Origin of the sequence: Mycobacterium sp. AZCC_0083, assembly GCF_014202335.1 — a bacterium.
Taxonomy (GTDB): domain Bacteria; phylum Actinomycetota; class Actinomycetes; order Mycobacteriales; family Mycobacteriaceae; genus Mycobacterium.
In genome coordinates, this window is sequence record NZ_JACHGP010000018.1 from 1 (window position 1) to 55,660 (window position 55,660).

57 protein-coding genes and 1 pseudogene are annotated in these 55,660 nt (G+C 65.8%); 32 read left to right on the forward strand and 26 right to left on the reverse strand.

The window, feature by feature from the left end:
• On the forward strand, positions 1–102 hold a 102-nt coding region (locus HNP02_RS43165), incomplete at its 5' end, for a hypothetical protein (RefSeq protein ID WP_255507280.1).
• Between the two features lie 246 nt (positions 103–348).
• Positions 349–810, forward strand: coding sequence for a nuclear transport factor 2 family protein (locus tag HNP02_RS33555; RefSeq protein ID WP_184444989.1), 462 nt, complete (start codon positions 349–351; stop codon positions 808–810).
• 86 nt (positions 811–896) lie between these two features.
• Here HNP02_RS33555 and HNP02_RS33560 read toward each other — a convergent pair whose 3' ends face one another.
• Positions 897–1,823, reverse strand: coding sequence for a helix-turn-helix transcriptional regulator (locus tag HNP02_RS33560; protein ID WP_309241789.1), 927 nt, complete (start codon positions 1,821–1,823; stop codon positions 897–899).
• A gap of 128 nt (positions 1,824–1,951) precedes the next feature.
• Here HNP02_RS33560 and HNP02_RS33565 point away from each other — a divergent pair, with 128 nt between their 5' ends.
• Positions 1,952–2,647, forward strand: coding sequence for an SDR family NAD(P)-dependent oxidoreductase (locus HNP02_RS33565; RefSeq protein ID WP_184444991.1), 696 nt, complete (start codon positions 1,952–1,954; stop codon positions 2,645–2,647).
• Between the two features lie 211 nt (positions 2,648–2,858).
• On the opposite strand, the gene HNP02_RS33570 is transcribed toward HNP02_RS33565, so the two are convergent.
• Genes HNP02_RS33570 through HNP02_RS33580 form a run of 3 tightly spaced genes read right to left on the reverse strand, consistent with a single transcriptional unit; the run spans position 2,859 to position 5,470 of the window.
• Entirely contained in the window at positions 2,859–3,740 is an 882-nt protein-coding gene (locus HNP02_RS33570; protein WP_184444992.1) for an LLM class F420-dependent oxidoreductase, read from the reverse strand.
• Positions 3,741–3,749: 9 nt separating this feature from the next.
• Entirely contained in the window at positions 3,750–4,625 is an 876-nt protein-coding gene (locus HNP02_RS33575; protein ID WP_184444993.1) for a patatin-like phospholipase family protein, read from the reverse strand.
• A complete protein-coding gene (locus HNP02_RS33580; protein ID WP_184444994.1) occupies positions 4,622–5,470 on the reverse strand; it encodes a mycofactocin-coupled SDR family oxidoreductase in 849 nt (282 codons plus the stop codon). Before HNP02_RS33580 ends, HNP02_RS33575 begins: the two co-directional genes overlap by 4 nt.
• Positions 5,471–6,097: 627 nt before the next feature.
• On the opposite strand from HNP02_RS33580, the gene HNP02_RS33585 reads away from it, so the two are divergent.
• The 9 genes from HNP02_RS33585 (at position 6,098) to HNP02_RS33625 (ending at position 15,006) form a co-directional block, all read left to right on the forward strand.
• Entirely contained in the window at positions 6,098–7,312 is a 1,215-nt protein-coding gene (locus tag HNP02_RS33585; RefSeq protein ID WP_309241790.1) for an acyl-CoA dehydrogenase family protein, read from the forward strand.
• Between the two features lie 69 nt (positions 7,313–7,381).
• Complete coding sequence (locus HNP02_RS33590) at positions 7,382–8,299, forward strand: alpha/beta hydrolase (protein ID WP_184444996.1); 918 nt, start codon at positions 7,382–7,384, stop codon at positions 8,297–8,299.
• 9 nt (positions 8,300–8,308) lie between these two features.
• A complete protein-coding gene (locus tag HNP02_RS33595) occupies positions 8,309–9,931 on the forward strand; it encodes a fatty acyl-CoA synthetase (RefSeq protein ID WP_184444997.1) in 1,623 nt (540 codons plus the stop codon).
• Between the two features lie 13 nt (positions 9,932–9,944).
• Positions 9,945–10,271 (forward strand): NIPSNAP family protein, encoded by a 327-nt coding sequence (locus HNP02_RS33600; RefSeq protein ID WP_184444998.1) that lies wholly within the window; start codon positions 9,945–9,947, stop codon positions 10,269–10,271.
• 42 nt (positions 10,272–10,313) lie between these two features.
• Positions 10,314–11,357 carry a phosphotransferase family protein gene (locus HNP02_RS33605; protein ID WP_184444999.1) on the forward strand — a complete coding sequence of 348 codons (1,044 nt, stop codon included), beginning with the start codon at positions 10,314–10,316 and terminating at the stop codon, positions 11,355–11,357.
• A 29-nt stretch (positions 11,358–11,386) separates the two neighbouring features.
• Entirely contained in the window at positions 11,387–12,613 is a 1,227-nt protein-coding gene (locus HNP02_RS33610; RefSeq protein ID WP_184445000.1) for an acyl-CoA dehydrogenase family protein, read from the forward strand.
• Positions 12,614–12,817: 204 nt separating this feature from the next.
• Positions 12,818–13,603, forward strand: coding sequence for an IclR family transcriptional regulator (locus HNP02_RS33615; protein WP_184445001.1), 786 nt, complete (start codon positions 12,818–12,820; stop codon positions 13,601–13,603).
• A gap of 736 nt (positions 13,604–14,339) precedes the next feature.
• Positions 14,340–14,603 (forward strand): hypothetical protein, encoded by a 264-nt coding sequence (locus tag HNP02_RS33620; RefSeq protein WP_184445002.1) that lies wholly within the window; start codon positions 14,340–14,342, stop codon positions 14,601–14,603.
• Positions 14,604–14,742: 139 nt separating this feature from the next.
• Positions 14,743–15,006, forward strand: coding sequence for a hypothetical protein (locus tag HNP02_RS33625; protein WP_184445003.1), 264 nt, complete (start codon positions 14,743–14,745; stop codon positions 15,004–15,006).
• Positions 15,007–15,018: 12 nt separating this feature from the next.
• Here the strand turns inward: HNP02_RS33625 and HNP02_RS33630 are convergent, their stop codons facing one another.
• A complete protein-coding gene (locus HNP02_RS33630) occupies positions 15,019–15,174 on the reverse strand; it encodes a hypothetical protein (protein ID WP_184445004.1) in 156 nt (51 codons plus the stop codon).
• Positions 15,175–15,240: 66 nt separating this feature from the next.
• Between HNP02_RS33630 and HNP02_RS44190 the strand changes: the two are divergent.
• From HNP02_RS44190 to HNP02_RS33655, 6 genes and pseudogenes are all read left to right on the forward strand, one after another.
• Positions 15,241–15,462, forward strand: a pseudogene (locus HNP02_RS44190) (acyl-CoA dehydrogenase family protein); the annotation flags it as partial.
• A gap of 204 nt (positions 15,463–15,666) precedes the next feature.
• Entirely contained in the window at positions 15,667–16,458 is a 792-nt protein-coding gene (locus tag HNP02_RS33635) for a DeoR/GlpR family DNA-binding transcription regulator (protein WP_184445005.1), read from the forward strand.
• A gap of 99 nt (positions 16,459–16,557) precedes the next feature.
• Complete coding sequence (locus HNP02_RS33640) at positions 16,558–18,072, forward strand: amino acid permease (RefSeq protein WP_184445006.1); 1,515 nt, start codon at positions 16,558–16,560, stop codon at positions 18,070–18,072.
• Entirely contained in the window at positions 18,069–19,496 is a 1,428-nt protein-coding gene (locus HNP02_RS33645) for an FGGY family carbohydrate kinase (RefSeq protein WP_184445007.1), read from the forward strand. Before HNP02_RS33640 ends, HNP02_RS33645 begins: the two co-directional genes overlap by 4 nt.
• On the forward strand, positions 19,493–20,920 hold the full coding sequence (locus HNP02_RS33650; RefSeq protein ID WP_184445008.1) for an NAD(P)/FAD-dependent oxidoreductase: 1,428 nt from the start codon (positions 19,493–19,495) through the stop codon (positions 20,918–20,920). Before HNP02_RS33645 ends, HNP02_RS33650 begins: the two co-directional genes overlap by 4 nt.
• The gene (locus HNP02_RS33655; protein WP_184445009.1) at positions 20,917–22,254 is read left to right on the forward strand and encodes an NAD(P)/FAD-dependent oxidoreductase; all 1,338 of its coding nucleotides are present in this window, start codon (positions 20,917–20,919) and stop codon (positions 22,252–22,254) included. The genes HNP02_RS33650 and HNP02_RS33655 overlap by 4 nt, the downstream gene beginning before the upstream one ends.
• Here HNP02_RS33655 and HNP02_RS33660 read toward each other — a convergent pair.
• Together HNP02_RS33660 and HNP02_RS33665 are read right to left on the reverse strand one after the other, a co-directional pair.
• The gene (locus tag HNP02_RS33660) at positions 22,214–22,525 is read right to left on the reverse strand and encodes a hypothetical protein (protein WP_184445010.1); all 312 of its coding nucleotides are present in this window, start codon (positions 22,523–22,525) and stop codon (positions 22,214–22,216) included. The two genes, HNP02_RS33655 and HNP02_RS33660, sit on opposite strands and share 41 nt — an antisense overlap.
• A gap of 173 nt (positions 22,526–22,698) precedes the next feature.
• The gene (locus tag HNP02_RS33665) at positions 22,699–23,028 is read right to left on the reverse strand and encodes a hypothetical protein (RefSeq protein ID WP_184445123.1); all 330 of its coding nucleotides are present in this window, start codon (positions 23,026–23,028) and stop codon (positions 22,699–22,701) included.
• A gap of 162 nt (positions 23,029–23,190) precedes the next feature.
• Here HNP02_RS33665 and HNP02_RS33670 point away from each other — a divergent pair, with 162 nt between their 5' ends.
• A complete protein-coding gene (locus tag HNP02_RS33670; protein WP_184445124.1) occupies positions 23,191–24,825 on the forward strand; it encodes a fatty acid--CoA ligase in 1,635 nt (544 codons plus the stop codon).
• On the opposite strand, the gene HNP02_RS33675 is transcribed toward HNP02_RS33670, so the two are convergent.
• From HNP02_RS33675 to HNP02_RS33685, 3 genes are all read right to left on the reverse strand, one after another.
• Complete coding sequence (locus HNP02_RS33675) at positions 24,822–26,012, reverse strand: lipid-transfer protein (RefSeq protein WP_184445011.1); 1,191 nt, start codon at positions 26,010–26,012, stop codon at positions 24,822–24,824. The two genes, HNP02_RS33670 and HNP02_RS33675, sit on opposite strands and share 4 nt — an antisense overlap.
• 78 nt (positions 26,013–26,090) lie before the next feature.
• Positions 26,091–27,908 (reverse strand): serine/threonine-protein kinase, encoded by a 1,818-nt coding sequence (locus tag HNP02_RS33680; RefSeq protein ID WP_184445012.1) that lies wholly within the window; start codon positions 27,906–27,908, stop codon positions 26,091–26,093.
• Positions 27,909–27,965: 57 nt separating this feature from the next.
• The gene (locus HNP02_RS33685; RefSeq protein ID WP_184445013.1) at positions 27,966–29,147 is read right to left on the reverse strand and encodes a BTAD domain-containing putative transcriptional regulator; all 1,182 of its coding nucleotides are present in this window, start codon (positions 29,145–29,147) and stop codon (positions 27,966–27,968) included.
• 90 nt (positions 29,148–29,237) lie between these two features.
• On the opposite strand from HNP02_RS33685, the gene HNP02_RS33690 reads away from it, so the two are divergent.
• Complete coding sequence (locus HNP02_RS33690) at positions 29,238–30,287, forward strand: dihydrodipicolinate reductase (protein ID WP_184445014.1); 1,050 nt, start codon at positions 29,238–29,240, stop codon at positions 30,285–30,287.
• A gap of 21 nt (positions 30,288–30,308) precedes the next feature.
• On the opposite strand, the gene HNP02_RS33695 is transcribed toward HNP02_RS33690, so the two are convergent.
• The 3 genes from HNP02_RS33695 to HNP02_RS33705 are packed head-to-tail and all read right to left on the reverse strand — an operon-like array spanning position 30,309 to position 33,059.
• Positions 30,309–31,352, reverse strand: a complete 1,044-nt coding sequence (locus HNP02_RS33695) for a zinc-binding dehydrogenase (protein WP_184445015.1) — start codon at positions 31,350–31,352, stop codon at positions 30,309–30,311.
• A gap of 9 nt (positions 31,353–31,361) precedes the next feature.
• A complete protein-coding gene (locus tag HNP02_RS33700; RefSeq protein ID WP_184445016.1) occupies positions 31,362–32,093 on the reverse strand; it encodes an HAD family acid phosphatase in 732 nt (243 codons plus the stop codon).
• A 9-nt stretch (positions 32,094–32,102) separates the two neighbouring features.
• A complete protein-coding gene (locus tag HNP02_RS33705; RefSeq protein WP_184445017.1) occupies positions 32,103–33,059 on the reverse strand; it encodes an esterase family protein in 957 nt (318 codons plus the stop codon).
• Positions 33,060–33,232: 173 nt separating this feature from the next.
• Between HNP02_RS33705 and HNP02_RS33710 the strand changes: the two genes are divergently transcribed.
• Entirely contained in the window at positions 33,233–34,087 is an 855-nt protein-coding gene (locus HNP02_RS33710) for a patatin-like phospholipase family protein (protein ID WP_184445018.1), read from the forward strand.
• On the opposite strand, the gene HNP02_RS33715 is transcribed toward HNP02_RS33710, so the two are convergent.
• Positions 34,076–35,023, reverse strand: coding sequence for a patatin-like phospholipase family protein (locus HNP02_RS33715; RefSeq protein ID WP_184445019.1), 948 nt, complete (start codon positions 35,021–35,023; stop codon positions 34,076–34,078). The genes HNP02_RS33710 and HNP02_RS33715 overlap by 12 nt on opposite strands.
• A 24-nt stretch (positions 35,024–35,047) precedes the next feature.
• A complete protein-coding gene (locus HNP02_RS33720) occupies positions 35,048–35,821 on the reverse strand; it encodes an SDR family oxidoreductase (protein ID WP_184445020.1) in 774 nt (257 codons plus the stop codon).
• Positions 35,822–35,896: 75 nt separating this feature from the next.
• Between HNP02_RS33720 and HNP02_RS33725 the strand changes: the two genes are divergently transcribed.
• Positions 35,897–36,262, forward strand: a complete 366-nt coding sequence (locus tag HNP02_RS33725; protein WP_184445021.1) for a VOC family protein — start codon at positions 35,897–35,899, stop codon at positions 36,260–36,262.
• On the opposite strand, the gene HNP02_RS33730 is transcribed toward HNP02_RS33725, so the two are convergent.
• Positions 36,259–36,483 carry a hypothetical protein gene (locus tag HNP02_RS33730; protein ID WP_184445022.1) on the reverse strand — a complete coding sequence of 75 codons (225 nt, stop codon included), beginning with the start codon at positions 36,481–36,483 and terminating at the stop codon, positions 36,259–36,261. The two genes, HNP02_RS33725 and HNP02_RS33730, sit on opposite strands and share 4 nt — an antisense overlap.
• 188 nt (positions 36,484–36,671) lie before the next feature.
• Positions 36,672–37,118, reverse strand: coding sequence for a lipoprotein LpqV (gene lpqV, locus HNP02_RS33735; RefSeq protein WP_184445023.1), 447 nt, complete (start codon positions 37,116–37,118; stop codon positions 36,672–36,674).
• 113 nt (positions 37,119–37,231) lie between these two features.
• On the opposite strand from lpqV, the gene HNP02_RS33740 reads away from it, so the two are divergent.
• A complete protein-coding gene (locus tag HNP02_RS33740; RefSeq protein WP_184445024.1) occupies positions 37,232–37,756 on the forward strand; it encodes a cysteine dioxygenase family protein in 525 nt (174 codons plus the stop codon).
• A gap of 14 nt (positions 37,757–37,770) precedes the next feature.
• Positions 37,771–38,151, forward strand: coding sequence for a rhodanese-like domain-containing protein (locus tag HNP02_RS33745; RefSeq protein WP_184445125.1), 381 nt, complete (start codon positions 37,771–37,773; stop codon positions 38,149–38,151).
• Here HNP02_RS33745 and HNP02_RS33750 read toward each other — a convergent pair.
• Genes HNP02_RS33750 through HNP02_RS33760 form a run of 3 tightly spaced genes read right to left on the reverse strand, consistent with a single transcriptional unit; the run spans position 38,148 to position 41,703 of the window.
• A complete protein-coding gene (locus HNP02_RS33750; RefSeq protein WP_184445025.1) occupies positions 38,148–39,875 on the reverse strand; it encodes an alpha/beta-hydrolase family protein in 1,728 nt (575 codons plus the stop codon). The two genes, HNP02_RS33745 and HNP02_RS33750, sit on opposite strands and share 4 nt — an antisense overlap.
• Before the next feature lie 9 nt (positions 39,876–39,884).
• Entirely contained in the window at positions 39,885–40,658 is a 774-nt protein-coding gene (locus HNP02_RS33755) for an enoyl-CoA hydratase (RefSeq protein WP_184445026.1), read from the reverse strand.
• A 7-nt stretch (positions 40,659–40,665) separates the two neighbouring features.
• Positions 40,666–41,703, reverse strand: coding sequence for an enoyl-CoA hydratase/isomerase family protein (locus HNP02_RS33760; RefSeq protein WP_184445027.1), 1,038 nt, complete (start codon positions 41,701–41,703; stop codon positions 40,666–40,668).
• Between the two features lie 164 nt (positions 41,704–41,867).
• Between HNP02_RS33760 and HNP02_RS33765 the strand changes: the two genes are divergently transcribed.
• Both HNP02_RS33765 and HNP02_RS33770 read left to right on the forward strand, forming a co-directional pair.
• A complete protein-coding gene (locus tag HNP02_RS33765; protein WP_184445028.1) occupies positions 41,868–42,728 on the forward strand; it encodes a Bax inhibitor-1/YccA family protein in 861 nt (286 codons plus the stop codon).
• A gap of 221 nt (positions 42,729–42,949) precedes the next feature.
• On the forward strand, positions 42,950–43,792 hold the full coding sequence (locus HNP02_RS33770; protein ID WP_184445029.1) for a DUF559 domain-containing protein: 843 nt from the start codon (positions 42,950–42,952) through the stop codon (positions 43,790–43,792).
• A gap of 67 nt (positions 43,793–43,859) precedes the next feature.
• On the opposite strand, the gene HNP02_RS33775 is transcribed toward HNP02_RS33770, so the two are convergent.
• Positions 43,860–45,077: an acetyl-CoA C-acetyltransferase gene (locus HNP02_RS33775; protein WP_184445030.1), complete on the reverse strand. Its 1,218-nt coding sequence runs from the start codon at positions 45,075–45,077 to the stop codon at positions 43,860–43,862.
• A 45-nt stretch (positions 45,078–45,122) separates the two neighbouring features.
• Complete coding sequence (locus HNP02_RS33780) at positions 45,123–46,091, reverse strand: SGNH/GDSL hydrolase family protein (protein ID WP_184445031.1); 969 nt, start codon at positions 46,089–46,091, stop codon at positions 45,123–45,125.
• 193 nt (positions 46,092–46,284) lie between these two features.
• On the opposite strand from HNP02_RS33780, the gene HNP02_RS33785 reads away from it, so the two are divergent.
• The 5 genes from HNP02_RS33785 to HNP02_RS33805 all read left to right on the forward strand — a co-directional run bounded on the left by HNP02_RS33785 (position 46,285) and on the right by HNP02_RS33805 (position 51,368).
• Positions 46,285–47,337: an alpha/beta hydrolase gene (locus tag HNP02_RS33785; RefSeq protein WP_184445032.1), complete on the forward strand. Its 1,053-nt coding sequence runs from the start codon at positions 46,285–46,287 to the stop codon at positions 47,335–47,337.
• Between the two features lie 69 nt (positions 47,338–47,406).
• Positions 47,407–48,801 (forward strand): cystathionine beta-synthase, encoded by a 1,395-nt coding sequence (locus tag HNP02_RS33790; RefSeq protein ID WP_184445033.1) that lies wholly within the window; start codon positions 47,407–47,409, stop codon positions 48,799–48,801.
• A gap of 273 nt (positions 48,802–49,074) precedes the next feature.
• Entirely contained in the window at positions 49,075–50,097 is a 1,023-nt protein-coding gene (locus HNP02_RS33795) for a hypothetical protein (RefSeq protein ID WP_184445034.1), read from the forward strand.
• A 37-nt stretch (positions 50,098–50,134) separates the two neighbouring features.
• Positions 50,135–50,800, forward strand: coding sequence for an RDD family protein (locus tag HNP02_RS33800; protein WP_184445035.1), 666 nt, complete (start codon positions 50,135–50,137; stop codon positions 50,798–50,800).
• A 67-nt stretch (positions 50,801–50,867) separates the two neighbouring features.
• Positions 50,868–51,368 carry an RDD family protein gene (locus tag HNP02_RS33805; protein ID WP_184445036.1) on the forward strand — a complete coding sequence of 167 codons (501 nt, stop codon included), beginning with the start codon at positions 50,868–50,870 and terminating at the stop codon, positions 51,366–51,368.
• Here the strand turns inward: HNP02_RS33805 and HNP02_RS33810 are convergent.
• On the reverse strand, positions 51,352–52,524 hold the full coding sequence (locus tag HNP02_RS33810) for an acyl-CoA dehydrogenase family protein (protein WP_184445037.1): 1,173 nt from the start codon (positions 52,522–52,524) through the stop codon (positions 51,352–51,354). The genes HNP02_RS33805 and HNP02_RS33810 overlap by 17 nt on opposite strands.
• A gap of 64 nt (positions 52,525–52,588) precedes the next feature.
• Here HNP02_RS33810 and HNP02_RS33815 point away from each other — a divergent pair, with 64 nt between their 5' ends.
• Positions 52,589–53,767 (forward strand): cystathionine gamma-synthase, encoded by a 1,179-nt coding sequence (locus tag HNP02_RS33815; protein ID WP_309241791.1) that lies wholly within the window; start codon positions 52,589–52,591, stop codon positions 53,765–53,767.
• Here the strand turns inward: HNP02_RS33815 and HNP02_RS33820 are convergent.
• The 3 genes from HNP02_RS33820 to HNP02_RS33830 all read right to left on the reverse strand — a co-directional run bounded on the left by HNP02_RS33820 (position 53,753) and on the right by HNP02_RS33830 (position 55,572).
• A complete protein-coding gene (locus HNP02_RS33820) occupies positions 53,753–54,415 on the reverse strand; it encodes a GPP34 family phosphoprotein (protein WP_184445038.1) in 663 nt (220 codons plus the stop codon). The two genes, HNP02_RS33815 and HNP02_RS33820, sit on opposite strands and share 15 nt — an antisense overlap.
• Before the next feature lie 38 nt (positions 54,416–54,453).
• Positions 54,454–54,942 carry a transcription elongation factor GreA gene (greA, locus tag HNP02_RS33825; RefSeq protein WP_184445039.1) on the reverse strand — a complete coding sequence of 163 codons (489 nt, stop codon included), beginning with the start codon at positions 54,940–54,942 and terminating at the stop codon, positions 54,454–54,456.
• 207 nt (positions 54,943–55,149) lie between these two features.
• Positions 55,150–55,572 (reverse strand): DUF4307 domain-containing protein, encoded by a 423-nt coding sequence (locus HNP02_RS33830; protein ID WP_184445040.1) that lies wholly within the window; start codon positions 55,570–55,572, stop codon positions 55,150–55,152.
• Positions 55,573–55,660: the final 88 nt, after the last annotated feature.

Below are 55,660 nucleotides of genomic sequence, written 5' to 3' on the forward strand. Positions count from 1 at the left end.
GGACTCAATCACCTGGTGTTCCACGACCCTCGCCACGATCAGCGGCGCTTCCTCGAACTCTTCAAGAACGATCTCGAGCCGAGGCTGCGCAAGCTGGACTGATGTCGCGTCGAAACCATCGCTCACTCCGCAGCGCGGTCGGCCGCCGCGACGGTGATGTCCGGCGCCTGGCCTCGATGGGCTTGCGATGAGCTGGGTAGCCAAGGCTTTGGTGGTCGACTGCTCTCGGACACGTACTTTCCGATCGTGCGGGAATCCTTGTGGTCGTGGGTGTTTCGGCCGCCAACGCCAACGATGCTCCGGTTCGAGTAGCTGGCGGCACCTATTTGTTTGAAGATCGGAGTATCAGTGACTGACCAACTGCAGAAATTGTTGGACCATCAAAGCATCACATCGCTGCCGCATATTTATTGTGATGCAGTTATTCGCAAGGACTACGAGTCGCTGGCGAACTTGTTCACCGAAGACGGCGAGTTCGTCGTTCCCGCCGCGGCTTTCGTCGGTGAGGACGAGGCGTCGAAGGGTGGGGAGGATCGGCGCTACAAGGGCCGCGAGACGCTCCTCGCGATGTACGGGGACGCCATCGGCGGCGGCATCATCCCGTTGCCGTCCGTGAGCGACATCGTTTACGAGGTGAACGGCGACGTGGCGGTCGGACGTTGCGTGTCCACCATCCGCTACGCCAACAACAAGGCGGCGTACTTCCTGGCCTTTTATGACGACGCCTATGCGCGGACGGCCGAAGGCTGGAAGTTCACCCGGCGCGTGGTGAGGATGATGTCCTTCGACCTCACCGAAAAAGGGGCGTGAATTCCCGTGGCGATCGATAATTCGCTGGCGGGTCGGACGGTCCTCATGACTTGTTCCACCACCAGCGTGCGGTCGTGTACATAATCTCAGCCGATATCAGCGACCAGCGTAGTCAGCCGCTCCAGGGTGCGAGGGTCCGCCGGGAGTAGCACCTGCAATCGAGTTGTGGAGCTGGGTGCGACCCAAGTGTTGGAGATTGTGAAGGTCATCCGGCCCACAATCGGGTTGTCGATCTGGCGCAGTCCGGCAGCGTTGACCTCGCGGACCGAATGCCGGTCCCACAGTTCGGCGAATTCCGGCGATACCGCGCGCAGCCGTGCCACGAGCGCCTTCCAGCGGCCGTCGTCGTCGTGCTGGGCCATCGCGACGCGCAGGTTCGCGACCTGGCGTGCCGCGACGTGCTCCCAGTCCACGATGTGCTCGCGCCAGCGAGGCTCGGAGAAGTTGAGCCACAGGCAGTTGCGCTGCGCGATCGGCACCTCGTCGAGATCGGTGATCAGCAAACGCATCGCACTGTTGTAGGCGATCAGGTCGAAGTTGCCGTTTTGGATACAAGCCGGATACGGGTCGAGCTTGTCCAGCACGGCGCGCAACTCGTCGCTGACGGCATGGCATTCCTCGGCGACGGGGTCATTCGCAGCGCCGGCCAGCCGGTAGAGGTGGCGGCGCTCATCGCGGTCGAGTCGCATCGTGCGAGCGAGCGCGTCGAGGACCTGGGTCGAGGGGTTCACATCACGGGCCTGCTCCAAGGCCGTGTACCAGGTGACACTCATCGCGGCGAGCAGTGCGACCTCTTCCCTGCGCAGACCCGGAGTGCGCCGCCGAGCGTTGGTCACGATACCGAGCTCACTCGGCGAAATACGCTCGCGCCGGGTACGCAGAAAGACAGCCAACTCTCGCCGCCGGACCGCCGCACTGTCCGGACGTTGTCGAACGCTGACGCTTTCGGAACCAGTGGATAGTTCGATCGCAGGCGACTCCTCGCGCCGAACAACGGAATGCACAGCCATCATCTACCTTCCCGGTCGAGCCACCGCCAGCTAGAAGCTGCAACTAGCACAATCAGTGACTTGATACCCGACTCCAGGGCCCAAAGCATTGGATTACTACCTTGTTCACTTCGCTTCGAAGGACCCCCACCATGTCCACTGGAACGCCACCCGCACCGCACGCCGCGGATGAACGCCACCTCCTCGTGATCGGTGCCGGCCCCGGCATCGGCGCCGCCACCGCTCGCCGCTTCGCCCGCGACGGCTACCGGGTGACTCTGGCTGCTCGGAACCGTGACAAGCTCAAGGAGCTCGCCGCTGACCTGCGTCTGACCGGGGCCGAGGTGGCCTTGGTGCGCGTCGACGCGGCTGACCCAGAGCAGCTGCGCGAGGCGTTGGGCTCGCTCTATTCGGCCCCGAACCCGCCCGGCGTCGTCCTCTACAACGTTGGCCAGATTGTGTTCGATGATCTGCTGTCGACCACTTCCGAGGATTTGCAGGGCGCGAACACCATGAATGTCGTCTCTGGGGTAGTGACGGCCCAGGTCGCGGTGCCGGCCATGCGAGCTGCCGGCGGCGGCACGCTGATGTTCACCGGCGGTGGACTGGCCGACCAGCCAGAGCCGAACCTGGCCACGTTGTCGTTGGGGAAGCTGGGGCTGCGTGGGGTCGCGAACATGCTGGGCGCCCAGTTGTCCGACGACGGAATTCGGGTCGTCACCATCACGGTCGGTGGGGCGGTCGAGCCGGGTACCCCATTCGCCCCGGAGCACATCGCCGAGCGGTACCGAGAACTGGTCTCCGTCGCCAAGCCGGGCTACAGCGAGCTGCCCTTCAACGGGGCCTGAGCCGCGACGTTTTAGGCGATCCGCATCCGTAGTCCAAACAGTTCGGCGCAACGCACTTCTCGCAGTCCGATTCACTGGCTTCTCATCGCGGGGCACACCAGGTCCTACTTTGAACGTCGCCAGATATGTCAATTACTCTGCGCGGCAATAGACATCGTCGATTCTCCTCAGAGGCGGTGCGGCGCATGAGGGCCGCGCCTCCTCCTGGCCCCTATGCGCCGCCGCCACTCGGCTCGGTGAGCGCGGGCGCGATCTCCGAGAGCACCTTCAGGTGCTCGTCGACGCCGGCGAGCCCGGCGCCCATCGTGTCCACGGCGGCGTGGGTCGCACCGACCGTGCGCCAGCTCTCGGCAAGAGCGACGAACCCGTTCAACTCGCCTGCCCAATTCAGCCTTGGCTCCAAGCCGATTGTGGCGGGATCGCGCCCGGCCTCGGTCGCGGCTTGCGCGACAACCCGCGCGGCCGTCTCGAACTCCGCGTCCGGGCTACTCATCTGGGGGAACCACCCGTTAGCCAGCCGGCCCATTCGCCGGTAGGCAGCAGTCGAACGGCCTCCAATCCAGACAGGGATCGGACGTTGCACCGGCAGCGGCGCGATCCCGGCCCCGATCAGGGTGTCGGTGGCGCCGCGGTGCGAGACGCTGGGTTCGGTCCACAACCGCCGGAGCAGCCCGATCTGTTCGTCGAGGCTGCGCCCCCGGCTTTCGAAGTCCTTCCCCAGGCCCTCGTACTCAACGCGGTTCCAGCCAACGCCGACCCCGAGACGCAGTCGGCCTCGGGAGAGCAGGTCTACCTCGGCCGCCTGCTTCGCGACCAACGCGGTCTGCCGCTGGGGCAGGACTAGCACACTCGTCACCAGCTCCAGACCCGTCAAAGCCGCAAGGTGCCCGAAGAGGACGAACGGCTCGTGGAATGTCGTGGTGGCGGTATAGCGGTGGGTCCAATCTCGGTGCACTGCGGGATCCGCCCCGAGCACGTGGTCGTAGGCGATGAGGTGCCGGAAGCCCAGGTCGTCGACGCCCTGAGCGTAGGCCTGAACCGCCCCCACGTCGCCGCCGAACTCAGTCTGCGGGAAGACCACACCGATCTGCATTGCGAACACTCACCTCTCAACGGAGCGGCGGGGCCCCAATTTCCAGAAGGCGGCGACGTCGATGGCGATGTCGCCGGACTGGGCGCGCCCGGCCGCCACCATGGCATGCCGTGTCGATGGGTCCAAGGGGTTGCTGCCCATCGCACGCCGGCAGCGCTCGTCCATCCGCACCAGCAGGACCTCTGCCGACTCCTGCAGCTCTGCCAGCTCGCGTTCGAGGACGGCAGCTATTCGTCCGGTGGGCTCCAGCGGCAGGATGACAAGCACCCTGCCCCACCCTGCGGCGAAATCGGCATTCGTATACGAGCGCGCTCCACCATCGATATAGCGGTCGCCGGCTATCGTGACCGGCGGCCATACACCCGGTACCGCGCAGCTCGCAGCGACAGCATCGGCGAGCGGGACACCGGACGCACGGTCGAACACCGCAGGCATGCCGTCTTGTGCGTTCACGGCGACGATTCGCAGCGGCACGCTTGGCCATTCATGCACTGGTAGCCGCGCCGCGATGATCGCCAACCGGTCCACTTCCGACACGGTCCGCGCCGTCAGCGCCATCCGGCCCAGCCGGGCGGCGGCGTCGATCTCATCGACGGCCCCGGCCTCGACCTCTGCGAGGAACCGCCTGCGATCGGCCAGGTCATAGGCCATCGGCCGCTCGACCGAGTCGGGCGAGCCGAATCGCTCGAGCAGCTGTTTCCAGGGCAGTCCGCTAGTTATTTGCGCCGCCACGGTCGCCCCGGCAGACGTGCCGACGAAGAGACCCGCGTCGAGCCGCACGTCCAACCTGGACTCGGCCAGCCCAGACAGCAGCCCGAGTTGCCAGCCGATCCCGGCCACGCCGCCGCCGCCGAGGACGACGGCGCGGTCCCGGGCGGACGTCACCGGTTGATGAACCCAGCGTCGACGGGAAGGGTCACGCCCGTCACATATCGGGCCGCGTCGGAGACCAGCCAGACGATCGCGTTCGAGACGTCCACCGCCTCGATCACCTCGACCGGCATCGGGTTGCCGAGGCTGTGGCGCATCGCATCACCCGGGGGCAGCTTGTCCAGTACTTTCTCGGTGAACTCTGCGTACTCGGCGGGGAACTCCGCCAGCATTGGGGTATCGACGCCTGTGGGGTGCACCGTGTTGACCCTGATCCGTTCCGGTGCAAGCAGGTTCGCGTACTTGCGCATGAGGCCTACGACGCCGTGCTTGGCCGCGGCGTAGCCGAGTGTCCCTGCGCCGGCGCCGGTTACCGCACCCTTGAGACCGGCGATCGAACTGGTGATCACGATCGACCCTCCCTGACCCTGCCGTTGCAGCACGGGCAGCCCAGCCTCCACGGTGTGCCAGGCGCCGATCAGGTTGATGTCGATCTGATCGCGGAATGTCGCAGCCGAATCCGCTTCGTCGTACTTGCCGATCAGGATGCCGGCGTTGGCGATGATCGTGTCGAGCCGGCCGAACCGTTCGACACCGGCGGCTACCGCGTCTTTCAAAGCATCGAGGTCGCGTACGTCCGCCCTGCGGGCGAGCATCCGGCGCCCGGTCGCGGCAACTAGTCGCTCGGTCTCCTCCAGGTCGGCCACGGTCGACATCTTGTAACGGACTGTCGGGACCTGGTCACACAGGTCGACACCGATGATGTCGGCGCCCTCCTCAGCGAGGCGGACGGCATGGGACCTGCCCTGGCCGCGTGCCGCCCCAGTGATGAAGGCGACCTTTCCGTCGAGTGAACCCATCTGGCTCGCACCACCCTTCGCGTCTGTGCGTTTAGTTGATCGGCGCCGCCGCCACTTCATTCCAGCCTCATGAGTAGGCATCGGTGTCCGGGTTGCGATGGGGCGAACCGTGCAGCACAAATACGGCTCCATGTCCGACCGATCGCTCGCTCGGTAAGTATCGACGGAGGCTTGGTGAGCTGTCAAGTGCCTTCGTCGAACGGGCATCCACGGGCATCCACGGACAACGGGGGAGCGCCAGGGAGTGGGACGACCGCTTCGGGGCCCTGCGCGGGGTCGCCGTCCCTGCCCGCAATTGTTAATCGCCTGGTGGTGGACGTGACCTGCACGCGCTCTGGCGGAAATGTGTATGGGTGAACTGGTCGTGGGCCTCCTCCGATCATGGAATTCGGCAGTTGCGGCCCTGCTCGAACCGACCAATGGCTGCGGCATTCTCGTCCTGGAAGAACCGCTGGGCCCCTGTCCGCAACGTGATTCGAACGTGTGCGATGGCATTCCCCTCGGTGTGCGAACAGCAGGGTGTGGACATCGCCGTTTGAGTCCGATAACATTCGTACCGAGCGAGCGATCGGTCGGCATCGTAACAACAATGAGGTGCGCGCGATGACGCATGGAAGGAGAACTCGGGTGGTCAAGACTAGGACCGACGTGATCTCACCAGAAGGCGGTGATGCGTCGTCGCGCACCGCTTGGTCAGCCCCTGCGGACTACCTCGAAAGGGCGGTCAAGGTCGCAGATCTCGTCGAACGTGAAGCTGACGAGACTGAGCGTGCAGGCACATTGACCCAACCCGTCATCGATGCACTCGTCGAGTCCAATTTGTTCTGGATTCTGTTGCCTTCGGACCTGGGCGGCGGCGGGCAAGGGGTTGTGCCGTTTCTCGAGGTTGTGGAGGAGCTGACACGGGCTGACGCCTCGTCGGGGTGGTCCTACATGGCCAACGCCGGGAGCGTCGGAGTTGCGGCTGGATTCTTGCAACCCGAGGCCACCCGCGAGATGTTCGGCGGCCCAAGCAAGGCGATCACCGCCGGCCAACTTGGCCCAATTGGGCGCGGAACCGAGACCGAGGATGGGTACCGCTTCAGCGGCAATTACCAGTTCGGCAGCGGGTCAGCTCACGCCACCTGGATCGGCGGCGGTTTTCTGGTTGAGGAAGCCGGCAGCATCCAAATCGGTGCGGACGGCACGCCTGACGCTCGAATTGCCTTCCTGCCCCGGGACCGCGCGACCTTCCTCGGGAACTGGGATGTGACAGGGCTGGTTGGTACCGGCAGCCACGACTACAGAATTGACGACCAACCCGTCCCGAGGGAATTCACCTACCCCCGGACTGGAGCCGCGCCAGTCCGAGGAGAGCCGGTCTTCGCCCTTGGTCACGTGAGCCTCGGAATCGCCGGGCATGCCGCGGTAGCACTCGGCTTGATGAAGAGCGCGCTCGGCGAGGTTGCTCGAATCACCGACGGGAAGAAGAGGGTCGGTTATCCCGGCCCGGTCGGGGAACATCCACTCTTCCTGCAGGGGCTCGCGAAGCACGACGCGATGTACCGATCCGCGCGAGGCTACGTGCTGGACGTGTTCGGTGACGCAGAAGCGAAGGCAGCTACGGGTCGGCAGGTCACATCGCTCGAGCACGCCCGAATCCGGCAGGCCTCGACGTGGGTGCACGACATCGCAAGCGAGGTCGTCGGATTCTGTCGTCTTTGGGGCGGCACGCAGGCCTTTCGTAACCCCACGCGACTTGGACGAGTCATTCGCGATCTCGCCGTCGCCACGCAACACGTCCTTGTCGATCCCGTGACGCTGGTAGACGCAGGCGCCGTCATCGTCGGCACCTGGCGCTGAATCCGTCTCGACACCAGATTTCCGGCTGATTCGATCTCGCACTATCGAGTACAGATGAGGTGAGTTGGTATGCATCCCCAAGCTCGTGCGTTCCTGGACGGTCCAGCACGCGCAACCCGTTTCCCGACCATCGAAGAACTGCAGGATCCAGGCCGTCGGCAGCAGTACCTGGACAGCGTACGTGGCTCGGCAAGCTTGCCGCACAACCCAATTCCGGTTCGGCAGGTAGACGAGGACACCGCCTTCAACGTTCCGGTACGGGTCTATCACGGCAGCGAGCCGAGTGTCGTGGTCGTCTATATGCACGGCGGAGGATGGATTCTCGGCGATCTGAACATGCACGACGCAGTCTGCCGATATCTGGCGCGCCATGTGCCTGCGGTGGTCGTGAACGTCGACTACCGACTTGCACCCGAGACGCCATACCCAGGCGCACTCGACGACGTCTCGAGTGCGCTTCGTTGGGCTTCAGAGCGCGCCAGCAGATGGGGGGTGTCTCCCGAACGGCTGGTCATCGCGGGAAGCAGCGCGGGTGGCAATCTTGCTACCGCGGCCGCCTTGCGGGCGCGCGACGACCACGGGCCCTCGCTTGCCGGCCAGGTCCTGATATACCCCGTGACCGATCACACCACGGAAACAGAGTCCTACCGACAGTTCGGCAACGGCGACTACTACCTTTCCGCTGACCAAATGATCTGGTCTTGGCAGCAGTATGTACCCGACGCCTCCCGGCGCAACGAACCATACGTGTCGCCACTCCGCGGGGAGGACCTCACCGGCCTTCCCCCAACGTTCGTCTTGACCGCTGAGTACGACCCGCTGCGAGACGAAGGCGAACAGTACGCGGCTCGGCTCGAACAGGCCGGGGTTCCCGTCAGCACTGTCCGGTTCCCGGGGCAGATCCACGGGTTCGTCGGCCGCGCCGACGTCTTCGACGACGCTGAGCAGGCGCTGTCACTCGTCGCCGACGCTATTCGGATGCTGTAGGCCAAGGTTATGAATACAGATGTAGGCAGCGACCGATATGCAGTGTCGAGTAACGCGATCACTCGAAGTCGATCGCAGACGCTCGGCGACATCCCGCGGCGCTCCGCGCGCAGGTTCGCCTCACGCACAGCAGTCATCGACGGGGATACATCGCTGACCTTCGCCGAGTTCGACGCAACGGTGGACCGAGTCGCGGCAGCCCTTTCGGACGCGGGACTGACCAAGGGTGATCGCTTGGCCCTTTTGTCGCACAACTGCTGGCAATACCCGGTTCTCGTCTTTGCCGCGGCCAGAATCGGCGTCATTCTCGTGCCGGTGAACTTCATGCTTGGGCCGGAGGAAGTCGCCTACATTCTCGACCACTCCGGTGCTGTCGCGATAGTCGCCGAAGCCGCTCTCGTCCGTGTGGCGACCGAAGCCATCCGTAGCTCAGTCGGCACGTTCCCGATCCGTGCCGAAATTCGACTGGACGGCGCACCCGCCCACGACGGATGGATTGACGTCGAGACTTGGCTTTCCTACGAAAGCTCGCCGCCCGATGTCGAAATTGACGACGAGGACCCGCTGCGAATCATGTACACGTCCGGTACTGAGTCGAGGCCCAAGGGAGCCTTGCTCAGCAGCCGCTCTTTGATGTGGCAGTACGTCAGCTGCATCGCGGCGGGAGAGATGTCCGAGCGCGACATCGAGGTCCATGCGATGCCGCTGTACCACTGCGCCCAGTTGGACAACTTCCTGATCACCGATCTGTACTTGGGTGCGACGAGCGTCATCCTGCGCCGACCGGACCCGGTTCTGATCCTGCGCGCCATCGAGCGCGAAAAGGCGACCAACCTGTTCTGTCCCCCGACGGTATGGATCGACTTACTAAGAAACCCGGAGCTCGTCGAACGAGACGTGTCATCGCTCAGCAAGGGGTACTACGGCGCTGCGGCAATGCCGGCCGAGGTCCTGCGCGACATACGTGCACAGTTCCCGAACCTGCGCCTGTGGAACTTCTACGGCCAGACCGAGATGGCGTCGCTGGCGACAGCTTTGCAGCCGGACGAGCAGGACGAGTTCGCGGGTTCGGCCGGGCGCCCTGCACTCAATGTCGAGACCCGGATCGTCGATCCGGACGGGAACGAGGTCCCGGTCGGCACGGTTGGTGAGATCGTTCACCGCAGCCCCCAGCTCATCCTCGGCTATTACCGCAACTCCGAGCAGACCGCCGACGCCTTTCAGGATGGCTGGTTTCATAGCGGCGATCTCGGCAGGTTCGACGATGGGGGTCGTCTCTACGTGGTCGACCGGCGGAAGGACATGATCAAGTCGGGTGGCGAGAATGTCTCCGGCCGCGAGGTGGAGGAGGTTCTCTACGAGCACGACGCGGTGTCCGAGGCCGCGGTATTCGGGGTGCGGGATCCGCGGTGGGTCGAAGCCGTTGCCGCCGCGGTCATACTCCAAGCCGAGCACACGGTGACCGCTAAGGAACTGATCGCGCATTGTCGCGCGCGACTCGCGGGCTTCAAGGTGCCGAAGTACGTGGTTCTCACCGAATCCTTGCCGAAGAACCCGAGCGGCAAAATCCTGAAACGAGAATTGCGCACCATATATGCCGGCCTTGCTTCGTCCAGTCTCAACTCAACCTAGGAAAGGTCAAGACATGATCTACGAACTTCGTGAATACACCGTCATCCCCGGACGAATGCCCGAATTGGTAAAACGATTCAACGAATACACGTTGCGGCTATTCAAGAAACACGACATTGACTGCGTGTTCTGCACGCTGACCGCCATCGGCGAGAACAGTCACAATGAGCTCATCTACGTCGTACGGTTCGAGTCCAGTGCGGACCGAGATGAGAAGTGGACGACATTCGTCGCCGACCCGGAATGGGTGGAGGCGCTCGAGCTGAGCGAGAAGGCCGCCGGCGGACCGTTGGTCTCAAGCATTCGTAATCGAATTCTGAGTTCAGCGGCATTTGAGTAATCACCGGAAAATGATTAACGGCCCGGAATGGGGGATCCAGAGATGACAGAAATTCAGAACGACCGGGCACTCGACATCTACGCGCTTACGCCTTTCTTGGAGGACGCAGTAGGTGGGCTAAACGGGCCGCCGCGGGCGCAGCTGCTGTCGGGTGGCCGGTCGAACCCCACCTACATCGTCGGCGACGGCGTCCGCGAATGGGTGCTCCGACGGCCGCCGCACGGGCTGGTCCTGGCCTCGGCCCACGACATGGGGCGCGAGGTGCGTGTGCTGCGGGCGTTGCATGGCACGGCTGTCCCGGTTCCCGCAGTCATTGCGCATGATCTCGCCGGGGTGGTGCTTGGTGTGCCGTTCTACGTAATGGAACGGGTGGAGGGCGAGGTCATCGGAACCGTCGCCGATGCCGCACGACTCGCCCCCGAACAGCGGCGCCGCCTAGGGGAGGCGATGGTCGATGTCCTAGCCGCCCTACACACGGTCGACGTCGACCAGGTCGGGCTCAGCGACTGGGGCAAACCCACTGGCTTCCTCGAACGGCAACTGCTCGTGTGGCGCCGCCAGTGGGACGCGGTCCGCACGAGGGACCGCCCCGAGTTCTCCGACGTGCTCGACCGGCTGTCCCGGTCGGTCCCACCCACCCGACGGACGGGCGTGGTGCACGGCGACTTCAAGCTCGACAACATGCTCGTGGACGCCGCGGACCCGGGAATCATCCGCGGTGTCCTGGACTGGGAGATGTCCACCCGCGGCGACGTCCTGGCCGATCTTGGTGTCCTGATCAGCTTCTGGGACGAACCGGGCGGTGCGGTAAATCCGATAACCGACGGCCTGACCGCGCTCCCGGGTTTTCCGTCCCGCGCCGAGCTGGTCGAGCGCTACGCCGTCCTCACCGGCACCGATGTCGAGCGACTCGACTGGTACGCAGTCCTTGCCGACCTCAAGATCGCCGTCATCCTCGAGCAGATCCACGCAAGGCACGAACAGGGACACACCGTCGGCAGCGGCTTCGACGACGTCGGCGCGATGGTGGACCCCCTCCTCCGACGCGCGGTCGCGCGGGCCGATACCGCCCGGATCGGTCGCTGACCCCCCACACACGTCTCCTCGGAGGATCGATGGATTTCGCGTACAGCCCGAAAGTGGAGGATCTCCGCTCCCGCTTGGTCGAGTTCGTGCAGAACTACGTGCTGCCAGCCGAACAGGTCGCCGCGACGTACCACGATCAGCACGCGGAGCGCTGGGGGGCGCCGCCCGTAATGGCAGAACTCAAGGCGGAGGCCCGGCGCCTGGGGCTATGGAACCTTGCGTTGCCGGCAGACTCCCGCGGCGCTGGTTTGACCAATGTGGAGTACGCGCCGCTAGCGGAGATCACCGGGTGGAGTCCATTGATCGCCCCAGAAGCACTCAACTGCTCGTCCCCGGACACCGGCAACATGGAGATCCTGTCGCGCTTCGGCACCGCCGACCAACAGCACCGCTGGCTGGAACCCCTGCTCGAGGGGGAGATCCGGTCGATCTTCTCCATGACGGAGCCTGCGGTCGCCAGCTCCGATGCCAACAACGTTCGACTGGAGATCAGCGAGGACGACGACGAGTGGGTGCTCAATGGCCGGAAATGGTGGTCGACGTCGGCCCTACGGCCCGACTGCGCGGTAGCGATGGTCATGGGGGTTACTGATCCCGACGCCCCGGTCGGCCGCCGCCACAGCCTCGTCCTGGTCCCGACCGGAACGCCAGGCATGACTGTGCTGCGCTCCACCCGGGTGCTTGGGTTTGACGACCGGCAGGAGGGCGGTCACGGCGAGATCGACTTCGTCGACGTCCGAGTCCCGAAGGACAGCCTGCTTGGCGAGCGGGGTGCTGGTTTCAGCGTCGCTCAGGCGCGACTCGGCCCCGGGCGTATCCACCATTGCATGCGGTTGATCGGTATGGGGGAGAGGGCAATCGCGGCAATGACGGCGCGCGCCCATGAACGGGTGACGTGGGGTGTCCCGCTCGCGGACCAGGGGGTCGTGCAGCAGTACGTCGCGGACGCCAGGGTCGAGCTCGACGCCGCACGCCTGCTGGTGCTGCGCGCCGCATGGCGGATGGACCGGGACGGAAACAAGGAAGCGCGGCACGACATCGCCGCGGCGAAGGTCAAGGTCCCCTTGACGGTGAAGAAGGTCGTCGACGTCGCCATTCAGGTGCACGGCGCGGCGGGCCTGTCGCAGGACACGATGCTCCCGGTGCTCTACGCGCAGGCGCGGTTCCTCCAGATCGCCGACGGCCCCGACGAGGTGCACCGGCGTTCGATCGCCCGCCACGAGCTATCGGTCGACCCGCTGTTCAAGGGCACCTGAGATGGGCAGGCTATGGCCGAGTGTGACAGCTCAACGGCTGATCGAACTGACACCGCGAGGCGTATGTCGGTGGCCGGCGAACCTCGGGGCTGCTGCCGACGACATCGTTCGGGCGTCCGCGGCGGGAGCGCCCTCGCGGGAGTCGAAATCGGGCCTATATCGCGAGAAACACGCGAAGCCTGCCCGTCCCGAAAGGCTGGGGACGTGCTGAACACAATCGACCGCACGGGCAAAGTGCTCAATCTCTTCACGGCGGAGACACCAGAGTGGGGTGTCACGGAGATGGCGATGGCACTGGGGTTGCCAACGTCAACCACCTTCGCCATCGTGGCCAGCCTGGCCGAAATCGGCCTGCTGCAACAAACTTCAGATCACCGATATCGACTCGGATGGCGAGTGCTGGTGATTAGTCGTCGACTGATGAGCTCCACTTGCTTCAATGCTCAAACTCACCGCACCGTCGCCGAAGTCGCCAACCAACTGGGCGCCGTCGTCACGATCGGCGCGTGGGATGGCCAGGGTGTTGTCTGCATTGCCAATGCGTCAGGAAACCGCACCGAGCAAGTCCTCGCCGATGGAGCTCACCTCTCAGGCCACGCATCGGCGCTCGGGAAGCTGCTGATGGCACAACTCCCTTGGCCGAAGGTGCAAGAACGGATCGACCGATACGGCTTGCCGGCTCTGACGGAGAATTCGGTATCCGAAGTCAGTATCCTTCGTGCGCAGCTCATCTCAGCTCGACGCGACGACATTGCCGTGGAACATGGTGAGACCGTTCTCGGGCAGTCGTGTGTTGCCGTGGGCATTTACCAGCGCGAGCGCCACGCGATTGCTGCGTTGTCGATCTGCGCGCCGTCGGAGAAAATGCGATCCCGCTGTGAAGAGTACGTGCGGGTCGCCCGGCGAACTACACGTACGTTGATACAGCAGGGCATTTCAGCACAAGTGCCTCCGTCCACGGACGAGATGGAGGAGAGGCGTCGCGTATAGGGGATACTTACCAGACGGAACGATTGGTGCGGAGCTAGATGCTCGCAGTCCACCTCGTTGGCTGGAGCCGCGGACACCGCGCTCAGCGCATAGGTCCGCTGGCGTCGACACGTATCCGCCAGTGCGGCAGCGACATGCACTGAGAACCCGCTCGGCTCCGCCATCTCCTTCAGGCTCCCCGCCCCGGCGTGGGACACGACACCGTGCGCGTCCGCGACACTGACCCCCGGGCAGCCGCGATGTATTGATCACCTGCGAAAGTGCCTTCCTGCAGGCGTTGTGGAAGCTATCGCATGGGTCCATCCCATCGCGAATCCCATGACACGGGGGAGAATTGACGCCCGCATCGGTTGTACACATCGATGAAGGCCGCGATACGTGGCTGGTACACCCGCTTTGAGCCAGCCGGACCGAGGGCGTGGCCTAGGTCAATCCCTATGCTGCGCAGCGCAAACCAGCTCCTCTGGCTTGCCCCAACACTGGCCAGCATCCGACTGACGTAATGGCGCGCAACGCGAGACCGTTGCGCAACTGCGGAATCATCAACTCCCGCCAGCATATCTCGTTGTCGACCCGGACTCGGATGAGCAATCCTGAAAAGCCCACTGGGGATGCAGCTTCCCGAATACCCGCACAGCTAGTGACTTGTGCCACCTGTAACAGTCATTGTGATAGCCATCACCTCATCCTGACGGTGATCGATAGCGCGAGAACCCCTTCGAGCAGGAGACCACAGATGGATCACACGAACTTCCACCATCTTGGCGGCAACTTTAAGAGCCTTGCAGCCATTGTCGGCATTGCCGGCATCGTCACGATGGGTGCGATAAGTGTTGCCGGCCCAACCAGTTCCGTGGGCACTGACTCAGATAACTGGATGGCAGAAAGTAACCTCACGCTCGCTCCGAAGGTACGCGAGCAGCCCTCTTTCGATCCGCAGGTCATCGTCGACAAATGCAGCATGGCCACATTGCATATGCGAATGCACCACAACTGCTGATCGGGGCGTCCCGCACCCTGGATTGTTCAGAGCAGCGGATCGTCGGTAACCATCGCGCCCACCAAACGCGACTGTGTGTCGCGTACTGGGGCAATGACAGTCTGCGCACAATGCGCAGACGCAATGAAGGAGGAAACTGATGGACAACAATAATATTCACCGTTTTCGTAGCAAGTTGAAGGCGTCTGCGGCAACGGTCGGTGTCGGGGTTTTCATCACGATGGGCGTGGTCACCCTGACCAACCAGACCACTTCGGTCGGCACGAACTCGGACAATTGGAAGGCAGACTCGACTCTCACGATCACGTCACCGCCACCGCTGGCTTCCGTCGCTCCGACCATCAAATCCGCGTATTGCCAAGACCACTCACCGCACGCTTGGGCCGACGGCTGCCCGTACTAGGCGTGGTTCGGATCACTTGGTGGGTGTGACGCTCTCGGAGCCGGCACAGTGGGCGTCCATCGCCTCGTTCTGGCGGTAATCTCCCGTCAGGCACGCGCACCACACCTCCCAAGGGACATGGTGGTCGACCTCGGCGCTGCGGCCCGGCTGTGCGGTCGCGACGGTCATGGGGATCACTGATCCCAACGTCCCGGTCGGCCGCCACCAGGGCCTCGTCCTGGTCCGCGACTGGAACGCCGGGCTTGGCGGATGAACCGGGACGAAACAAGGAAGCGCGTCATGACATCGCCGCGGCGAAGGTCAAGGTCCCCGTGACGGTGAAGAAGGTCGTCGGCGGTGCCATTCAGGTGCACGCTGCGGCGGGCCTGTCCCAGGACACGGCGCTCTACGCGCAGGCGAGTTCCTCCAGATCGCCGACGGCTCAGGCGCGAGATACACCTGCGTTCGATCGCCCGGCGCCGCACCTCGTCCGGAAAACTCGCGGACTTCGACGACCAACGGGCGCTAAAAGCTGCTGTTTACGAAACTGACCGGGTGAGAGCGCGTCTGTCTCTGGCGCCGGACGTGGCGGCTGCCGCAATTGAGGGTTGACGTGAGGTGGGCAACAGTCCACACTTATGGTCATGGACGGGCACACATCCACACATACGGTCGGCCGACGTGCTGCCCGTTGATCGGCACGAGGCGATTGTCGAAGCCGTCGTCAGTGCCGGACAGGCGGTCAGTACTGACGAACTGGTTCGTCGGCTGGGCGTATCGGCGGAGACAGTGCGGCGTGATCTAACGCTGCTGGAGGAAAAAGGTGTGATCCGTCGGGTGTATGGCGGAGCAACTCCGGCGTCTGACCGCCGCGTCATCGAACCGTCCTACACAGAGCGCTCGACGATCCAGCACGCGGCCAAGGCGGATCTAGCGAGAGTCGCGGTCGAGCAACTGACGAACGGCGACACGGTCGTCATCGACATCGGTACCACCGCCATCGCCGTAGCTCAAGCGATCCCCCGGGCGTTCACCGGGACCATCGTCACACCGTCGCTGCCGGTCGCCGCGGAGTTGGCCGGCCGATCCGGAATTGAAGTCCTGCTAGCCGGAGGGCGCGTGCGGGGTGGTGATCTGGCCTGCTCGAATGCGCACACCAAAGCGTTCTTCGCCGACATCTACGCGGATGTCGCGCTATTGGGTTCGGGCGGTGTTGACGCTAGGGCCGGACTCACCGACTTTCACCTCGATGAGGTGGACGTTCGTCGCACCATCATCGCCAACAGTGCGCGCAACTACATCTTGGCCGACTCGTCGAAAATCGGTGTGGTGGCGCCCTATCGGGTGTGCGGACTCATCGCAGTCGATGGCCTCATCACCGACCAGAACACCGACCCGGACATTGCAGCCATCTTCGACGAGACGGGGGGTGTCGTGTTGTCAGCGCGACCTATCGCGAACGCCAGCGCCTGAACTCCGCCGGACATATGGGTGCGGGCGGCGTTGCAGCGCCGCCCGCGAGACCGAACTTCTTCCCCGAAACAGTCATTTCCAGTCAGAAAGCTCGATCCAATGACACATTCTTCCACACCGCCCGACGCGTCCTCCGTGGCCGCGTTCGGATACACCGAGACCCTTGAACGCACGACCGGCCGGTTTGCGTCCTTTGCGGTGGCCTTCGCATTCGTCTCCATCGCCACCGGGATCTTCACCACCTATGGCAGCGTGCTGAAGAGTTCCGGCCCAGTGGGGATCTGGACCTGGCCGATCGTGGTCATAGGCCAACTCGCCGTCGCGCTGCTGCTCGGGTCGCTCGCGGCCAGGATTCCCGTCACCGGCTACGCCTACCAATGGGTATCGAGGCTGGCCAACCCCGTCCTCGGATGGATAACGGGCTGGATTTCCTTCACCTTCCTAGCCATCGTCGTCGTGGCTGTCGACTACACCGTCGCCTCCACGGTCGTGCCTGCACTGTTCGACTTCACCGGCACCGCTGCCAGCGCGTTCCTCATCACCGCCGTGGTGCTGCTACTGCAAGCGTTGCTGGTAGCGGTGTCCACCAAGTGGACGGAACGGGTGAACAACTTCGCGGTCACCGCCGAACTCATCGGAATGGTCGCGCTGGTCGTCCTGCTGTTCATCGTCGGAGTGGCCGCCCACAAGCTGTCCGTAGGCAACCTGTTCTCCCACGGCGACATTCCTGCCGACGGCTACTGGAGCTTCGGCACAGCTACCTCCGCCGGCCCGTGGATGCTCGGGTTCCTACTCGGCGCCTTCACCATCGTCGGATTCGAATCCGCAGCCAACCTCGCCGAGGAGACGATGCGGCCGGAAGTCGTGGTGCCGCGCGCGATGTGGCAGGCCGTGCTGGCCTCGGGCGTGTTGGGCTTCCTCTTCCTGCTGGTGGTGACTGCCGCGGTCAGCGACCCCACCACCTTGGCCCAGTCGGGCACCCCGATCGCCGACGTCATCCGCGACATCCTCGGATCGTTCGTCGGCACCGCGTTGCTCATCCTCGTGGCGATCGCCATCTTCGCCTGCGGCCTGGTCATCCTGATGAGTGGCGTGCGGCTGATCTGGGCGATGTCGCGTGACGAGCGCTTCCCGGGCTGGCAGCTGCTGCGCCAGGTGTCACCGCGGTTCAAGACCCCGCTGAACGCGACCGTCGCCTTCACTGCCATCTCGGCGGTCATTCTCGGGTTGTTTTCCACCAGCACCGACGCGCTGTTCAAACTGTTTTCGGCGGCGACGTTGCTACCAGTGATCATTTACGCCATCGTCGTCGTGCTCTACATCGTCAGCCGCCGCCGGTTGCCCGCTAGCGCCGGATTTTCACTGGGCCGCTGGGAGGTACCGATCCTCGTAGTGGCGGTGATCTGGCTGGGGTTCGCACTGGCGCTGTTCCGCGACGCCTCCTTCAAAGACCCGTGGATCTACGTGCTCATCATGGTGGCGATCGGCGCCGTGTACCTCACCTACCTGTTGGCCACCCGGGGTCGGCAGGGGCTGAAGATGCCTGAAATGGGCTCGATCGATGCCGAACTCGACCAGGTTGTCGACGGTGACGTGAGGGACGTGGCGCCGTGACTGTGTTGGCCATCGACCAGGGCACCTCGGGCACCAAGGCCATCGTCGTCGACCCTGAGGAGGGGGTCGTCGGGCTGGCCGAAGTGCAGGTGCGCCCTCGATACCTCAACGGCGGCGGCGTCGAGCAGGACCCCGGCGAACTGCTGGAGTCCGTGCTCGGCGCCGGCCGCGCCGCGGTCGCTCAGGCGGGACGTCCCATCGACGCAGTGTCGCTGGCCAACCAGGGGGAGACCGTTTTGGCGTGGGACCCCATCACGGGCCGGGCGCTCACTCAAGCGATCGTTTGGCAGGACCGCCGTGCGGAGGACCTGTGCGCGGCGCTCGCCGAGCACGGCGACATGCTCGCGGCGCGCACCGGCCTGGTGCTCGACCCGTACTTCTCGGCACCGAAGATGGCGTGGCTACGCCGCAACGTCGAAACCGGGGGCGTCGTCACGACGTCGGACACCTGGCTGCTGCATCGACTCACCGGCGCCTTCGTCACCGACGCCACCACCGCCAGCCGCTCGCTGGTCATGGAACTCGGCGCCCGTGGCTGGAGTCACGAATTGCTCGCCGTGTTTGGGCTCGAAGGGGAACGACTTCCAGACATCGTGGGCAATGACGAAATGATCGGGACTACAACCGAATTCGGCGGTGACATACCTGTCGGGGGAGTAATCGTCGACCAACAGGCCGCACTGCTGGCCGAAGCGTGCCTCGATCCAGGCATGGCGAAGTGCACCTTCGGCACTGGCGCCTTCCTGCTTGCGAACACCGGCGCAACCGGAGTTCGCTCGTCGGCGGGCTTGACGTCGTCGGTAGCGTGGCGGATCGCCGGGGACGACACCTTCTGCGTCGACGGGCAGGTCTACACCGCAGCATCGGCGGTGCGCTGGCTATCCTCGCTCGGACTCATCGCCGGAGCTGAAGAGATGGACGGTGCGGCGGCCCAGGATAATGACGGTGTCTTGTGCGTTCCCGCCCTTGCCGGACTCGCGGCCCCTTGGTGGAAATCCCAAGCCACAGCGGCGATTTCCGGCATGACGTTGTCCACGGGGCGGGGGCACATCGTGCTCGCCGTGCTGCAGGGCATCGCAGCACAGATTGCCGAACTCGTCGCCGCCATCAACGCCGACGCTCCATCGCGGCTGAGTCGGCTGCGTGCCGACGGCGGACTCACCCAATCCAAGGTCCTGATGCAGGCCTGCGCCGATATCTTGCAGGTGCCTGTCGACGTCTATCCGTCGGCACACGCCACCGCGCTCGGAGGGGCCGCGCTCGCGCAGCTCAGCCTGCAACCGCAGCAGTCCCTGCGCGACGTCGTCAGTGACTGGACGCCGTCGGCCAGTTATGAGCCCACTTGGACGACGGACCGCACCGACGAATTCCGTTCCACATGGCGGGGACTCGCCGCGACCACCTACTCTCAGGAAGCCAAATGAGCATTCCTTCTGACTACGACGTCGTAGTCATCGGCGCCGGCATCGTCGGGTCGGCGATCGCCCGTGAATTATCGGGTCACCAACTCACGGTGGCGCTCGTCGAGGCACGCGACGATGTCGGCGATGGCACGAGCAAGGCCAATACCGCCATTCTGCACACCGGTTTTGACGCCAAACCCGGCACTCTGGAGTCCGCAATGGTCAGCCGCGGATACCATCTGCTCTCCGAGTACGCGAGACACACGGGCATCCCGATCGAGAACACCGGTGCGATCCTGGTGGCCTGGGACGAAGAGCAGCTCAACGCCTTGCCCTCGTTGCGAGACAAGGCTGAAGCGAACGGCTACCGGCACTGCGAACTGATCGATGCAGATTCCGTCTATGCACAGCTGCCTACTCTCGGCCCCGGCGCACTGGGTGGTCTTACCGTGCCCGACGAATCGATCATCTGCACCTGGACGGTCAATCTCGCCTTGGCTACCGACGCAGTCAACCGCGGTGTCACGCTGCTGACCGACCATCGCGTGGAGGCAGTCGACGTGGACGCTGGGACTACGACGCTGCACACCCACCGAGGCCCCGTAAGGGCCCGCTGGGTGGTCAACGCGGCAGGCCTGGGTGCCGATCTCATCGATGCACTGTTTGGCTTCTCGCGGTTTACCGTCACCCCGCGGCGCGGACAACTGATCGTGTACGACAAGCTCGCCCGACCCCTCGTGGACAAGATCGTGCTCCCGGTACCGACCGCGCGCGGTAAAGGTGTCCTGATAAGCCCGACGATCTACGGCAACGTCATGCTCGGCCCGACCTCTGAGGATCTTCAGGACCGCACTGCGACCGGGACCTCTGAAGATGGGTTCGCCTTCCTGCTCGACAAGGGCCGCGGGCTCATGCCGCGTCTGCTCGATGAGGAGGTCACAGCGACATATTCCGGCCTGCGTGCCGCGATCGATCATGGTGACTATCTCATCGAGGCCGACCCGCAGCTGCGCTATCTGCTCGTTGGCGGAATCCGGTCCACCGGTCTGACGGCCGGTATGGCCATCGCAGAACACGTTCGCGAACAACTGATCTCAGCAGGATTGACTCTGACGCCGCGAGAACATCTGCCGGTGCCTCCCGTGATGCCCAACCTCGGCGAAGCGTTTGCCCGCCCATACCAACAGGCCGACAAGATCGAGCAGGACCCGGCCTACGGTCGCATCGTGTGTTTTTGCGAGCGTGTCACCGAAGGTGAGCTACGCGATGCCTGCCACTCGGTCATTGCGCCGACAGCGCTGGAAGGCCTGCGGCGCCGCACCCGCGTCATGAACGGCCGCTGCCAAGCCTTCTTCTGCGGTGCTGAAGTGCAGTCGCTGTTCGAACGAGAGAGCCGTGGTAAGCAGCCCACGCCGACAGCCACTTCTGAGGAGAGGCAACCATGACCGTCACTCGCACGGTAGATGTCGCGATCATCGGCGGCGGCCCCGCCGGACTGACCGCCGCAGCGGAACTGGCACACCACTCGGGACTCGATGTCGTTGTCCTCGAACGGGAAAGCCAAGCCGGAGGAATCCCACGGCACAGCGACCACCCTGGCTACGGCATCCGTGACATGAAGACGTTCATCAGCGGTCCGGCGTACGCCCGGCGCCTAGTCGCATCTGCAACCGCCGCGGGTGCCACAATTCGGACCGAAACCATGGTCACGGGTTGGGCGGATCGGATGACGCTGGACGTCACCTCGCCTGGTGGTCGCGAGCAGGTTCGGGCTCGCGCCATCGTCCTGGCGACCGGAGCGCGTGAACGACCCCGAACGGCCCGCATGATCCCTGGTGACCGTGCAGCGGGCATTTACACCACAGGGCAATTACAGAACGTCGTGCACATCAAACACGGCAAAGTGGGGCAGCGTGCCGTCGTCGTGGGCGCTGAATTGGTCAGCTACTCGGCTGTTCTCACGCTCAAGCACGCTGGCTGCCAGACGGCGCTAATGATAACGAAGTACCCGTCACCCGAGTCGTACGCGCTGTTCAATCTGGCAGGGAAGACACCGATGCTCGGCGCCGCGATAGCCACGCGCACGCGTCTCACCCGGATCATCGGCAAGCCCGTAATCCAAGCCGTTGAGGTCGAGGACTTGGATTCCGGCACCCGCCGCGTGATCGACTGCGACACTGTCGTTCTCACAGGCGACTGGATTCCCGACCACGAACTCGCACGCGCGGCGGGGCTTGAAATCGACTCCGGGACATTGGGTCCGGTAGTCGACACCGCACTACGGACCAGCCAACCCGGTGTGTTCGCAATCGGCAACCTACTGCATCCGGTCGACACTGCCGACATCGCCGCCATCGATGGCCGCCACGTCGCCGACCACGTCCGCGCGTACCTCGACGGCGGCAGACCATCGACCGAGGGTGTACGCATCCAGGTCGATGCCCCGCTGCGCTGGGTCGCCCCCAACCTCCTACGGCCCGGTGACCCCATGCCGGCGCGTCACCGCCTATTGCTGTGGACCGAAACCCTCGTACGCGTACCCACCGTGGTCGCCACTCAGAGCGGAAAAGTCATCGGCCGCAAGACATTGCCATGGCCTGCATCTCCCGGACGCGTGTTTCGAGTGCCGTCGAGCGTCCTGCGCAACGTCGATGCCAGCAGAGGGTCGGTGACGCTGTCGGTAGAACATGCCCGAGGTAGGCGGCGCATGAGCCGCTCGTTGGCCTACTCGGACTTGCTCAGGGTGAGCAGTTCAGCGACACCGAGATCGTCTGACTGACGGTCTGCGGGACCAGGATGCTGCGGTCGTCGCCGCGTCCCGGGCCGATGTAGGGCACCAGCTGCGACACACTCTGGGGGTTGCGCACGCTGGTGACCGTGCACTGGTCGATCGGTGCGGTGCCGATCTTGTCGATGGTGACCGTGTAGCCCTGGGACTGCAGCCGATTGATCGTCTCCTGCGCGGTCTCGGCCGAGGCGAGTCCCGCCGGTGCTGCGACGGCTCCACACACGCCAGCGATCGCCGCGGCCCATGCCAACTTCGTACGCATGATCGCGCCTTCCTGTCGTGTCCCCGTCAATCATCCACTACTTGCATCGACAAGTGTGCGCGATGGCTTCCCCGGTACATCCCCCGTCGCTTCGCTCGCCCCCGGGAAACATCCCCCGTCGCTTCGCTCGCCCCCGGGAAACATCCCCCGTCGCTTCGCTCGCCCCCGGTGGGTCAGCGGCTGCAATCCAGCGACACGGAGATGGATCTGCTCGACACGACCTGGACGTAGTCGTAGTCGCGATGGCCCTGGCTGTCCTTGCCCCGGTAGACGCGGATGGTGCGGTACTGGGTCTGCGGATTGCGCACGCTGGTGACCACGCACTGGTCGATCGTGCCGCTGCCGACGCGGTCGACGTTCACTTGATAACCCTCGGCTTCGAGGAGGCCGATGGTCTCCTGGGCGCTCTGCTCGGCGCTGGCGATTCCGGCGGGCGCGACGAACACGGCGCACACGGCTGCGACCGAAGTGACGAAAGTGGCGAAAGTCAACGATGGACGCATGGCGCGCCCCCTATCTGTCATGGGAATGCCTCACCCACTACATCGCCGCTGGTGGCCGATTCGTTGCAGGGCTGCGGCTCTGGCGGATTCGCCGACATCGCCATCAGCCCGCACTACCATCGCGCCCAACGACAGCACAACGCGAAGCAGAGGCGAATCGACATGCGCAGCACGATGCAGGACGTCCCGTTGACCGTCACTACGATCCTGCGCCACGCCTGTCGCGTGAACGGTGACCGCACCGTCACCACCGCGATGGGCGACGGTCGCTACCGCACGATCACCTACCGCGAACTAGGTGAGCAGGTGGGCCGGCTGGCCAACGCGCTGCGTGGGCTCGGCATCACCGGCGACGAGCGGGTAGCCACGTTCATGTGGAACAACGCCGAACACCTTGCCGCCTATTTGGCCGCGCCGTCGATGGGAGCGGTGCTGCACACGCTCAACATCCGGCTCTCGCCCGAACAGATCGCCTACATCGCCAACGAGGCCGAGGACACGGTGATCATCGCCGATCTGTCGTTGATCGCCCAACTAGCCCCGGTGCTGCCGCTACTCGACACGGTGCATACCGTGATCGCCGTCGGCGAAGGCGATCTCGCGCCACTGACCGCGTCCGGCAAGACGGTGCTGCGCTACGACGAGTTGCTGTCCGGTCAATCCCCGAAGTTCGACTGGCCCGTCCTCGACGAAACCTCCGCGGCCGCCATGTGTTACACCAGCGGCACCACCGGGAATCCGAAAGGGGTTGTCTACAGTCACCGTTCGAGCTATTTGCACTCGATGATGGTGTGCACCGCCAACGGAATGGGCCTCGGCTTCAGCGATTCCGCGCTGCCGATCGTACCGATGTTCCACGCCAACGCATGGGGGCTGCCGTATGCCGCGATGATGGCGGGTGCCGACCTGGTGCTGCCGGACCGGTACATGGACGCCCCTTCGTTGATCGACCTGATCGCGACGCGGCGCCCGACCGTCTCGTGTGCGGTGCCGACGATCTGGAACGACGTGATCCACTGCCTGGCCAAGGCGCCCGGGCGCGACATCTCGTCCCTACGCCTGGTCACCTGCGGTGGTTCGGCCGTGCCGCTGTCGATGATGAAGACGTTCGAGCAAGACCACGGCGTGCAGATCATCCAGGGCTGGGGGATGACCGAGACGTCGCCGCTGGCCACCCTGGCCTGGCCGCCGGCCGGGACGTCGGGGGACGAACACTGGGCGTTGCGGGCCACGCAGGGCAAGGTCGTGTGCGGTGTCGAGGTGCGCATCGTCGACGAAGACGACAATCCGTTGCCGCACGACGGCAAGGCGGTCGGCGAAATCGAGGTGCGCGGCCCGTGGATCACCGGTGCCTACTACCGCGGGCACGACCAGTCGAAGTTCGACAAGGGCTGGCTGCGCACGGGCGACGTCGGCCGGGTGGACCCGCTCGGATACGTGACGCTGACCGACCGTGCGAAGGACGTCATCAAATCTGGTGGTGAATGGATTTCATCGGTGGAACTGGAGAACCACCTGATCGCCCACCCGGCAGTCCTGGAAGTCGCCGTCGTTGCGGTGCCCGACGAACGATGGCAGGAACGTCCGCTGGCCGCCGTCGTCCTGGAGCAGGGCGCCCAAGTCACTCCGCAAGAGCTGCGGGAGTTCCTGGCGGACAAGGTGGTTCGCTGGTGGCTACCCGAACGCTGGACGTTCGTCGATCAGGTACCACGGACCAGCGTCGGCAAGTACGACAAGAAGACCATCCGCGCGCGGCACGCCGACGGCGCCTACGAGGTGATCGAGTCCCGCGACTAGCGTTCGGCGCGCTGGTAGGCCGTCACGACGGCCGCGCCGCCGAGGCCGATGTTGTGCTGCAGCGCGGCGGTGACGCCGTCGACCTGACGCTTGTCCGCGGTGCCGCGTAGCTGCCAGGTCAGCTCGGCGCACTGCGCCAGCCCCGTCGCGCCCAGCGGGTGGCCCTTGGAGATCAGACCGCCCGACGGATTGACCACCCAGCGACCGCCGTACGTGGTGTCGCCGTCGTCGATCAGCTTGGGCGCCTCGCCCTCGCCGCACAGGCCAAGCGCTTCGTACAGAAGGAGCTCGTTGGCCGAGAAGCAGTCGTGCAGCTCGATGACCTGGAAGTCCGCGGGGCCGAGTCCCGACTGGTCGTAAACCTGTTGGGCGGCTTGCACGTTCATGTCGTAGCCGATGATGTTGGCGGCGCTGCCGTCGAAGGTGCTTGCGAAGTCGGTGGTCATCGCCTGCCCGACGATCTCGACGGCCTGACTGGCCAGCCCGTGGTCGTCGACGAACTTCTCGCTGACCACGATCGCCGCACCAGAGCCGTCCGACGTCGGCGAGCACTGCAGCTTGGTCAGCGGATCGGAGATCATCCTGGCGCCAAGGATGTCCTCAAGCGAGTACTCCTCCTGGAACTGGGCGTACGGGTTGTTCACCGAGTGCTTGTGGTTCTTGTAGCCGATCTTCGCAAAATGCTCAGCAGTGCTTCCAAATTTCTTCATGTGCTCGCGGCCCGCAGCCCCAAACATCCACGGCGCCACCGGAAACGCGAACTCGTCGATCTCTGCCAGCGCCTTGACGTGCTTGCCAAGCGGGCTCTCGCGGTCCTCGGCGCCACCGCCCAGTGAGCCCGGCTGCATCTTCTCGAAGCCCAACGCAATCACGCAGTCGGCAAGCCCGCCCCGAATCGACTGCGCGGCAAGGTACAGCGCCGTGGATCCGGTCGAGCAGTTGTTGTTGACGTTGACGATCGGGATGCCCGTCATGCCGAGCTCGTAGAGCGCCCGCTGGCCCGAGGTCGAGTCGCCTGAGCAGTACCCGACGTAGCCCTGCTGCACGGCGCCGTACTCGATGCCCGCATCCTCCAACGCCTTGGTACCGGACTCCTTGGCCATCTGCGGGTAGTCCCACCCCTCGCGGCGACCCGGCTTCTCGAACTTGGTCATCCCGACGCCGACGACGAAAACCTTATTGGGCATTGGCTGGTGGTCCCTTCGCTACGCTGCGGTTTCCTCGAACATAGCGCGCGCCTGACACCCGTCAACAACGGGACCCGATCAGCTGTAGTTCAACCACCAGTCGTGCAAGCCGGCCATGTCGGTGCTCTGCACGTCGGCCAGCATGAGCTCGTCGTACTGCGTCCACAGGACGTCGGCATTGCCCTGGTAGGTGCCGCACGCCACCTGGCCAGCGACCTCGTCGGGTTTGGCCTTGAAGTTCCAGTCGATCGGCGAATCGGCGTCCGCACCCGGGCAGCGCAGCACCTCCTCGTTCTCCTGCATCGACTCGTTGAAGTGCAGGGTCAACTGGTCCTTGTCGGCGAAGATCGAGTATCGCGCCGCCTCCGGACCTCCTGGCTGGACGGACTTCTTACAGTCGATGGTCGCCAGCGCTCCCGGCGAGGGCGGGCTGGCCGCCTCGCACACGCTGGTCGGATAGCCGTCCGGGATGAGCGCCATCAGCTTGGCCTGGAACGAGCCCGGGTCCTCCGTCGGCGTTGGCTCGGTGGTGGTCCTCGTCCGCGTGGTCGTCGAGCGCTCTGGGGTCTTCGAGGTGGACGCGGTGGGCATCGTCGGACCCGCCTTCTTGTCGTCGGACTTGACGAGGAAGAAGACGACGATCGCGGCAAGGGTAAGCACGAGAACGCCGACGAGTGCGCCGATCGCGATCAACGGCCCCTTGCTGCCACCCTTCGGCTTCTGGCCTGGCGGAGTCCCGCCGGGCGGCGGGGGCGGGGGCCACGAAGAAACGCCAGGGGGACCGGTCGGCGGCGCGGGAGGCGCGGTGAACCCGTACTGCTGGGGCGGCGGTGGGGTCGCCGCGAACGATGCCGGGGTGGCGCCATACGGAATCGGTGGCGGGTAACCCGGCGTCGGGGTCGCGCCGAACGGCGGCGGCGGTGGCATCCCAGGAGGCGGGGTGGCACCAAACGGCGGTGGGGTGGGCGGGTGCGCGGCCATGGTGGCCGCCGAGCCCATCGCCATCCCCGGCATCGTGGCCGCCGCGCCGCGCTGCAGGATGGTCTCGGCCTGATCCTGGTCGCGGGCGGTCAACGCATCGGTGGCCGACATCGCCAGATCGCCTGCGGAGGCGAAGCGATCGTCGGGCTTCTTGGCCATGCCCCTGGCGACCACCTGGTCGAAGGCGGCGGGGATACCGGGACGCTCGACGCTCGGGCGCGGGATGTCATTCATCAGATGTGCGGTGATGACCATGCTGACGCTGTCGCCGACGAAGGGCTGCGACCCCGTCAGGCACTCGTGCAGCACGCACGCGAGCGCGTAGATGTCGGCGCGGTAGGTGACCTCGCCGGCGGTGAACCGCTCCGGCGCCATGTAGGCGTAGGTGCCCACCGCCGTGCCCAGCTCGGTCAGCTTCTCGTCACTGGCCGCGTTGGCGATGCCGAAGTCCACCAGATACGCGAAGTCGTCGCGATTGACCAGGACGTTCTCGGGTTTGACGTCGCGGTGCATGACGCCGCCCTCGTGCGCCGCGTCCAGAGCGGACGCGATCTGGCGCACGATGGCCACCGCCCGCGCCGGCGTCATCGGCCCGAAGTTCTTCAGGATCTTGCGCAGGTCGGAGCCGTTGATCATGCGCATGTCGACGTACAGCACGCCGTCGATCTCGCCGTAATCGTGGATCGGCACGACGTGCGGCTCCTGTAGACGTCCGGCCGAATGCGCTTCGCGTTGCAGCCGTTTGCGGAACACCGGGTCGTGGGACATGCTTTCTGGCAGCAGCTTCAACGCGACGACGCGGTCCTTGACGGTGTCCTCGGCCTCGTAGACCTCGCCCATCCCGCCCTTGCCGATCAGCCGCAGCAGACGGTAAGGCCCGAACTGGGTGCCCTCCCGCGACGTCGGCCCGCTCATGTGCCGTCTCCTCGAACCACCACGCGTTTCCCCCCTGGGTGTCGTGCCAGCTAAACCCTAATGCGTAGCGGTGGGCATGACGTCGGAACCACCCGGCGGCGACGGGGGCTGGCCGATCTCGAAGACGAATTCGTGGTCGCAGATGCGGACGCGATCCCCGTGCTCGAGGGTCGCGGTGCCGCGTATCCGCTGGCCACCGACGTCCACCCCGTTCGCCGAACGCAGGTCGGTGATCACATAGCTGGTGCCGGTGTCGATGATGACGGCGTGGTAGCGGCTGACGCTGGCGTCGTCGAGGACGACGTCGTTGTCGGACAGCCGCCCGATTCGGGTCGCCGCCGCGACCAGCGGATGAATGCTTCCCCTGGCGGGCCCCTCGATGGCGCGCAGACTGGCCGTCGCGGTTTGGGTGCCGACTGCGGTGCGCAGGTCGATGCTGCTGCTCTTGTGCACGGCCGTGGTCTGGGCGGCCTTCCTGACGTTGAGCGGCTCCTGCCGAAGGATTCGCCCGTGCAGAGCCCGCACCGACGGTCCAGGATCGATGCCCAGGTCGTCGGCCAGGGTCGACTTGAGCCGCTGGTAGGCGTCCAGCGCATCGGACTGGCGCTCGGACAGGTAGTAAGCGGTGATCAGCTGTGTCCACAACGGCTCGCGGTACGGGTGTTCGGCGACCAGTCCCTCCAGCTCGCCGATGACGGAATAGCCGCGGTTGCACGCGATCTCGGCCTCCGCGCGGGCGGTGTATGCCACGACCTTGTCGTCGATGAGCGCGGTGGCGAAGGGGTCGACGAACTCGAAGTCGCGGAGGTCGTCGAGGACGGGACCGCGCCATTCGGCCAGGGCGCTCTGCAGGTGCCTGCTGGCCTGCTCGAACTGGCCCGCCGCGGCCGCCTGCACGCCCGCGGTCTTGTGTGCGACGAAACGGCCGATGTCGCACTGTGCGTCGGCGACCGACAGCCGGTAGCCAGGGGGTGCGCTGGCCAGGACCGACTTCGGGTCGAGCCCTGCGCCTGCCACCAACCGGCGAAGGTTGGAGACATACGAGTGCAGGCTGGCCTTGGGCTCCGGCGGCGGAAATTGCTCCCAGGCTGCGGTGACCAGTGAGTCGCTGCTCACCGGCCGGTTGCGGCTCATCACCAGCATTGCCAGCACGGCCCGTTGCTTGGGCGTGCCCAACGGCAGTGGTGCGCCGTCGACGCGCATCTGCAACGGCCCGAGAACGCCGAAGTCGAGATTCATCACCGCTGATTGTGCCGCCTGCGGTGGATGCGTGGTGTAGATCTGAATAGAACGTGTTCTAGTTTTGAACCCCTTGGAAGGGACTTCGACATGGTGTTGCGGGTCGTGCAGTGGGCTACGGGCGGGGTCGGCGTCGCCGCGATCAAGGGTGTGCTCGAGCACCCCGAGCTCGAGCTGGTCGGCTGTTGGGTGCACTCGGAAGCCAAGAGCGGCAAGGACGTCGGCGAGATCATCGGTGTCGACCCCCTCGGCGTCACCGCCACCAACGACGTCGGTGCGATCCTCGCGTTGGACGCCGACGCAGTGATCTACGCGCCACTGATGCCCAACCCCGACGAGGTGGCCGCGCTGTTGAAATCCGGCAAGAACGTCGTGACCCCCGTCGGGTGGTTCTACCCCGGCGAGAAGGAAGGCGCACCGCTCCGCGAGGCCGCCCTGGAAGGCGACGTCACGTTGCACGGCACCGGCATCGCACCCGGTGGCATCAGCGACAAGTTCCCGCTGATGATGTCGATCATGTCCACCGGCCTGACATTCGTTCGGGCCGAGGAGTTCTCCGACCTGCGCACCTACGAAGCACCCGACGTGCTGCGGTACGTGATGGGTTTCGGCGACACCCCGGAGAAGGCGCTGACCGGCCCGATGCAGAAGCTGCTCGACGGCGGCTTCATTCAGTCGGTGAAGATGATCGTCGACAAGGCGGGTTTCAACATCGACCCGAAGATCCGCGCGCGGCAGGAGATCGCGGTGGCGACCGCGCCGATCGACTCGCCGATGGGCGCCATCGAGCCGGGTCAGGTCGCGGCCAGGAAGTTCCATTGGGAGGCACTGGTCGGCGACGAGGTCGTCGTCCGGGTCACCGTGAACTGGTTCATGGGGGAGGAGAACCTCGATCCCGCATGGAATTTCGGTCCCGCGGGGCAGCGCTACGAGATCGAGGTGAAGGGCAATCCCGATATCACCGTGAGCTTCAAGGGCTTCCAATCCGAATTCGGTGACGAGCCACCCGAGTCCGGCATCGTCGCGACCGCGGCACACTGCGTGAACTCGGTCCCCGCGGTGTGCGCGGCCGAACCTGGCATCGTCACCTATCTGGACCTACCGCTCATCAGTGGCAAGGCGGCGCCGCACCTGCGCTAGGTCATTGCTCGGCCGATAACGCTATGGCTGGACGAGGATCCGGATCGGGTCGCCGTCGGCCTTGTCCAGCTTCTCGATGCCAGCCGCGACGTCCTCGAGGGGCACCACGGCGCTGATCGAGTGCGACAGGTCCAGACGTCCGAGGGATACCAGCTGCGCCAGTGTGCCGATGTCGGCGTTCTGGTAGCCGAGGTGGCCAAGCACCTGCCGCTTGAACAGGTTGAAGATCGAGGTCGGCCCGATCGTGGGGGCGTCGGCGCTCATCCCGACGCCGACCAGCCGGCCACCTACCGTCAGGCTGTTCAGCGCCTGCTCGAACGTCGACTTCAGCCCCACGGCGTCGAACGCGACGTCGAGGTTGCGGCCACCGGTGGCCTCGGCGATCTTGGTGGCCAGGTCGGGGTCGCGAGCGTCGAACGCGTAGTCGGCTCCGACGGCGAGGGCCCGGTCCAGAATGGCGGGCTTGATGTCGACGGCGACGATCGGCGCGGCGCCGACCAGGCGGGCCAACTGGATCATGTGGGTGCCGAGGCCGCCAACACCCCACACCCCGACGGACTCGCCGATCCCGACGTTGGCCGTCCGCACGACGGCGCCGTATGGGGTGGACACCGCGTCGGCCAAGATGGCGGCCTGCTCCAGCGGCACGTTGTCGGGAATCCTGGTGAGGCCGAAGGCTTGTGCCACGGTGTACTCCGCCCAGGCGCCGTCGTAGGCGAACGCCATCAACCGGATCCGCAGGCAGTTCGAGACGTCGCCGCGACGGCAGTTCACGCACTCAAGGCACGGCCGGCCTGCGGCGACCACCACCCGATCGCCCTCGGCCCATCCGGTCACCCCGGGTCCGAGCTTGGCGACGGTGCCCGACGCCTCGTGGCCCTGCGTCACCACCGGCAGCTGCGACGGGAACGTGCCATTGATCAGGCTCAGGTCGGAGTGACAGATCCCGCAGAACGCGACCTTGACCAGGACCTCGCCGGGACCGGGCTCCGGGATCGGAACGTCCTCCACCGCAATGGTCTTGGTATCGGCGTAGAACCGCTGCGCCCTCATCGTGTCGGCCATGACGCTCCTTTAGGGAATTCGATAGAACGGGTTGGGTAGCAGATAGGTCCGCTCGGCGAAACCTCCCTCGAGATCCGAGGGTTGATCACCGACGTTCGCGATGATGGTGTAGCCCTGTTCCTCGATGTCGGCCCGCTGCGGAGCCTTGAAATCCGCCGCCGAGGCGAAGTGCGCGCCAACGGGCTCCATGATCAGCCGGGTGTATCCCGTGTAGCCGACTTCTGCCAGGTTGCGCTCGGTGGCCGCACGCTGGGACTCGTCGCGGCCAGTGATGAAGAAGATGGCCGCGCCGCGGTCGCGGGCCGCAGTGAAGACGTCCATCGTCGGCTCGATGACGGATGACCGGGCGGTCAGGTCCCAGGCCCGCCAACCGCACGGCCCCCTTGGCAGGTCGATGCACGGCCCGTCGATGACCCGGCCGAAGTCGTTGGCCTCGATGACTTCCCAATTGGAGAGCGCGGTCTCGTCGATGTCGAACACCACCGCGGGTCGGTCTTCCCGCGGCGCCTCCTCGTCGACCCACGCGACCGCGGGTGCCGCAGCAATTTGGAGATCGGTCAGATAGGCGCCGCTGTCGTAGTACTGGGTGGCGTCGGTCTTGAGGTCGCCGATGTTGGCGGGCTGGACCGGTGTAGGGACGATCGGCGCGGGCGGCGCGGGTGGTTGCGCGCCGGCCGGCGCGGCGCCTGCGACGAGCAGGACCACGGCTGCGGCCGATGCGAGCGCGCGACGACCGGACATGCGACGACCCTACGTTTTGGCTCCGAGCGCCCGCTGCAGGTCCGGTTTCATCTGTTGCAACTGCGAGCCCCAGTACGCCCAATCGTGAGTGCCCGAGGGCGGGAAGTTGAACACGCCGTTGGTGCCGCCCGCGGCGACGTACTGGTCGCGGAACGCCGTGTTGCTCTGCAGCGTCGAGGTTTCCAGGAAGCCGCTGCCCTTGGCGCCGAGATCACCTGGCGTGCCGTCACCGCAGTACACCCAGATGCGGGTCCCGTTCGCGACCAGTAGGGGGATCTGCAGCGTCGGGTCGTTGCGCGCCCATGCGGGGTCGCTCGACGGGCCCCACATGTCCGAGGACTTGAAGCCGCCCCCGTCGTTCATCGCGATGCCGACCAACCGCGGCCACCAGCCCTGCGACAGATTCACGAACCCCGAGAGCGAGCCCGCGTAGATGAACCGGTCGGGGTGATACGCCCCGTAGATCAGGGCGGGCGCGCCACCCATCGACAGGCCGACCACCGCGTTGCCGCTCTGCGAGACGTTCTTGTTCTCCGCCAGCCACGCGGGCAGTTCCGCGGTGAGGAAGGTTTCCCACTTGTAGGTCTGGGTGGTGCCGTTGCCGACGGCGGGTTGATACCAGTCGGTGTAGAAACTCGACTCGCCGCCGACCGGCATCACCAACGACAGTCCCGATTGGTAGTACCACTCGAACGCCGCGGTGTTGATGTCCCAGCCGTTGAAGTCGTCCTGCGCCCGCAGGCCGTCGAGCAGGTAGACCGCGTGCTTGCCGCCGCCCTGAAACTCGACCTTGATGTCGCGTCCCATCGCCGCCGAGGGCACCTGCAGGTACTCGATCGGCAAGCCCTCGCGGGAGAACGCCGACGCTGACGCCGCACCGCCAAGGAACCCGATCACCGTGGGCAGCAGCACCGCGATCGCGGTTGCTCCCAGCGTCCTGCGCAACACGTCGGCGAGCTTCGGCACACCATCCTCCTGATCGACCCGGGCGTTCGACGACGGAAGCGTTTGCTATGGCGGCCCAAACCGCTTCTGGGCATGCAGAATTCACGCGCCGCCGCTGCAGAGCCTAGGAGAAACTTCGTTCATTAGCCAGTCGAAGTTTCTGTGGTTTGCCTCACCTGGCACACTCGTTTCCCGTGACGACGCGCGGACTGGTGCTGGCCGGTGGTGGACTTGCTGGCATCGCATGGGAGACGGGCATTCTGTGTGGCATCGCCGACGAGGCTCCTGACGCGGCGCAGGCGTTGCTCGCCTCCGACGTGCTGCTCGGCTCGTCGGCGGGTTCGACGGTTGCGGCTCAGCTCGGTAGCGGTGTAGGCCTCGACGAGCTCTTCGCGCGTCAGGTCGCCGAGGAGTCGCACGAGATCGACCCGGACGTCGACGTCGAGGACATCGCCGCATTGTTCGTCACCGCGATGATGACGCCGGGCGCCACCACGGAACAGAAACTGCAACGCATCGGCTCCATCGCACTGGCCACCGATACCGTCGCCGAGCGAGTTCGTCGCACCGTCATCGCGCACCGGCTGCCGTCGCACGACTGGCCCAAGAGGGTGCTGCGCGTGACGGCCATCGACGCCGTCACCGGAGAGCTGGTCGTCCTCGACGGCGCCTCGGGGGTGTCCCTCGTCGATGCGGTCGCCGCCAGTTGCGCGGTGCCGGGTGTGTGGCCACCGGTGACGATCGGCGACCGCCGCTTCATCGACGGCGCGGTGGGCAGCTCGGTGAATCTGGTGGCGGCCGGTGACTGCGACGACCTCGTCGTCCTGGTGCCGCAGGGCGAGAACTCGCCGTCACCGTTCGGCGGCGGTCCCGGCGCGGAGATCGCGGACTTCCCCGGGGAGACGCTGACGGTGTTCGCCGACGACGCGTCGCTCGCCGCCTTCGGTCTCAATCCGCTCGACCCGGCATGCCGGATCCCGTCGGCCATCGCCGGACGCGAGCAGGGGCGCCGCGAGGCCAGCCGCGTCGCTCGGTTCCTAACGGCTTGAGCCGAGGGCGTCGAGCGCGGCGGCCGCGAGTTCCTGCCCGATCTCGATGACCTCGTCGGCGCGATGGAACTCGAGGCTGCGGCAAGTGGTGCGGGGCACCTCGATGAAGAGATCGGGCGGGTAGGCGGCCATGGTGTGCCGCATCAGCGCGGCCTGTGCGATGTCGATCGTGCGGTTCATCACCTCGAAGCTGCCAAGCCGTGGCACGGATACGTCGTCATCCTCGGGGACGATGCCGTCGTTGGTGAATCGGTCGAGAACCGATCGCGCCGTTGGCGTGTCGAGCAGTGTCCGTGCCGTGGTGGTGTCGAGCAATGCCGTTGTGCTGCGCCACATCCGGTTGAGCAGGTCGACCGTCGGACTCGGCTCCGGAGTGGTGTCGGGACGGGTGGGGTCGCCGCCGCTGAGGCCTACGGCGATCGTCAGGTCGGCGTTGACCGCTGCGATCGGAGCCATCGGAAGCGGGTCGAGGATGCCGCCGTCGGCGAGCAGGCGGCCGTCGAGCAGGTAGGGCTTGATCAGTCCCGGTATGGCGATCGAGGCACGAATGGCGTCGTCGACCGGCCCGCGTTGCAGCCAGACCGACTTGCCCGCAATCAAATCCGTCGTCACCGCGGTATAGGGAATGGGGAGGTCCTCGATTACGACCTCGCCGAGGATCTCGCGGACCGCGTCGAGGATCTTCTCGGCGCGCAACACCCCAGCCGACGTGAGCGACGGATCGAGCAGTCGCAGCACCGCGCCCTGGGTTAGCGAACTTGCCCAGGTGGCGTACTCGTCGAGCTTGCCTGCGGCTTCCAGACCGCCGACCAGTGCGCCCATCGACGAACCGGCAATGCCGACGATTTCGTGGCCACGGTCGCGCAATTCGTTGATGACGCCGATGTGTGCGTAGCCGCGGGCGCCGCCGCTACCGAGTGACAGGGCGACGCGCATGGCCAATAGTCTGCCCTCCGGCCGTCAGTTCGCCTTCATCAGTCGCTGTGATATCGACGGCATCACCTGTCGCGGCACGAACCGGGTGGAGAACGTGAGGACGGAGTTGGCCAGGCCGGAAACGACCGTGGGACTTGACTTGTCGAGGGCCTTGAGCGCGGTGTCGACGACCTGTTTCGAGGTCTGGCGCCCGCGGGTCAGGAACTCCTCCCCGGTGCGCGCGAAGAACTCGGTCTCGGTGGCGCCGGGGCATAGGGTCAGCACGCGCACCCCCGTGCCCTTCGTCTCCTGCCACAGCCCCTCGGTGAACGACAGCACGAACGCCTTCGTGGCGCCGTACACCGACATGCTCGGCGTCGGTTGAAACGCCGCCGTGGAGGCCACGTTGATGATCACGCCGTGGCGCGCCCGGACCATCGCCGGGAGGAAGCGAGCCGTGAGATCGACGAGAGTTCCGCAGTTCAACTGGATTTGCGCGGCGTTGCTTTCGGGATCCTGATCGACGAAGTCGCCGTGCAGGCCGACGCCTGCGTTGTTGATGAGGACGTCGATGCGACGATCGCCCACCTGCTCGGCGAGCTTCGCGCCCGAACCGGGCAGCGCCAGGTCCGCCGCGATGACGTCGACCTCGATGTCGGGATGGCGCGCCAGCAGTGTGGTGCGCAGCTCCTCGAGCTTGTCGAGGCGACGGGCGACCAGCACCAGGTTCGCGCGGCGCTGCGCAAGCTGATGGGCGAACTCCTCGCCGATCCCGCCGCTCGAGCCCGTGATCAGCACGGTGTCATTGGTCAGGTCCATCGTCGTCTCCCCGCATCGTCGGTTTGGCCCCATCATGCGCGTTAGATATGCGCGGAAAGCGGCAATGTGAGGTAGATGATCGGAACACTTCGCTCGGTGGTGATCGACTGCAGGGACCCGCGCCGATTGGCCGACTTCTACGCCGGGCTGCTCGGCGGCGTGCCGGAGGCCGACGACGACACCTGGGTGGTGCTCAACGAGCCGTCGGGCAGGAGGTTGGCGTTCCAGTACAGCCCGCAACACGAAGCGCCGCTGTTTCCCGACCCTCGCGGATCGCAGCAGTTCCACTTGGACATCGCGGTATCCGGCATCGACGATGCCGAGCAAGAGGTGTTGGCGCTAGGGGCGACGCGGGTGACCGATGCGGTCGGCGAGGACCACTTCCGGGTCTATCGCGACCCGGCGGGACACACGTTCTGTCTGGTCTGGGGCGTGGGCTAGCAGCCGACGCGGCAGAAGAACGCGGCCGAGAGCAGGCCGATGATCAGCGCGATCTGCGGCTGCCCGCTCGATGCGGCGACGACGATGCCGGTGATCGAGGCGATCGCGATGAGGAGAAGAACGAAGCCGAGCAACACTTTCGTGCCGTTGATCGATCCGTGGGCGGCGCGAGGAAGTGAGTTCTGGCGCTGGCCGACAGGGACATTCTTAGATCCGACCATCGACAGTCTCCTTCAAGTGATGAGGAGCACATTGTACCCATTTATGTGATGGGCACCACTACATGTAGTCGAGCTAAATGCCTGCGTGTCGGGGGTTTCCGGGGGTGCGAGCCGCGGCTGACGAGGCCCCGCTGGACCGGCATTCCAGCCGTCGTGATTTAAAGGCGGCGATCAGCCGCGGCGGGCACTCAGCTGCAGAGGTCGTCGGCGGCGGCTTCGGCCGCGACGATGACCGCCGCTTGGCGGTTCGGCGAGAGCTGCGACCACGGCATGTTGAAGGTGGCAGGACTTGGCGCGTCCGACGACTGCACGCTGGCCAGGTACGGCTCGAACTGTGCCTTCTGGTCACCGCCCTGCTCCGTCATCCACACCTTCGCGGCGTGACAGGCCTGGAAGTACTCTTCTTCGGTCGATTCGGCGGGCGCCCCGACAGCGGTGGTGACGCCGTTGGGGGAGACGCCGACGGCCCCCGGCAATGCGGTGTGGGTCTGATTCGTGGTGACCGTCGTTGGTGCCGCGGAGGTCGATGCCGACGGCGACGACTTGCCGCCGTCCGACCCCGACGAGCAGCCGGCGAGGACGGCGGAAAGGACCGCCGTCGCGGCAGTCACGACGACGATCGGGTAGCTGCGCATGCCGTCAATCTATGCAAGACTCGCCAGCGTGATCGAGAGGACCATCTGCCAGGAGTGTTGTTGGGCTTGATGCCCGACTCCCTGTCCATCCTCTCTCTGGAGCTCGTGTCGCCATGTCACTCGCATCCCCGTCCATCGTCGCTCCGACCCGCCTGCGGTTGCCGGACCTCTTGCACACCACCGACACTGCCGCCGACGACGTGCTGTCCGGTCGCTACGACCACCTGCTGCCAGCCGGCGGCGTGCCCATCGACGAGCGGTGGTTCACCCGGCTCCACGGCGACGACGAACTCGACGTCTGGCTGATCAGCTGGGTGCCGGACAAGTCCACCGAACTGCACGACCACGGCGGGTCGTTGGGAGCGCTCACCGTGGTGTCCGGGGCGCTGGCCGAGACCCGGTGGGACGCCGACCGCCTGCGGCGCCGACGGTTGACTGCGGGCGACCAGGCCGGTTTCCCGCTTGGCTGGGTGCACGACGTGGTGTGGTCGCCGGAGCCGACGCACGTCGCAGGGCCCACCCTGAGCGTGCACGCCTACTCGCCGCCGCTGACCGCGATGTCGTATTACGAAGTGACCGAACGGAACACGCTGCGTCGCGACCGCACCGAGCTGACAGACAAACCGGAAGGCGACTAGTGGCGAGCCGCCCGCTGAGCCGTATTGACGCCGTGCTGGAGGCCGCGCGGGCCAAGTTGACGCGGATCGAGGCGCGCGACGTGCCTGGTGCACTGGAGCGCGGCGCGCTGCTCGTCGACATCCGGCCCGCGGCGCAACGGGCGCAGGAAGGTGATGTCGCGGCTGCGCTGGTCATCGAACGCAACGTGCTCGAGTGGCGCCTCGACCCCACCAGCGACGCCCGACTGCCCGAGGCGGTCGGCGACGACGTCGAGTGGATCGTGCTGTGCTCCGAGGGCTACACGTCGAGCCTTGCCGCGGCCTCGCTCGTCGACCTGGGCCTGCACTCGGCCACCGACGTGATCGGTGGCTACCAGGCCCTGAAGGCCGTCGGCGTCCTGGCTGCGCTGAATTAGCTGTTCTCGTCCGAGCGCAGCAGCAAGCGCAGCTTGTCCGTCTTGGCGGGCGTCCACCCCGGCGGCTGCAGGATCGCAGCCCAGGCATTGGCCACGTCGCGCACGTAGACGTGGCCGTGCCCGTCCGGTACGTCGACCGCCACCGCCATATCGGCAGACACCTGCAGGAACGTCACGATGGGAATCCACTCCGTCCGCGGCGACACGTCGTAGCCGCGGGGCTCGCGCAGCCAGTCCGGCTTGGTGAACAGCAGGTCCGGATTCCACCACGCGATGGGGTCGGAGGCGTGCTGCAGGTAGACGACCCGCGGCTGGCCCCACGGATCGGCGGGCCTGTCGAGGTTCGCGGCCTTCGCCGCGAAGCGCACGTTCTCGCCCTTGTCGTAGATGGGCAGCCACTCCGGGGAGCCCTCGTCGCGGTTGCGGGTCAGATCCGTCCAGATGGTGTTCTGGAACGTCGGGCCGGAGAACAGTGCGCCGTCAGTGCGTGCGATGAGGTTGTTCAGGGACAGGAAGGGCGCCTCACCGCCGAACGAGCCCAGGCTCTCGCCGAACACCACCAGCTTGGGGCGGGTGTTCTCGGGCATCTCGCGCACCAACGCGTCGACCGCCTCGAAAAGCGCCTGACCGGCCTGGCGGGCGTTCTCCTTGTCGACCAGGAACGACAGCCAACTGGGCAGGAACGAGTACTGCATCGACACGATCGCGGTGTTGCCGTTGTACATGTACTCCAGTGCGGACGCCTCGGCCTCGTTGATCCAGCCGGTGCCCGTCGTGGTGGCCACCGCGACGACCGCGCGGTTCAGTCCGCCGGTGCGCTGAAGCTCCCTGGCGGCCAACTCTGCGGTGGCCTTGATGCCGTTGGCGGAGTTCAGGCCTGCGTAGGTGCGGATCGGTTCGATTGCCTTGGGGCCGTTGAATTTCGTCAGCTCGTCGACGGTCGGACCATTTGCCATGAAGACCCGGCCCTGGTGGCCCAGCGACGACCAGGTGACCAGCGACTGTGGCCCGCCCGACCGCAGCGACGAGGTCGGCGCGGCGATGTCGGGATCCTCCTCATCGTTCACCGATGCGAAGGTGCTGTTGAGGGTGCTCATCGCGAAGCGAACCACGATGCCGTTCAGCAGCGCGATGGCCACGACCAGGAGGAGGGCGACGACCACGATCGCCGAAACCCTGGGTGGTGCAACGCGTTCCAGCTGTCGAACCAGATAGCGCACCAGTTTGCCGACCAGCTGACCGAGCTCGACGAAGGCGAACAGGACGACGATCGACAGGACGCCGGTCAGCGGGTGATCCCAGAAGGCCAACCGAGGTACGCCCATGAAGTCGCGGATCTCGTCCTGCCATACGTGAAACCAGACGATGGCGAGAACCTGGCCGATGATGCCGACCACGAGCAGCCCCAACCAGGCACGTCGTGGCGCAGGCGGGCTGGTTTCCTTGGAACGCATGAAGCGGACCAGCCAGACGCCGAATACGCCGAGGCCGTAACCGATTGCGCCGGCAGCGCCGCTCACGAGGCCTTGGAACAGCGGGCCGCGCGGCAGCAGCGACGGCGTCATCGAGAACCAGATGAACACCAGCCCGACGGCGGTACCGAAGAACGTGTAGTGGCGAAGCCACCAGTCTTGCTTCACCGGTGCCGGAGTCGGTTTCGGTTCGGTCGGCTCTTCCGGTTCGGCCGCAGGCGGATCGTCGGCCTTGGCGTCCGTGTCTGTCACGAACGCACTTTATCGGTGTGTGAAGTTCGGCGGGCGCTTCTCGGTGAACGCGGCCATGCCCTCGGTCTGGTCATCGGTGGCGAAGGCGGAGTGGAAGAGTCGACGCTCGTAGAGCAGGCCCTCGGCGAGGGTCGACTCGAAGGCGCGGTTGACGGCCTCCTTCGCCATCCGGGATGCCGACAGCGACATGCCCGCGATGGTGGCGGCGACGGCGTTCGCCTCGCTGAGCAGAGTGTCGGCGGGCACGACCCGCGACACCAGGCCGCTGCGGTCGGCCTCGTCGGCGTCGATGGTGCGCCCGGTCAGGATCAGGTCCATCGCCTTGGCCTTGCCGATGGCGCGCGTGAGCCGCTGCGATCCGCCCATGCCTGGCAGCACACCGAGTTTGATCTCGGGCTGGCCGAACTTGGCGGTATCGGCGGCGATCAGGAGGTCGCACATCATCGCGAGCTCACATCCGCCGCCGAGCGCATAACCGGCGACGGCGGCGATGGTGGGGGTGCGGGTGGCGGCGAACTTCGACCACGGCTCGAAGAAGTTCGCGGCGAACACGTCGCCGAACGACAGGTCGGCCATCTCCTTGATGTCCGCGCCCGCGGCGAACGCCTTCTCGTTACCCGTGATGATGATGGCGCCGATGCCTGCGTCGGCATCGAATTCTGCCGCCGCCGTGGTGACTTCGGCCATCACCTTACTGTTGAGCGCGTTGAGCGCCTTGGGCCGGTTCAACGTGATGGTGCCGACGCGGTCCTCGCGGGTCACCAGGATGGTCTCGTAACTCATGGTTCTCCTAGAACGTCAGGTCGGGATCGGCCGGTTTGAAGTATGCCTCGACGTCGGCCGTAGAGACTTGGGCCAACGACGACGGTGACCATTTCGGATTGCGGTCCTTGTCGATGACCTGGGCGCGGATGCCCTCGACGAGGTCGTGTGAGAGCAATGCTGCGGTCTGCGTCCGGAACTCCTGGCGCAGAACGTCTTCCAGTGTGTCGAGCGTGGCCGCGCGGCGGATCGCTTTGAGTGCGACGGATGCCGCGGTGGGGGAGCGGGAAGCGATCAGGTTGGCCGCGTCGGTGGCAGGCCCGGCGTCGTGACCGCGCAGTGCGGCGACGATGTCGGCCAGCGTCTCGCCCGAGTAGCAGTGATCGATCCAGTTCTGTTGGGCAAGTAGTGAACTCGGAGGTGGCTCGATGGCATGGGCGGCGAGGGCGGCGTCGATGCCACCATCGATGATCGCCTTCTTGAACTCACCGAGCACGTCGTGGGGCACGTAATGGTCGGCGAAGCCCAACGCGATGGCGTCGGCACCGTTGAATGGAGCGCCCGTCAACGCGGCATGTAAGCCGAGGCGACCAGGCGCCCGCGAGAGGATGAACGAGCCGCCCACGTCGGGAATGAGACCGATGCCCACCTCCGGCATGGCCATCTTCGTGCTGTCGGTGACGACCCGGACGCTTGCGTGGGCGCTGACACCGACGCCACCGCCCATCACGATGCCGTCCATCACTGCCACGTAGGGCTTGGAGTACCTGGCGATGTGCGCGTTGAGCACGTACTCGTCGTGCCAGAACGTCCGCGCCTCGACGCCATCGCCGCGGGCGCTGTTGTAGACGTCGACGATGTCGCCGCCTGCGCACAACCCACGCTCGCCTGCGCCCGTCAGCAGCACGGTGTGAACGGAACCGTCGTTCTCCCAGTCCGTCAGCGTGCTGTCGAGGACGGTCACCATGCCGTGGGTGAGCGAATTGATGGCCCTTGGCCGGTTCAGCGTCAAGATGCCGACGCCGTTGTCGACGCTTACTAGGATGTCCTCGTTTTCTTCGGCCACGGCTAAGCAATCTAGAGCGTCGGCCTGGCCCGACGCGCGACGGGTAGCGTCTTGCTGAGAAAGCTCACAGATTCAGTGTCGACGGCGGGAACCTTGTCTGACACGCTGATCGTTGTTGGAGTATTCGCCAGCAGGCGAAGCACAGCACAGGAGAGGATCCGACGGTGCGCGAGAGCAGCAACCCGGTATTCCGGTCCCTGCCCAAGGGGCAGCAGGGCGGATACGCGCAGTTTGGTACCGGAGCCGCTGGCTACGGTGCCCAGCAGGTACGTGACGCAGAGCCATACGCGACGCAGTACCCAGATCAACGGCAGACCGGGGTCTCCCGGCCGCTGACCATCGATGACGTCGTCACCAAGACCGGCATCACGCTCGCTGTGCTGTCCGCGGTCGCCGTCGTCTCCTACTTCCTGGTTGCGCAGAACCTATCGCTGGCCATGCCGTTCGTGCTCGTTGGCGCGCTCGGTGGCCTGGCGCTGGTGCTGATCGCGACCTTCGGCCGCAAGCAGGACAACCCGGCGATCGTGCTGAGCTACGCCGCGCTCGAGGGTTTGTTCCTCGGCGCGTTCTCGTTCGTCCTTGCCAACGTCTACGTGTCGGGTGCGAGCGCAGGAACGCTGATCTTCCAGGCGGTGCTTGGCACTCTCGGAGTGTTCTTCGGCATGCTGGTCGTCTACAAGACCGGCGCCATCCGCGTCACGCCGAAGTTCACCAGGATGCTCGTCGCGGCCATGTTCGGCGTGCTGGTCCTGATGCTCGGCAACCTGGTGCTCGGCATGTTCGGTGTCGGCGGCGGTGAAGGCATGGGGCTGCGCAGCGGCGGCCCGATCGCGATCATCTTCTCGCTGGTCTGCATTGGCATCGCGGCGTTCAGCTTCCTGCTCGACTTCGACGCAGCCGATCAGATGATCCGCGCCGGTGCGCCGGAGAAGGCCGCATGGGGCGTCGCCCTCGGCCTGACCGTCACGCTGGTCTGGCTGTACATCGAGATCCTTCAGCTGCTGAGCTACTTCCAAAGGGATTAGCAGCTCTCCTAGAGAAGGGGCGTCCGCTACTGCGGGCGCCCTTTTTCGTGTGCTGTGATGGAGCCCGCCGTCACCCCCTCCCCGCCCGCCGGCGGCGCCCCCCGCCTCCCCGCCGGCGGCGCCCCATACTCTCCCTGCCGAAACTGCTCACAGATCGCGATTTATCCACAAATTGCGATCTGACAGCAGTTTCGGGCGTTGGTGTGGCCCACGGTGGAGCCATGGACATCCGTGATCGCCCTTTCGTCGGCAGCGAGGCGCTCGCCGCCGGTCTGGTCAGGAAACACGAACTGAGGTCGCGCTTTCGATCCGTCTTCCCTGACGTGTACGTCGGGGCTGACGTAGATCTGACCCTGCAGCTGAGAGCGGTCGCGGGTTGGCTCTGGTCGCACAGAGAAGGCGTCATCGCTGGCCTCACGGCGGCGGGATTGCATGGCGCGAAGTGGATCGACGACTGCCTGCCCGTGGAGTTGGTGTGGACCAATGCCCGGCGTCCTCACGGCCTTAGGACCTACGACTTTCGCCTTGACGCAGGCGAATTCGTGACATTCGACGATCTGAGGGTGACGACACCTGAACGCACGGCATTCGACATCGGTAGGCGGGGACGTGTCGACGAAGCGGTAGCGCGCCTTGATGCCCTGGGCAATGCGACCGGTTTCAAGGCAGATGACGTGCTCGCCATTGCCGACCGCCACCCCGGCGTACGTGGTATGCGACAGCTCGCAGTCGCGCTCGACCTCTACGATTCGGGCGCCCAGTCGCCAAAGGAGACATGGCTTCGACTTCTGCTCATCGACGCGGGTTTTCCGAGGCCGAGAACACAGATACCGGTGCGCGGCCCCGATGGTGATCCGCTGTATTACCTCGATATGGGTTGGGACGATCCGATGGTCGCCGTCGAGTACGACGGAAGCCAGCACGCCGATCAGATCGGATATGACATCGTGCGGCATGAGTACATCGCCAGTGTCGGCTGGGCAACGATCAGGGTGGCCGCCGGCCATCGGCGTGCCAGCATCATCGCCCGCGTGCGCCGCGCCCGGGACTCCAGACTGCTGTGAGATCGCGAAAAGTCGACGGAATGCGATCTGACAGCAGTCTCGGCGAGATGGAAGGGGGAGCGGGCGGCTAGCTCAGCCGCTCGACCACCATCGCCATGCCCTGGCCGCCGCCGACGCACATCGACTCGACACCGAACGTCTTGTCATGCGTCGCAAGGTTGTTCAGCAGCGTGGCGGTGATGCGAGCACCCGTCATGCCGAACGGGTGACCCAGCGCGATGGCGCCACCGGACACGTTCAGCCGGTCCTCGTCGATTCCGAGTTCCCGCGCCGAGCCGATCACCTGAACGGCGAACGCCTCGTTGATCTCGACGAGGTCGATGTCGGAGATCTGCTTGCCCGCCTTTGCCAGCGCCTTCTTGATCGCCTCGATCGGACCAAGGCCCATGATCTCCGGCGAGAGCCCCGACACGGCCGTCGACACGATGCGGGCCAGCGGCGTCAGGCCCAGCTCCTTGGCCTTGGTGTCGCTCATGATGACGAGGGCCGCGGCGCCGTCGTTCAGCGGACACGCGTTGCCCGCAGTGACCGTGCCGTTCGGCCGGAACACCGGCTTGAGCTGGCTGATCGCCTCGTAGGTGGTGCCAGCGCGCGGGCCGTCGTCCTTGGACACGACGGTCCCGTCGGGCAGCGTGACCGGCACGATCTCGCGCTCGAAGAAGCCGTTCTTGATGGCCTCCTCTGCGCGGTTCTGGCTGCGCACGCCCCAGAGGTCCTGATCCTCGCGGCTGATGCCGGTCTTCAGTACGACGTTCTCGGCGGTCTGCCCCATGGCGAGGTAGACGTCGGGAATCAGGCCGTCGGCACGCGGGTCGTGCCATTCGTCAGCGCCAGCCGACGCGCCCTCCGAACGCTTGCCTGCCTCGTCGTAGAACGGGTTCTTGGTGTCCGGCCACGAGTCGGCGTTGCCCTTGCCGAACCGCGACACGGTCTCGACGCCTGCGGAGATGAACACATCGCCCTCGCCGGCCTTGATCGCGTGGAACGCCATCCGGGTGGTCTGCAGCGACGACGAGCAGTACCGGTTGACCGTAGTGCCCGGCAGGAAGTCGTAGCCGAGCTGCACGGCGACGGTGCGGCCGATGTTGAAGCCCGACTCGCCTGCAGGCTGGCCGCAGCCCATGATCAGGTCGTCGATGTCGCGCGGGTCGAGGGAGGGCACCTTGTCCAGCGCCGCCCGCACCATCTGGGTGGCCAGATCGTCGGGCCGGATGGATGCCAGCGAACCCTTGAAGGCGCGGCCGATCGGCGAGCGGGCGGTCGAGACGATGACGGCTTCGGGCATGACGGCTCCCTGATGTTGATTGGCTCTACGAAATCTAAGGAGAAACTAGCTCGTCGCGGGTACGACGATCGGCGCGGGTACACCCGTTGTGCGACGCCACAGCCGGCTGACGTCGCCGAGCCTCGAGATCACGTTGGTCCCGTCGGCCAACCGCGACTTCAGTGCTGGCTCGGTCGTGGTGTCGTTCGTCAACTCTCCCAACGCCTTACACAGCGCGGGCAGCAGTTGGGTGGCGGCCAGGGAGTATCCGGCCGCGGACGGATGGAACATGTCGGGCGAGAACAAAACCTCGGGCGCCCGGAGGAATTCGGGGGCCAGCAGGTCGGAGAACGGCACCGGGACACCGCCCGCGGCACGGACGGCGCCCGCCTGCGAGCGGGCCAGCTGCAGGCCGAGGGTGCGGGCCACCAAGCGCAGCGGCTGCGGAATCGCGGTGATGACTCCGAAGTCCGGGCACGTCCCCACCACGACGACGGCACCGCTGCCGCGCAAACGTCGCACTGCTGCGCCCAGCCGCCGCGCCGACGGGCCGATGCCGTTGACCGCGGTAATGTCGTTGGCGCCGATCATCACGACGGCGGCGTCCGGGGGTGGGCCCGTCACGAACATCGCGTCGATCTGACCCGACAGCCCCTTGGACGTGGCGCCGACGATCGCCTTGGTGCTCAACCTGATCCGCTTGCCGGATTCCTCGGCGAGCCCGCGCGCGATCAGCACGCCGGGCACCTCATCGGCGACGTGACAGCCGTACCCGGTGGCCGTGGAGTCGCCGAAGATCATCAGATGCAGGTCGAACGGCACCCCGCGTTGCCATTTCTCGACGGGGCGGCCTCCGCGGGTGTAGACGCCGTCGGCGCGCGGCGGGACTTCCCAGGACTTGGGGATGATCTGGCGAGCCTGTGTGGCCTGCCCGCTCAGCAGGTTGCGCGCCCCCACGTATGCAGAACCCGTCGAGGCGAGCGCGGCCGCAGCCGCGAGCGCGATGGTCGACCGACGGGGTGCACGAATGCCCACCCGGCAAGTTTAAGGGCAGTTCCGCACATCTCCGCGTGGCGATGGCGCGAGGCCGGTCACATTGCGGTATCAAGTCCGGTACGAAATCAGATTCTTCGATTGTTGAAAAGTAAGTAGGGTGTCAAGCTAAGTTACCCGAGCCGGCTGGAGACAGTCATACAACGGGTACTACAACGGCGTAGGAGTGGTGGCGATGACCGCACCGAGCAAGGTATCGAGCAGGTCTCACGCTGGCATTAGCCCAGCTAGACCCCATAAAGCACGTCGGTTTCCAGTCAGTGACGGCGCCCCGGTCGAGGTCGTCGAGGACGGCGCGAGCATCGCAGGACGATTGTTTGCTCTGGCCGCGATGTTGACCATCAAGCCAACCCTCACCATTGGCAGCCACGCACCCCGACTGCCCTGGCCGTGGGGCCTGCTGGACTTCGCCGCACGCGTCATGAGGCCAGCTCCAGGGACCGTTCGCGCCACCATCGGATTGCCCAACTGCAACGCCCAGCTGGTGCGCGCGTCAGGTGTCCTTCCGGCCGACGGCAAGCGCCGCGTAGTCCTGTACATGCACGGGGGCGCGTTCCTGACGTGTGGAGTCAATACGCACGGCCGGTTGGTGGAAGCGTTGTCCAAGTACGCAGACAGCCCTGTGCTCGTCGTGAACTACCGGATGATCCCGAAGCATTCGATCGGGCAGGCCATGGAGGACTGCCAGGACGCCTACCAGTGGCTGCGGCTCAAGGGTTACGAGCCCGACCAGATCGTGCTGGCCGGTGACTCGGCAGGCGGCTACCTGTCGCTGGCACTGGCCGAGAAGCTGCACCTCGAGGGTGAGCTGCCTGCGGCCGTCGTGACCATGTCACCGCTGTTCGAGATCGACAACGAGCACCGGGCCCAGCACCCCAACATTCATTCGGACGCGATGTTCCCACCGAAGGCGTTCACCGCGCTGGTCGAGCTGGCCGAGTCGGCCGCCAAGCGCCACATCGTCGACGGCGAACCGGAACGGGTGTACGAGCCGCTCGATCACATCGAGCCGGGACTGCCCCGCACGCTCATCCACGTGTCGGGCTCGGAGGTTCTGCTCAACGACGCGAGAAAGGCCGCGCACATGCTGGCGGCCGCCGGGGTGCCGGTGGAGGTCCGGGTCTGGCCCGGCCAGATGCACGTGTTTCAGCTGACCGCGCCCGCGGTCAAGGAGGCGACGCGCTCGCTGCGACAGATTGGCGAGTACATCCGAGAGGCCACCTGGTAGGCGTGCGGACGCGAGGAGCAGTTTGGACCCTGCCTGGTACCTGGTCGCGGGGCCTGACACGATGGACCCATGCGGATCGCGAGCCATCTCAGTGAGCTCATCGGCAACACACCCCTAGTTCGACTGAACTCCGTTGTGCCCGAAGGGGCCGGAGTCGTCGCAGCCAAGATCGAGTACCTCAACCCTGGCGGCAGCTCCAAGGACCGCATCGCGGTCAAGATGATCGAAGCCGCGGAGGCCGCGGGCGAGCTGAAGCCCGGCGGCACCATCGTCGAGCCGACGTCGGGCAATACGGGCGTGGGGTTGGCCATCGTCGCGCAGCAGCGCGGGTACAAGTGCATCTTCGTCTGCCCTGACAAGGTCAGCGAGGACAAGCAGAACGTGTTGCGCGCGTACGGCGCCGATGTCGTGGTGTGCCCGACCGCGGTGCCGCCCGATCATCCGGACAGCTATTACAGCGTGTCGAACCGCCTTGTCGAGGAGATCGACGGCGCGTGGAAGCCGGACCAGTACTCCAACCCGAACGGGCCTGCGAGCCACTACGAGACGACGGGGCCGGAGATCTGGGCCGACACCGACGGCAAGGTGACGCACTTCGTCGCGGGTGTCGGTACCGGCGGGACGATCACCGGTGCAGGCCGGTACCTCAAGGAGGTCTCGGGCGGCGCGGTGAAGATCATCGGCGCGGATCCGGAGGGGTCGGTGTACTCGGGCGGTACGGGCAGGCCCTATCTGGTCGAAGGCGTGGGTGAGGACTTCTGGCCGTCGGCCTACGACCCGACCATCACCGACGAGGTCATCGCGGTCTCTGACGCGGACTCGTTCGACATGACCAGGCGGCTGGCCCGCGAGGAGGCGCTGCTCGTCGGCGGCTCCTGCGGCATGGCCGTAGTGGCCGCCATACAGATCGCCGAGCGTGCAGGGCCCGACGCGTTGGTCGTCGTTCTGCTGCCCGACGGCGGACGGGGTTATCTCTCAAAGGTTTTCAACGACGCGTGGATGTCGTCGTACGGCTTCCTTCGCGGCAGGCTCGACGGGTCGATCGAGCAGTCGACGGTCGGAGACGTGTTGCGGCGCAAGTCCGGGGCGCTTCCCGACCTGGTGCACACCCATCCGTCCGAGACGGTGCGCGACGCCATCGGCATCCTGCGCGAGTACAGCGTGTCGCAGATGCCGGTCGTCGGCGCGGAGCCTCCGGTGATGGCCGGAGAGGTGGCCGGCAGCGTATCGGAACGTGAACTCCTGTCGGCCGTATTCGAGGGCCGGGCAAAGTTGGCAGACGCCGTTTCGCAGCACATGGGGCCACCATTGCCGCTCATTGGGGCCGGTGAACTGGTCTCGACGGCCGCCAAGACTCTGCGTGAATGCGATGCGGTGATGGTGGTCGAAGAGGGCAAACCCGTTGGCGTAATCACGCGACACGACTTGCTCGGATTCCTGTCGGACGGCAATCCCCGCCGGTAGGATCCTCGTTAGTACGGCTACTGACCGCTGTGAGCAGTAACCGAAAACCGTTAGCTTAGTTAATCATTCCGCCTCGGGGGAGGGTGACGGGGAGTGATGAAGTTCAGATTATGAGCGGCTTTGTAACCCTGTTCTCAGGTAGGGTTACACCGCTCGCTCCCAGCTAACTCATCATTGAAGGGTCCAATACCGATGAACTGCGTCTGTAGCGGCCAATAACATTGCAAGTCAACAGCTTCGATCAATGAATTTGCGAGAAAGAGAAAGGGAATCGTGACCAACCCACCACCCCCACCGCCTCCTGGCGGCAACTACCCGCCTCCGGGTGGCTACCCGCCGCCTCCGCCTCAGGGGCCTCCTGGTGGGTACCCGCCACCGCCACAGCCTGGCGGCAACTACCCGCCCCCGCCGCCGCAGGGGCCTCCGGGTGGCTACCCGCCGCCCCCGCCGCCGCAGGGCCCCCCGGGTGGGTATCCGCCGCCGCCGGGACAGGCTGGATATCCGCCGCCCCCGCAGGGTGGCTACCCACCACCTCCGCAGGGTGGATACGCGCCACCGCCTCCAGGTGGCCCGGGCTACGGCGGCCCGGTGCAGGTGAACATCGGTGAGGCGTTCAGCTGGGCATGGAACAAGTTCAGCAAGAACGCCGCCCCACTGATCGTCGCGACCCTGATCTACGGCGTGATCGTCGGTGTGCTGTACGGGATCATCTACGCCGTGGCCCTGCTCCTGGCGCCCGATCCGGTCAGCTACTACGACTCGTCCGGCTCGGGTTTCAGCTACTCGTACAGCGCAGGCTTCGGTGCGGCGAGCATCGCGGTTCTGGTCCTCGGCGGGTTGGTGTTGGTCGTCCTGATCGGCGCGATCCAATCGGCGTATCTCGGTGCCTTGCTGGACATCGCGAATGGTGAGCAGGTTGCGATTGGATCGTTCTTCAAGCCGCGCAACGTCGGCAGCGTCGTGCTCGGCGCATTGATCGTCGGCGTCTTGGTGTCGATCGGCTATGTGCTGTGCGTTCTCCCGGGCTTGGCGGTGGCGATCTTCACGATCTTCACGACCATTCTCATCGTCGAACGGAACCTCGCACCGATCGACGCGATCAAGGCGAGCATTGACATCGTCAAGGCGAATTTCGTGCAGGTCCTCCTCGTCTGGTTGATCTTCGGCGTCATCACGACGGTTGGCTCGTTGCTCTGCGGCATCGGTTTGATCGTCGCCGTACCGGTGGCGACGCTCTTCTTGGTCTACGCCTACCGCAAGCTCAGTGGCGGACAGGTCGCACCGCTCACTCCGTAGATCGACTGGGTTTCGGAAGAGAGAAAGAAGGAAGACAGTGACGAATCCACCGCCTCCCGGAAACTATCCGCCACCTCCTGGTGGCTTTCCGCCTCCGCCACCGCCTCCTGGTGGATTCCCGCCTCCGCCACCGCCGCCGGGTGGTGGCTACCCACCTCCACCACTTTCGGCAGGTGGGTACGCCCCGCCACCGCCCGGTGCTCGTCCGTCGGGGTCGCCAGATCAGTACACGCCTTGGGTGACGCGTGCCCTGGCATGGCTCATCGACTACATTCCGGTCGCGCTGTTGACCGGGATCGGGGTCATCTGCCTGGTCACCATGCAGAAGGTCGAAACGGTCTGTCTCACAGATGATTCCGAGTTCAACCTCGGTGAATTCTGCGCTACCGGCAACAACGGACCGTCCGGATTGGCATGGGCGATCTTCGCCGTCACCACGCTGCTCGGCCTTGCCTTCGCGATCTGGAATTACGGCCTGAGGCAGGGCAAGACCGGATCGAGTGTCGGCAAGGCGATCCTGAAGTTCAAGGTCGTCAGTGAGGCGACGGGACAGCCGATCGGCTTCGGCATGTCGATCGTGCGGCAGATCGCCCACGCCATCGACGGCGCCATCTGCTACATCGGTTACCTGTTCCCGCTGTGGGACGCGAAGCGGCAGACGATCGCCGACAAGCTGTTGAAGACCATCTGCGTACCGATCTGATCGCGCTCGACACTCATCGGCCCGCCAGCTTCGTGCTGGCGGGCCGATCTGTGCTCTACTGCCGGTCATGACGGCAAGCGTTCCGATCTACGCACCGTGGCCGCGGCGGGTGTTGGCCTTCCTCCTTGACGCGGTTCCTGTCGTGATCCTGGCGGCCCTGGCCGTCATCCTGCTGTACCTCACCAGGATTCGCGGATGCGACGGAGATCCGTCCGCACGCGATCTCGGTGCCCAGTGCGCGTCGAACACCAGCCCGTTGGGTGTGATCTGCTTCGTCGTCGCATGGTTGGCGATCATCGGCTACGGCATCTGGAACTTCGGCTACCGGCAGGGCAGGACGGGCTCGAGCGTCGGCAAGACCGCCCTGCGCCTCAGGGTGGTCGACGTCGCGTCGGGCGAGCCGATCGGCTTCCTGCGCTCGGTGATCCGGCAGTTCGCCCACGTGGTGGAGCCGCTCAGCCTCGGCCTTGGCTACCTATGGCCGCTGTGGGACTCGAAGCGTCAAACGTTCGCCGACAAGCTGGCCTCGACGGTGTGCGTGCGCTCCGAGGTCAACGGAACGCACTGACGCCGGTCAACGCCTCGCCGATGACCATCTGGTGCACCTCAGAGGTGCCCTCGTAGGTCAGCACCGACTCCAGGTTGTTGGCGTGCCGGATCACCGGGTACTCGAGCGTGATGCCGTTGGCACCCAACAGAGTTCGGCACTGCCGGGCGATCTTGATGGCTTCGCGCACGTTGTTGAGCTTGCCGACGCTGACCTGCTCCGGCCGGATCCGGCCCTCGTCCTTGAGCCTGCCGAGATGCAGTGCCAACAGTTGAGCCTTGCCGAGTTCGACGGCCATGTCGGCGATCTTGGCCTGCGTGATCTGATAGCCGGCCAGCGCCTTGTCGAACACCATGCGGGTGCCGACGTAGTCCAGCGTGGTCTCCAGGCAGTCGCGTGCCGCGCCGACGGCACCGAACACGATGCCGAACCGGGCCTCCGACAGGCAGGCCAGCGGTCCCGACAACCCGCGTGCGCCAGGCAGTTTGGCCTCGTCAGGCAGTCGCACGTCGTCGAGGCTGAACTCCGAAGTGACCGACGCCCGCAGCGACAGCTTGTGCGTCATCTCGCGGGCACTGAAGCCGGGCGTCGACGTCGGCACCGCGAACCCCAGGATGCCCTCCTCGGCGCGCGCCCACACCACCGCGACGTCGGCCACCGAGGCGTTGGTGATCCACATCTTCGAGCCGTTGAGCACCCAGTCCGAGCCATCGCGGCGGGCCGTCGTGCGCATGCCGCCGGGATTGGACCCGAAGTCGGGTTCGGTCAGCCCGAAGCAGCCGATCAGTTCCCCGGCGGCCATCCCCGGCAGCCACTGTTCGCGCTGCTCCTCGCTGCCCCAGTGGTGGATCGCGAACATCGCCAAGGACCCCTGCACCGAGACGAGGCTGCGCAGCCCGCTGTCGACGGCCTCCAGCTCCTGGCACACCAGGCCGTAGGCCGTGGCGGTCGAGCCGCTGCAGCCGTACCCGGTGAGGTGCATGCCGAGCAGACCGAGCTTGCCGATCTCGACCGCGAGCTCGCGGACGGGCACTTCACCCGATTCGAACCACTCTGCGACGAAAGGGCGCAGGCGCTGCTCGCCGAACTGCCGAACCATGGTGCGCAGCTCGATGTCCTCGGTGTTCAGCAGCGAATCGAGGTCGAGGAGGTGCTCGATCGTGGTGGATGCGGCCATGGTCTGGTTTCTACACCAACGGGCACCGGCCGTGGCGAGGCCCGGCACCGTTACCCTGATCGCCGTGAGTGAGCAGCGCAGCAAATTAGACGCGTTTCGCGCGTACGGACCGGCGACCCGGGCCATCCACGCCGGTTACCGGCCCGATCCCGCGACCGGCGCGGTCAACGCGCCGATCTACGCCAGCTCGACGTTCGCCCAGGACGGCGTCGGCGGGCTGCGCGGCGGCTACGAGTACGCCCGCACGGGTAACCCCACCCGAGCGGCGCTCGAGGCGGCCCTCGCCTCGATCGAGGGCGGCGCGTTCGGCCGTGCCTTCTCCTCGGGCATGGCGGCCACCGACTGTGCGCTGCGGTCCCTGCTGCGGCCCGGCGATCACGTCGTCATCCCCGACGACGCCTACGGCGGCACGTTCCGGCTCATCGACAAGGTCTTCACGCAGTGGGGGATCACCCACACGCCCGCGGCGTTGGCCGACCTCGATGCCGTCCGCGCGGCGGTGACGCCCAAGACCAAGCTGGTCTGGGTCGAGACGCCCACCAACCCGCTGCTGACCATCGCCGACATCGCGGGAATCGCCCAGGTGGCCTCGGCCGCCGGCGCGAAGGTGTTGGTGGACAACACGTTTGCCTCGCCAGCGCTGCAGCAGCCGTTGGCGCTGGGTGCTGATATCGTGCTGCACTCGACGACGAAGTACATCGGTGGGCACTCCGACGTCGTCGGCGGCGCATTGGTGACCAACGACGAGGAACTCGACGACGCGTTCGCCTTCCTGCAGAACGGCGCGGGCGGAGTGCCGGGACCGTTCGACGCATATCTGACGATGCGCGGGCTCAAGACCCTCGTCCTTCGCATGCAACGGCACAGCGAGAACGCCTCCCTGGTCGCCGAATTCCTCGGCGGGCACCCCGCCGTCGAGAGTGTGCTGTACCCGGGGCTGCCCAATCACCCCAACCACGAGGTGGCCAGGCGGCAGATGTCGGCCTTCGGCGGCATGGTGTCGGTGCGGCTGCGCGGTGGCCGCGAGGCCGCCCTCCGGCTGTGCGCGCGCACCGAGATCTTCATCCTCGCCGAGTCGCTCGGTGGCGTGGAGTCGCTGATCGAGCATCCCGGTTCGATGACGCACGCCTCGACGGCGGGCTCGCAGCTCGAGGTGCCCGACGACCTGGTCCGGCTGTCGGTGGGAATCGAGGAGGCCGGCGACCTGCTTGGCGATCTCGAGCAGGCGCTACGACAGGGCTGACCGCACCGCCGACGCGGTGACCGCCAGGTTCATCTCGGGCATGGCGGTGGGGGACTCGTTCACCCAACTGCCGCTGGCGATTTCGCTGGCCCGGGAGTGAACCCAACGCCAGCCGCGGTCGTTGAGGCTGAACAAGGCGCCCAGCCCGTCCGCGGCATGCAACAGCGAGACGATGCCCGCCGTCACAGGGGTCGGCGGCCGACCGTCGAACAACGCCGACAGCAGGTCGGCCCGTGCCCGCCCGACACGGTCGCGGTTGGTCAGTGGCCACGCATATGGCGTGCGGAATCGCTTGGACGGCAAGGGGACCCGACGTATCTGGCCGAGCCGCTCCAGGTGCAGAGCCAGCTGCTCCTGGGTGCCCTTGCGCAACTTCGACACCGCCGAGTCGGGCGACAACGGCCGGCGCTGAAGCAGCTGGAAGGCCGGTTCGACGACGGGATCACCAGACCCGGCCGCGACAAGCGCCAGCAGAAGCCCCGCCTCCGTGGCGTCACCAGGGACGGCCGGACGGATGCGGCAGGCGTAGGCCAGATCCAGAAGGACCGCGGCTGCGAGGAGCCGTTCACGACGGTCGCGTTCCAGGGCCGGCTGCGCCGACGCGTTGTCCAGAAGTAGCAGAAAGAGGTCCTCGGCGATCTGCGCCATGAAACGGACCGTAGATCAGCCGGCGGGGATACCGCGAATCAGGAGTGGTACGGCTCCGCCTTGACCAGCACGACCTTCACGGTGTTGCCGCTGGGCACGGTGTACTCGCGGGTCTCCTTCTCCTTGGCGCCGATGAGCGCGCTGCCGAGGGGGGAGTTGGGCGAGAAGACCTCGAGCTTGCCGTCGCTGACGCCCTCCTGGCGGGTGGCGATCAGGAACGTCTCGGTCTCGCCGTCGTCGTACTTCACCGTGACCACGGAGCCGGGTAGTGCGACGCCGGACTGCGTGGGCGCCTCGCCGACCTTGGCGTTGTTCAGCAGCTCCTGCAGCTGGCGGATGCGGGCCTCCTGCTGGCCCTGCTCGTCACGCGCCGCGTGGTAGCCGCCGTTCTCGCGGAGGTCGCCCTCTTCGCGTCGGTCGTTGATCTCCGCGGCGATGACCGGTCGGTTGGCGATGAGGCCGTCGAGTTCGGTCTTCAGCCGATCGTGTGCTTCCTGGGTGAGCCAGGTGACCTGAGTGTCGGTCATGTCGCGCTCCTGTCGTTCGTCTCGCGCTGTTGGCGTAAGAAAGTTCCCCAAATGCCGCGATCGCAAGCGCATACCCGCGCGTTAAAGCAGCAATACACGGCTCCATCCAGGAACCGTGTATCCGACCATGCTACCACCGCCAGGTCAGCGGATCTTTACGTATTAGCTTTTCGATGTTCGTGCGGTGGACGCTCGAACGCCGGTTCGTCAGGGCGCCACGAGGTAGGCGGGAACGTCGGTTCCGCAGCCGTAGACGTCACCCATCACGGGCCGCTGACTGGTCTTGACGATGGCCGTCACCTGCACCGTTGCGGCCGACGACGGCGGAACCAGCACCTCGCGGCGGCCCGTCTCGCCACCATCGATCGACCGGGCCCGCACGATGCACACGACCGCGCGGGAGGGGTCCTTGCGGGTCACCGAGATGGTCACCTCGGCGGTGCCGTCGTCGACCAATCGGTAGCCGCCCAACTCGCCTTTGACGTCGCCCGTGCCGAGGCGCTGAAAACCGACGACTGCGACCACGACGCCGATGGCGAGAATGATGACGAAGAGGCCGATTGCCAGCCGGCGACGGGTTCGGCCCGACAGCTTTTGCCGCCCGTAGCGGGCGACCGGACGGTCGATCATGTGCGGTGCGTCGCCCCCTCGGATGGGTCTGAGTTCGGATCCGTCTGCTCGGACTGGAACTATAGGACTACCCGAGACTGTTGGAACG

Excerpts from the sequence above, each read along its gene's own strand:
- HNP02_RS33820 (WP_184445038.1), bottom strand. The coding sequence starts at position 54,415 with ATGGCGCAGATCGCCGAGGACCTCTTTCTGCTACTTCTGGACAACGCG.
- HNP02_RS33590 (WP_184444996.1), top strand. The coding sequence starts at position 7,382 with ATGCATCCCCAAGCTCGTGCGTTCCTGGACGGTCCAGCACGCGCAACC.
- HNP02_RS33600 (WP_184444998.1), top strand. The coding sequence starts at position 9,945 with ATGATCTACGAACTTCGTGAATACACCGTCATCCCCGGACGAATGCCC.
- HNP02_RS33680 (WP_184445012.1), bottom strand. The coding sequence starts at position 27,908 with ATGAGCGGGCCGACGTCGCGGGAGGGCACCCAGTTCGGGCCTTACCGT.
- HNP02_RS33785 (WP_184445032.1), top strand. The coding sequence starts at position 46,285 with ATGACCGCACCGAGCAAGGTATCGAGCAGGTCTCACGCTGGCATTAGC.
- HNP02_RS33830 (WP_184445040.1), bottom strand. The coding sequence starts at position 55,572 with ATGATCGACCGTCCGGTCGCCCGCTACGGGCGGCAAAAGCTGTCGGGC.
- HNP02_RS33665 (WP_184445123.1), bottom strand. The coding sequence starts at position 23,028 with ATGCGTCCATCGTTGACTTTCGCCACTTTCGTCACTTCGGTCGCAGCC.
- HNP02_RS33725 (WP_184445021.1), top strand. The coding sequence starts at position 35,897 with ATGATCGGAACACTTCGCTCGGTGGTGATCGACTGCAGGGACCCGCGC.
- HNP02_RS33805 (WP_184445036.1), top strand. The coding sequence starts at position 50,868 with ATGACGGCAAGCGTTCCGATCTACGCACCGTGGCCGCGGCGGGTGTTG.
- HNP02_RS33655 (WP_184445009.1), top strand. The coding sequence starts at position 20,917 with ATGACCGTCACTCGCACGGTAGATGTCGCGATCATCGGCGGCGGCCCC.
- HNP02_RS33650 (WP_184445008.1), top strand. The coding sequence starts at position 19,493 with ATGAGCATTCCTTCTGACTACGACGTCGTAGTCATCGGCGCCGGCATC.
- lpqV (WP_184445023.1), bottom strand. The coding sequence starts at position 37,118 with ATGCGCAGCTACCCGATCGTCGTCGTGACTGCCGCGACGGCGGTCCTT.
- HNP02_RS33755 (WP_184445026.1), bottom strand. The coding sequence starts at position 40,658 with ATGAGTTACGAGACCATCCTGGTGACCCGCGAGGACCGCGTCGGCACC.
- HNP02_RS33770 (WP_184445029.1), top strand. The coding sequence starts at position 42,950 with ATGGACATCCGTGATCGCCCTTTCGTCGGCAGCGAGGCGCTCGCCGCC.
- HNP02_RS33610 (WP_184445000.1), top strand. The coding sequence starts at position 11,387 with ATGGATTTCGCGTACAGCCCGAAAGTGGAGGATCTCCGCTCCCGCTTG.
- HNP02_RS33775 (WP_184445030.1), bottom strand. The coding sequence starts at position 45,077 with ATGCCCGAAGCCGTCATCGTCTCGACCGCCCGCTCGCCGATCGGCCGC.
- HNP02_RS33625 (WP_184445003.1), top strand. The coding sequence starts at position 14,743 with ATGGACAACAATAATATTCACCGTTTTCGTAGCAAGTTGAAGGCGTCT.
- HNP02_RS33810 (WP_184445037.1), bottom strand. The coding sequence starts at position 52,524 with ATGGCCGCATCCACCACGATCGAGCACCTCCTCGACCTCGATTCGCTG.
- HNP02_RS33675 (WP_184445011.1), bottom strand. The coding sequence starts at position 26,012 with ATGCCCAATAAGGTTTTCGTCGTCGGCGTCGGGATGACCAAGTTCGAG.
- HNP02_RS33720 (WP_184445020.1), bottom strand. The coding sequence starts at position 35,821 with ATGGACCTGACCAATGACACCGTGCTGATCACGGGCTCGAGCGGCGGG.
- HNP02_RS33740 (WP_184445024.1), top strand. The coding sequence starts at position 37,232 with ATGTCACTCGCATCCCCGTCCATCGTCGCTCCGACCCGCCTGCGGTTG.
- HNP02_RS33695 (WP_184445015.1), bottom strand. The coding sequence starts at position 31,352 with ATGGCCGACACGATGAGGGCGCAGCGGTTCTACGCCGATACCAAGACC.
- HNP02_RS33640 (WP_184445006.1), top strand. The coding sequence starts at position 16,558 with ATGACACATTCTTCCACACCGCCCGACGCGTCCTCCGTGGCCGCGTTC.
- HNP02_RS33630 (WP_184445004.1), bottom strand. The coding sequence starts at position 15,174 with ATGACCGTCGCGACCGCACAGCCGGGCCGCAGCGCCGAGGTCGACCAC.
- HNP02_RS33730 (WP_184445022.1), bottom strand. The coding sequence starts at position 36,483 with ATGGTCGGATCTAAGAATGTCCCTGTCGGCCAGCGCCAGAACTCACTT.
- HNP02_RS33605 (WP_184444999.1), top strand. The coding sequence starts at position 10,314 with ATGACAGAAATTCAGAACGACCGGGCACTCGACATCTACGCGCTTACG.
- HNP02_RS33715 (WP_184445019.1), bottom strand. The coding sequence starts at position 35,023 with ATGCGCGTCGCCCTGTCACTCGGTAGCGGCGGCGCCCGCGGCTACGCA.
- HNP02_RS33660 (WP_184445010.1), bottom strand. The coding sequence starts at position 22,525 with ATGCGTACGAAGTTGGCATGGGCCGCGGCGATCGCTGGCGTGTGTGGA.
- HNP02_RS33565 (WP_184444991.1), top strand. The coding sequence starts at position 1,952 with ATGTCCACTGGAACGCCACCCGCACCGCACGCCGCGGATGAACGCCAC.
- HNP02_RS33580 (WP_184444994.1), bottom strand. The coding sequence starts at position 5,470 with ATGGGTTCACTCGACGGAAAGGTCGCCTTCATCACTGGGGCGGCACGC.
- HNP02_RS33620 (WP_184445002.1), top strand. The coding sequence starts at position 14,340 with ATGGATCACACGAACTTCCACCATCTTGGCGGCAACTTTAAGAGCCTT.
- HNP02_RS33560 (WP_309241789.1), bottom strand. The coding sequence starts at position 1,823 with ATGATGGCTGTGCATTCCGTTGTTCGGCGCGAGGAGTCGCCTGCGATC.
- HNP02_RS33690 (WP_184445014.1), top strand. The coding sequence starts at position 29,238 with ATGGTGTTGCGGGTCGTGCAGTGGGCTACGGGCGGGGTCGGCGTCGCC.
- greA (WP_184445039.1), bottom strand. The coding sequence starts at position 54,942 with ATGACCGACACTCAGGTCACCTGGCTCACCCAGGAAGCACACGATCGG.
- HNP02_RS33685 (WP_184445013.1), bottom strand. The coding sequence starts at position 29,147 with ATGAATCTCGACTTCGGCGTTCTCGGGCCGTTGCAGATGCGCGTCGAC.
- HNP02_RS33595 (WP_184444997.1), top strand. The coding sequence starts at position 8,309 with ATGAATACAGATGTAGGCAGCGACCGATATGCAGTGTCGAGTAACGCG.
- HNP02_RS33570 (WP_184444992.1), bottom strand. The coding sequence starts at position 3,740 with ATGCAGATCGGTGTGGTCTTCCCGCAGACTGAGTTCGGCGGCGACGTG.
- HNP02_RS33670 (WP_184445124.1), top strand. The coding sequence starts at position 23,191 with ATGCGCAGCACGATGCAGGACGTCCCGTTGACCGTCACTACGATCCTG.
- HNP02_RS33700 (WP_184445016.1), bottom strand. The coding sequence starts at position 32,093 with ATGTCCGGTCGTCGCGCGCTCGCATCGGCCGCAGCCGTGGTCCTGCTC.
- HNP02_RS33790 (WP_184445033.1), top strand. The coding sequence starts at position 47,407 with ATGCGGATCGCGAGCCATCTCAGTGAGCTCATCGGCAACACACCCCTA.